Below are 56,481 nucleotides of genomic sequence, written 5' to 3' on the forward strand. Positions count from 1 at the left end.
ACGGCGACCCGCGCCAACTTACGAGCGGGGCGCCGGGCCTCCATACGGTCTAGACGCTCGGCCGGCGTCTCAGCGCCTGGCGGATGACACGATGCGGTACGCTCAACAGCACAATCGTGTTCTGCGCTCTGTCGCAGTGTGAGCCCCGGCCCCGGCTCTCCAGGCGCGATCCGCCGCCCGACCGAGGGGGCTTCGTGCACGAGAGCACGCACAGTCTTGCCGCAGAGAGAGTGCTGGTCAGGGGGTTACGTGCCGTGCTGACGGTGTCGTACGCACCCCTGGTCGGCAACGTCGCCCTGCTGGACACCACGGCCACCGCCTGGACCCTCGAGCTCGACACGGGAAGCTCCGCGGAGGACCACTGCTGGGCGATGCTCGACCTGCTCAAGGTCCTGAGCTTCGGTGTGCAGGCCGCCGACTTCGCGACGCCCTCGCCGGTGTTGCGGCTGGTGCGGGGCTGAGGCCCGGCCTCACCCCGACGACCACGACACTATGACGACTCCGAGGACGCCCCGGAGGTCTCGGACGGGGACGTGCTCTTCGGCCACTCCAACCGCAGCCCGCCGAGGGAGTCCGACCGGGCGCCGGCGAGACCCTCGTCCGCCGTCGCCTCGGCGACGGCGGCACGGATGAGGGTCAGGATGGCGTCGCGCATCCCCTCGGAGAGGCGCTCCGTCCGTTCCGGCATCAGCTCGGAGAACACGCTGTCGCGACGGACGACGTCGAGGCCGAGGGTCTGCGCCGCCGCGAGCACGACCGTCGTGATGTCGACGTCCAGGACCCGGGCGATGACCGTCAGCGACTCCGGGTCCGGGAACCTCCGTTGCGGGACCCCGGAGCCGAGCTGCTGCCAACGGCCGCGCGTGAGGGCCTTGTCGGAGATGCGCTCGAGGTCGCTGTAGGACCATCCGCGATCCCGCATGCGGGCGCGGATGAGTTCGTGAAGGGGAGTCGCGGGGCTGCCGTACCCACTCGGATCATCCTCGGACACTGCTCTCGCTCACCTCGGACCACGACGAGCGGCCGCGGGCGCCGCACCCGGAGCGGGCGAGGACTCGCGAAGCGCCACTGCTCCGTCTACTGTGGCTCTCTCTTCGGCATCACTGTACTTGACAGACCGCGCCGGAGCGCCGGGTGCCTGCCGCCATCACGTTCCTTTCCGTTCCGGGGCGTAACGCGGAGGGCGTGGGCTGCGAACCTCCTGTGTGCGGGGGTACGCGTAGTCACACTCTGGTCACGGACAGGGGCCGGCGTGAGCGCGGGATCGTCGTCGAGAGGAGCGCTGATGGGTGACCGTCCCGGGCCGGACGACGCCGGGCCGACGTTCGCCCAGGTCCTCGGCGAAGATCTGGACGACACCGGCCATCCCGCGTGGTGCCAGTTCGACCGGCCGGGCGCGGTCGGAGGCGTCGAGCACGTGTCCAGGCTCTTCGAGTGGCGCCCCTCGTACATGCCGGATGTCGCGATGACCGGATGGCTGCGGCGCGTCTCCTATCGGGACGGCAGCGAGGAGACCCCGGTCGTCGTCCTCCAGGTCGACAACCCCGAACAGCCGGGCGAGATGGGGATGACCGCCGAGGACCTCGCGTCGCTGGCGGAGCATCTTCTGGTGCTCCGGCGGACGCTGCTCGGCTGAGTCCACCCGCGGAGTCAGCTCTCCAGGGTGCTCTCGGGGCTGGGTCCGTCGGCGCTGCCGGCGGAGCGCTGGCGCCCTTCGTTGGCGATGCGGAACTGCTTGGCGAGCTCCACCAGCGATCGCCACTGGTCATCGGTGAGATGGTGGAAGTCCTCGGGCAGGGTGCGGACCTGGTGGACCGGGCGGCGGAGCTCGGCGAGCACGGCGTTGTAGTCGAGACCCAGGGCCGAGCAGAGCGGCCTGATCGTGTCGTAGCGCGAGTGCGAGACGCGGCTCTTCAGGACGTTGTGCACGGTGCCCTCGGAGACCGGGTCGCCGAGTTCGGCGGTGAGTCGCGCGAGCTGCTTGATGTTCACCCCGCGCCGCTGCATCGCCTCTCGGACGATCTCGCCCAGGCTCCGCTCCACGAGGCCGCACCTTACGGTCTCGCCTCCCGGCGCTGTCCACCTTCCGTCACCGACCAGTCTCTCTGCGGCGCCCGAACGTGGATCTGTGGCCGCGGTTCCCGGCGAACTGGTGACGCACTGTGAGAACTAGCCGACGGTGGCGACGCACCGTCACATCGTCAACCCCGTTGGCGGCTTGAGCCCTCGGAGTGCGGGTCGTAGTCTCAGATCGCGATTGTTCTTTGCGCTTGAAGATGGTGGCCCCAGACCTCGGCCCCGGTCACCGAGGGGGTTCGTTCCCCGCTGATGTCAGACGCGAGTACCGGGGGGATTTCTGTGGGTGTCGCCGCGTGGATCTATCTCTGTGCTGTGTCCTGGACGTTGATGAGCTGCGGCCTCGGTCTCGTGGTCGGCCGACTCCTGGCGACGCGGGATCAGGGTCAGCCGGCCGAGGCGGATCGCGAGACGCCTCAGGTGGTCTGGTCGGCCCTCGCGCCGGCCACGGCCGTCCAGACAGGCACGCCGTCGATCCGCCGGGGCAGCAGCCCGGACTCGGCGGCGGTGGTGACCAGGACGACGAGGTCGACCGCAGGGTGCTGCGCTGCGTGGTGCAACTGCCGCTCCACGGGTTCGGTGAGCCCGCCGAGTGCCGGCACCACGCCGATCGACGCCTCGACGCGGGGGAACGGCTCCGCGGCCAGCAGCGGCAGGCGGAGGTCACCACCGAGCGCGTAGTCCCGGACGGTGACGAAGCCGGCTCCCGCGAGGAGCAGGGCGATCACGCCGATGACGGACGTGGGGTCGAGGTGGGGGAACGACGCACCCTCGATCAGCTCGACGACGCGGTGAGCCAGCAGTTCAGCATTCATGCTCGACCCTCCCGCCTCCCACGACAGGACCATGATTACCTGTCGGAGCCCGTGAGGCGAGCCCCTGACGGCACCGGTGTGTCGCGGACCTGCTCAGGCGGACGCCGACGCCCCGTGGGGCAGGCGTGCCACGAAACGGCGCGTCTCGCCGTCGGTGCCGTCGCCGCCGTCGATGTGGTTCCAGCCGCTGACGAACACGCCCTGCTCGGAGAGCACGCGCACGGCGACGGCCTGGGCGACCGCGGGACGCACCCGGGGTGCCGCGCCCCGGGGCGCCAGGGGGATCGACCACGCCACACGACCGCCGCGACGGCACAGCAGCGACCAACCCTCGGCGTAGGTGAGCGGCTCGCTGACCAGCTCGTACTCGGAGACTGCCACGGGCGGGACGACGACCCGCGGGTCGGGGGCGGGCGCCGCGACGGCGAGGTCGCGGAGCCCGATGACGTCCAGGTCGCGGTTCGTGATCATGTCCGGTCCTCCCGCAGTGCGACCGCCCGCCGAGCAGCGCAGGGCGATACACAGCAGCTATGTATCGAATCGAGCCAGACGTTAGCTGCGCCACAACGGACCGAGCAACACGCTACGTGTCACCGATACCGGATCGAGCACGTCGGACGGGTGCGATCTTCACTCGCACGGCGCAGTGCACGGCGTGTCGTGGTGAAACGAGCGTGAGAATCGGTCCGTCGTGACGCGGAGCATCGATACGACACGTTTGTGTATCCGTGCCCGAGGGTCACCTAAGGGCCGTGTCTCCCGCCGAGCGCGACCCCGCACGTCCGCCTGTGGCGCCCCGGGTCAAGGCCGTGGGCTCGGGCGACGACGCCGCACCCGCCGGGGGGAACGTGGGCGGGCGACCGCGCAACGCCGAGATCGACCGGCACGTCCTCGAGGTGGCCCTGCGTCACCTGTGCACCGTCGGGCTGCGCGGGCTCTCGGTCGCCGCGGTGGCCGAGGAGGCGGGGACGACGCGCGCCGCGGTGTACCGGCGGTGGGCGGGGCGCACCGAGCTCGCCGTCGCGGCGCTCGGGACGATCACGCACGGCCCTCCCCCTGCGCCCTCGGGCGATCCGTTCGCCGACCTCGTCGGCGAGCTCGCGCGGTTCCGGCGCTTCGTCGTCGACACCGACGCGACCGCCCTCGTCGCTGTCGCGCTGGTCGAGGCCACCGACGTCCGGGTGTGCGACGAGATCCGGCGTCGGCTCGTCGAACCGCGCCGCCGCCGGCTCCGCGAGTGCCTGCGCGCCGGGGTCGAGTCGGGCGCGCTGCGTGCGCAGGCCGACCTGGCGACGGCCGAGGACCTGCTGACCGGCTCCTGGCTGGCCCACGCCGCGCGCGGCGCGCCCCTCGCGGACGACTGGGCAGTGCGCACCGCGGCGATGGTGTGGGCCGCGTGCGGCGGGGTCCCCGGCGAGCACGAGACCCAGCGCTAGACGTCCACCCCGAGACGTCGACCCCTAGACGTCCACCGAAGCCGCCTCCGGGTCGGCCGATGCGCCGCGTACGGGCAGGTCGGCGAAGAACGCCGGCGGCTCCGTCCAGGGATCGGCGAGGGTCCCGTTCTCGGCGTCGTGGATGGCCCGCCAGACCCGCTCGGGGGTGAGCGGCATGTCGACGTGGCGCACCCCCAACGAGGAGAGGGCGTCGACGACCGCGTTCTGCACCGCGGGCGTCGAGCCGATGGTGGCGGCCTCGCCGATCCCCTTCGCGCCGAGCGGGTTGTAGGGCGTCGGTGTCTCGGTACTCGCGACCTCGTAGGTCGGGAGCTCGGCCGCGGTGGGCAGCACGTAGGCGGCGAAGGTGCCCGACGTCGGGTTGCCGTCGTCGTCGTAGGAGAAGCCCTCCCACAGTGCCTGCGAGATGCCCTGCGCAAGCCCGCCGTGCTGCTGACCCGCGACGAGCGTCGGGTTGAGCACGGTGCCGCAGTCGTCGACGGCGACGTGGCGCACGGGCGTCACGCGGCCCGTGTCGAGGTCGACCTCGACGACCGACACGTGCGCACCGAAGGGGTACGTCGCACCGGACTGGCTCTCGTCGCGCGCCTCGCTCAGCGACACGCCCTGCTCGGTCGCGGCGGCCGCGACCTCGCGCCACGTGAGCACGCGGTCGGGCACCCCGGCGACGCCCAGACCGACGATGCCGGCGTCGTCCACCGCGGTGATGTCGCCCGGGTCGGCCTCAAGCGCGGCGGCGACGACCTCGCGCGCCCGGGACAGCACGGTGTCGGCCGCGACGAGCACGCTCGAGCCCGCGAGCTGCAGCGAGCGCGAGCCGCCGGTCCCACCACCGCGCGGCACCGAGGCGGTGTCGGACTGCACGAAGCGCACCTGCTCCATCGGGACGCCGAGACGGTCGGCGACGATCATCGCGAACGACGTCGCGTGTCCCTGGCCGTGCCCGGAGGTGCCGACGGACACCGTCGCCCCGCCGTCGTCGTCGACGCTCACGGCGCCGTACTCCGCGCCGCCACCCCCCGCGGTGACCTCGACGTACACGGCGAGCCCGATGCCGAGCACGACGCGGTCGCCGCGTGCGCGCCGGGCCGCCTGGTCGCGGCGCAGCTCGTCGTAGCCGGCGATGCGCAGCGCCTCGTCGAGCGCCTTCTCGTACTCGCCGGAGTCGTAGAGCGAGCCCGTGCGCGTGGTCACCGGGAACTCGTCGGGCTGCAGGAAGTTGGCGCGGCGCAGCGCGGCGGGATCCATGTCGAGCTCGTGCGCAGCCATGTCCACGAGCCGCTCGAGCATCGCCGCCGCCTCGGGCCGCCCGGCGCCTCGGAACGCGCCCATCGGCGTCGTCGTGGTCAGCACAGCGGCGCCGTCGTAGGCGATGGTGGGGATGCGGTAGACGCCCTGCGCCATGTTGCGCGTGGGCCCGAGGGTGAGCGCGCCACCGAACCCGGCGTACGCGCCCGCGTCGCCGACGACCCGCGCGCGCAGGCCGACGATCGTGCCGTCGCGGCGCAGCCCGAGCTCGCCGTACTGCACCTGTCCGCGGCCGTGCGGCATCGCCGTGAGGTTCTCCGAGCGCGTCTCGGTCCACGTCACCGCACGCCCGAGCTGCCGCGCCGCCTCGATCACCACCGCGTGCTCGGGTGCGAGCCCGGCCTTGCCGCCGAAGCCGCCGCCGACGTGCGGGGCGACGACGCGCACGCGCTCGGGGTCCCATCCCCACTGGCGCGCGACCTGCCCGCGCAGGCCGTGCGGCATCTGGGTGGAGACGTGGACCGTCATGTCGTACCCGTCGCCGGGCGCGGCCGTGACCGCGTTCCCCTCCATCGGCGCGACGGCGAGGCGCTGGTTGACGATCCGCGCGCGCACCACGACGTCGGCGCCCTCGAGCGGTGCGACGTCGTCGGGGTCGCGGACGCCCGCGGCGAGGTTGCTGCCGAGCTCCTCGAACTGCAGCGGCGCTCCGTCCCCGAGCGCGGCCTCGGGGTCGACGACGGGCTCGAGCGGGTCGTAGTCGACCTCGACGAGCTCGGCGGCGTCCACGGCGGCGGCGCGCGTGGTGGCCACGACCGCCGCGACCATGTCGCCGACGAAGCGCACCTTGCCGCGGGCGAGCAGGGGCCGCGCGCAGTCGTCGTTGAGCACCATGAACGGCCGGTGGTCGGGCAGGTCCGTGAGGTCCTCGCCCGTCAGGACCGTCACCACGCCCGGCGCCTCGCGGGCCTTCGCGGTGTCCACGGCGCCCAGCCGGGCGTGTGCGAGCGGGGACCGGACGAAGACGCAGTGCAGCGCCCCGCCCGGCACGATGTTGTCGACGTACGTCGCGTGGCCGCGGAGGAGCTCGGGGTCCTCGACACGGCGCACGGCCGTTCCCATGATCGATCCTGGCACTCCTCGACGCTAAGCCTTCGAGTGCGGTCGAACGCAACCCGAGCGGGTACTGGGCCGTCATGTCGCTGCCGCCGCCGGGACCCGACGCCGCCGTCCTCGTCACCGGAGCCTCCTCGGGTATCGGTGCCGCCGTCGCCCGGGTGCTCGCCGGGCGCGGGCACCCCACCGTGCTCGTCGCTCGTCGCGGCGACGCGCTGACCGAGCTCGCCGCGGAGCTGCGGGCGGTCTCGGGCCAGGTCTCCGAGGTCCACGCCGCGGACCTCGGCACCGACGCGGGCCTCACGCTCACCCGGGACCTGCTCGACGACGACAGCGTGGTCGGTCTGGTGAACGCCGCCGGCTTCGGCGTCACCGGGCGGGTGGCCGACCTCGCCGGGGACGCGGACCGCCGCGCCGCCCTCGACGGGCTGGTCCGGCTCAACGTGCTCGCCCTGCACGACCTCACGGTGGCCGCGGTCGGTGCGCTCACCCGCCGCGTGCGCGAGGACCGCCCCGGGGCGATCCTCAACGTCTCCTCGATCACCGCGTTCCAGCCCCTGCCGGGGGCGGCGAGCTACGCCGCGAGCAAGGCGTTCGTGCAGTCGTTCTCCGAGGCCGTGCACGCCGAGCTCGCCGGTACCGGCCTCACCCTGACCACGCTCAGCCCCGGCCTCACGCGGACCGGGTTCGCCGAGGCGGCCGGCACCGACGCGTTCGACCAGGTGCCCGACCTCGTCGTCGGGGAGGCTGGGGACGTCGCCGAGGCGGGCGTCGCGGCGATGGCGCGCGGCGACCGCAGCGTCACCCCGGGCCTGGTCAACCAGCTCTCCGCCGTCGGCGGGCGCCTCGCCCCGCGGACGCTGCTGCTGCCCGCCCTCAGGGCCGGGATGGAGGCCTTCGGGGCCTGAGGGGAGAAGGTTCTCGTGACACTTCTCGGGGGCTGCTGTCGAAACGGGGCGGGGTCGTTCGACGCCCGGGCGAGACCCCCTCCGCCCCACCCCGAGGAGCCCCGGAATGAGCACCGCCACCAGCACCCCGACCAGCACCGGCTACGCCCCCGTCGGCGACCTGCGGATGTACTACGAGCTCCACGGCCCCGCGGACGCCGACGGCACGCCCCTGCTGCTCCTGCACGGCGGCCTGTTCGACATCGACCTGCAGTTCGGTGCGGTGCTGCCCGGCCTGTCGGCGGACCGTCGGGTCATCGCGACCGACTTCCAGGGACACGGGCGCACCAACGACCTCGATCGCCCTCTGACCAGCGCCGACCTCGCAGGTGACGTCGTCGCGCTGCTGGCGTACCTGGGCGTCGGGCAGGTCGACGTGTTCGGTTTCAGCGTCGGCGGGGCGGTGGCGCTGGAGCTGCTGGTGAACCACCCGGAGCTGGTGCGCCGCGCTGTCGTCTCCTCGGTGTCGTTCACCCCGGACGGCATGCGACCCGAGAACGCCGAGGCGGTCGGCGCGATGACCGTCGACATGATCGAGGGGACGCCGATGGCGGACTCCTACCGCGCCAAGTCGCCGCACCCCGACGGCCTGCAGGGGTTGCTCGACAAGCTCGGCGCGTTCGACGGCGGGCCGGGCTGGAGCGACGCGCAGATCGAGGGCATCGCCGCGCCCACGTTGATGACGGTGGGCGACTGCGACGCGGTCCACCTCGAGCACGCGGTGCGCTTCCTGCGCCTGCGCGGCGGCGACGTCAACGGCGACTTCGTCGGCGTGCCGACCTCCCAGCTCGCGGTGTTCCCCGGCACCACGCACTTCAACGGCATGGCCCGGACGGCGCTCGTGCTCGACACCGTCACGACGTTCCTCGCCTGACAGGCGCGCACGCTCAGGCCCTTGACGAGCCTTCGCGAGTGTCAGATAGTCAACGACACCGTCAAACGCGTGGCTCGGGTCACGCTCCGGCTCAACGAGGAGAGTGGCCATGGCCTACGTGATCGGCGTCGACGTGGGCGGCACGTTCACCGATGCGGTACTCGACGACGAGTCGGGGTCGGTGGTCGCGGCCAAGGCCCCGTCGACGCCGGCGGACTACTCGCGCGGGGTGCTCGACGTGCTCGAGCTGCTCGCCGAGCAGCTGGGTCGTCCCGTCGGGGAGATGCTGGCCGAGACGCACCACATCGCCCACGGGACGACGTCCTCGCTGAACGCCCTGGTGACCCGACAGGTGCCCGAGGTCGGCTTCCTGACCACGCAGGGACACCGCGACTCGATCTTCATCATGAACGTCGAGGGACGCTACCTCGGGCGCTCTCCGCACGAGCTCCAGCACGTGCTCGAGCAGGACAAGCAGCACTACCTGCTCCCCAAGCGCCACGCCCTCGAGGTCGTCGAGCGGATCGACCGCGACGGCGAGGTCGTCGTCGCGCTCGACGAGGACGCGGCGCGCGAGCGGATCCGCACGCTGCTCGCCGACGGCGTGCGGGCGATCGCGGTGTCGCTGCTGTGGTCGTTCCGCAACCCGGTGCACGAGCGTCGTATCCGCGAGCTCGTGCATGAGATCGACCCGGACGTGTACGTCGCGCTCTCCAGCGAGGTCAGCCCGCGCATCCGCGAGTTCGCGCGCAATTCGACCACCATCATGAGCACACAGGTCGGGCCAGGATTGCGCGACTACCTCACCTCTCTGGAGTCCGGGTTGCGTGAGCGTGGTCTCGCCGGCCCGCTGCTCGTCATGCAGAGCAACGGGGGCGCCGTCGCGGCGGCGGAGGCCCCGGCGCAGGCCATCAGCACGGTCGGCTCGGTGCTCACCGGCGGCGTGGTCGGCTCGATGGCGCTGGGCCGGCGGCTCGGTCACCGCAACATCATCTCCACCGACGTCGGCGGCACGACGTTCCTCGTCGGGCTCGTCGTCGACGGCCGTCCCGAGCGCGAGACGACCACCGTCATCAACCACCACCCGATCAACGTGCCGACACTGCGCGTGCACGCGATCGGGTCCGGCGGCGGCGCCGTCGCGTGGGTCGACGCGGGGGGCAACCTGCGCATCGGGCCGGAGAGCGCGGGCGCCGTGCCCGGCCCCGCCTCGTACGACCAGGGCGGCACCGCGCCGACCAACACCGACGCCAACCTCGTGCTCGGGATCCTCCCGGAGCGTGGGCTGCTGGGCGGGCGCAAGGCGCTCTCGCTCGAGAAGGCGCGCGAAGCCATCCGCCTCCGGGTCGCCGAGCCGCTGGGCCTGTCGGTGGAGGATGCCGCGGCCGCGATCCACGCCGCGCAGAACGCCCAGACCGGCGACCTGCTGCGCAAGACCGTGGTCGAGGCCGGCTACGACCCGCGCACCTTCGTGCTCTACGCCTTCGGCGGCTCCGGGCCTGCGTTCTGCGCCGCATACGCGGCCCACCTGGGCGTCGAGGAGGTCGTCGTCCCGCTCGGCGCCGTCGCCTCGGCGTTCTCCGCGTACGGGCTCGCGGCATCGGACATCGAGCTCGCGAGCGAGCTGTCGGACCCCGCCCAGCTGCCGGTCGACGCGGTGCGCGCGGAGAAGAACTTCGCGCAGCTCGAGGACCAGGTGCGCCAGGGCCTCGACCGCCAGGGCCTCACCTTCGAGTCGGTCGAGATCCACCGCGAGATCGACATGCGCTACGCGATGCAGCTCGCCGAGGTCACCGTCCCGGTCACCGGTGGACCCCTCGACCAGGCCGCGCTCGACGAGGCGGCCACCCGGTTCGAGACCCGCTACGCCGAGCTGTTCGGCCCCGGCTCCGGCTTCCGCGAGGCCGGTGTCCAGGCCATCACCTACCGCGTGCGCGGCCGCGGCGTCCTGCCGTTCTCGCCGGAGCTGCCCGCGCTGCCCGCCGCCGACGGCCCCGACCCGGCTGCCGCCGAGACGAGCCGGCGCCCCGTCCACCTCGACATCACCCGCGGCTTCGAGGACACCCCCGTCTACGACTACGCCGCCCTCCGCGCGGGCCACGTCCTCACCGGTCCCGCGATCGTCGAGGTGCCGACGACCACCGTCGTCGTCCCCGCCGGACGCACCGGCACCGTCGACGAGCTCGGCAACCTCACCCTCCGCCCCGCCGCGTCCCCCGAAGGAGCCTGACCCATGGCCATGGCCGTCCCCGGCTCCGACAGGTTCTCGAGCCGCCCCGTCGACCCCGCCACGCTCGCCGCGTCGCTGCCCGGGAGCCTCCCGGTGCACACGGTGACCCAGGAGCAGATCGACGCGCTCGACCCGCTGACCTACGAGGTCGTGCGCCACCGCCTCTGGTCGGTCACCGACGAGATGGGCGAGGCGCTCAAGCGCATGTCCGGCTCGCCGATCGTCACCGACGCCAACGACTTCGACTTCGCGGTCTCGGACGAGCTCGGCCAGGAGGTGCAGGTCGGGCTCTACAACACGATGCTCGTCGGCGCCGTCGACCTCGCCATCTACTGGACGCTGCAGCACCGCGCGAGCAACCCCGGCATCGCCGAGGGCGACATGTTCCTGTGCAACGACCCGTGGGTCGGCGGCGGGCTGCACCAGAACGACGCGATGGTGTACCAGCCCGTCTTCGCCGACGGGAAGCTCTTCGGCTGGACCTCGGCGATCGCGCACCAGCCCGACCTGGGCGGCGTCGGGCTCGGCTCGTTCTCCCCGGCCGCGCAGGACGTCTTCTCCGAGTCGCTGCCGACCCCGCCGACGAAGGTCGTCCGCGACGGCCTCCTGCAGGACGACGTCGCCGACATGTGGGTGCGCCGGTCCCGGGTGCCGCTCATGATCGGGCTCGACCTGCGCGCGAAGGTCGGCGCCAACACCGTCGGCCGTGACCGCCTGCTCGCCGTCATCGCGCAGTACGGCGCGGACACGGTCAAGGCCGTCATGAAGCGGATGATGACCGACGCCGAGTCGCGTCTGCGCGGCAAGCTGCGCGGCCTGCCGAACGGCACGTGGCGTGCCACCGGCTACCAGGACCAGTCCCACACCGGCGACCGCAACCTGCACAAGATCACGGTGGCGATGTCCAAGGACGACGACCACCTGACAATCGACTTCACGGGCACCGACCCGCAGACCGGCGTCATCAACTGCACCTACGCCGGCATGCGCGGCGGGGTCATGCTGGCCCTCCTGCCGCTGCTCGCGAGCGACATCCCGTGGTCGGCGGGCGGGCTGATGCGCTGCTTCGACCTCGTCGCCGAGGAAGGCACGATCAACAACGCGAGCTTCCCGGCGGCGGTCAGCCGCGGCCCGATCGGCCCCGCGTGGCTCACCGGCAACCTCGTCGCCGAATGTCTCTCGCAGATGCTCGACCGGGCGCCGGAGCCGGGCATGCACGTCCAGGCGACGTGCTGCGGCACCTGGGACACGGCTGTCATCGCGGGCCTCGACGAGCGCGGACCGGTCCCGAACCCGTTCCTGTCGATCATGATGGATCCGATGGCCGGCGGCTACGGCGCGCAGCCCGAGGCCGACGGCATGGACACCGGAGGGCTGTTCTGCATCCCGATGGGCCGGGTGCCGGACGTCGAGATGACGGAGTTCCTCTACCCGGTGCTTGCCCTGTGGCGCCGCGAGGAGCCCGACTCCGGCGGTCCGGGCCGGCGGCGCGGAGGGGTGTCCGCGTCGATGGCCATCACCCCGCACGGGACGAGCTTCCCGATCGGCCTCGTGCTGGCGTCGGCGGGCAAGGCCGTCAGCCAGAACAACGGCCTGGCCGGCGGCTACCCCGGCAACACCGGTGTCGAGCGGATCGCGCGCGGCAGCGACCTGTCCGCCGTGCTCGCCGACGGGCGGCTGCCCGCGGACCTCGACGAGATCGGTGGCGAGCAGGAGACGTGTCCGTGCTACGGGGAGACCTACGTGGCCCCCGGCGAGGTGTTCACCATGTTCTGGCAGGGCGGCGGCGGGTACGGCGACCCCCTGACCCGTGACCCCGAGGACGTCGCCCGCGACGTGCGCGAGCTCAAGGTGGGCGCGGAGAACGCGCCGGCCGCCTACGGCGTCGTGCTCGACGGCGGCGGCGCCCCGGACCTCGCGGCCACGGAGCGGCTCCGGGGGGAGATGCGGGACGCGCGGCGGTCGCGGGGTGCGTCCGGTGACGGTCAGCGGGCCACCGTGGACGTCTCCCGCGGGCGTCGCCTCGACGACAACCTCGTCGCCGTGGGGGCGGGAGCGGACCAGCAGGTCGCGTGCCGGCACTGCGCCACGCTGCTCGGGACGGGCACGGAGGGCGCGCTGGACCTCGTGCGCCACGAGGGCCCCGCCACCGACGCCGGGCCGCAGATCGCCCCCGACGCCGACTTCTACGTCGACCAGGCCGTGCAGTTCCGCCAGTACTGCTGCCCGGGCTGCTTCACCGCGATCTCCACCGCGGTCGTCCCGGCCGACCACGTCGACGACATCACCCGCGCGAGCCGCGTCCTCGCCGACGCGGGCCGGTAGGAGCGCCGGGAGATGCTGCACCGCGTCGCCGTGCTCGGCGGGGGCCCCGGAGGGCTCTACGCCGCACGGCTGCTGAAGCTCGCCCGACCCGGGACCGAGGTCGTCGTGCACGAGCAGGGTGTGCCCGACGAGACCTTCGGCTTCGGGGTCGGGCTGGCCGCCCGGACCCAACGTCGTCTCGAGGAGGCCGATCCCGCCACCCTGCGCGACATCCTCGCCTGCTCGTACTCCCACGACATGCGTATGCGGGTCGGCGGCCGGGAGGCCGGGATGAGCGTGTCGAGCCTGGTCGCCGTCGGGCGCGCCGAGCTCCTGGGTGTGCTCCAGCGCCACGCCGAGGACGCCGGGGTGAAGCTCGAGTTCGGGGTCCGGCGTGCCGCCGACGAGCTCGACGCCGACCTGGTGATCGCCGCGGACGGGGTGGGGAGCGCGACGCGCTCGGCGGACCCGGAGGCGTTCGGCGCCGAGGTCGAGCCCGGGACGGGGTGGTACCTCTGGGCCGGGACGGACGTCGCGCTGGACCACGCGCTGTTCGCGCCGGAACGCACCGAGCACGGCGTGTTCGTCACGCACGCGTACCCGTACGCGCCGGACCGCAGCACGTTCCTCGTCGAGACCGACGAGGCGACGTGGCGCTCCGCCGGGTTCGAGGCGACCACGGCGGCCACCCCGTTCGACGCGTCCGACGACGCCGCGCTCGAGCACCTCTCCGACGTGTTCGCGCCGCACCTCGGCGGGCACCGGCTGATCGGGAACCGGACACGGTGGCTGCAGTTCCGGACGGTGCGCTGCGCGCGCTGGCACGACGGGCGCGCGGTGCTGCTCGGGGACGCGGCGCACACGGCGCACTACTCCGTCGGCTCGGGCACCAGGCTCGCGATGGAGGACGCGATCGCGCTGGTCTCGGCCCTGGATACCGGGGACGACCTCGACACGGCTCTGAGTGCGTACACCGGGGCACGCCGCCCCGCGGTAGCGCGCATCCAGGACATCGCGGAGCGCTCGCGGCGCTGGTGGGACACGTTCCCGGAGCGCCTCGAGCTGCCGGTCGAGCAACTTCTGGTCGCCTACATGAGCCGGGCCGGCAATGTGCCGCTCGACCGGTTCGCGGCGGGGTCGCCCGAGGTGGTGCACGCGGCACTGGAGCAGTGGGCGGGGGAGGAGCCGCTCGGTGACTCCCTGGCGGAGTGGGTGCTCGCCCGGCCGTTGCGGCCCTCGACACCGGGGCAGGAGCCCGTCGCGGGGGACGACATCGCCGGGCCCCGCGGCTTCGACTCCCGGGTGGTCCCCGACGACCCCGGAGCGCTCGACGCGACGGTCCTCGACGTGGGGACCGACGCCCGGCCCGCCGGCTCGGAGGCGGTCGTCGAGGAGGCGGTGCGACGCGGCGAGACGGTGACCGGCTGCGTCTGGCTCACGGGCGGGGACGACCGCTCGAGCCTGCTCACCCGGCTCGAGGTCGCCGAGCGTCTCCGCCGCCGGACCGACGCGCTGGTCGTCGTCGCGGGGCCCGACGAGCTGCGCGCCGACCTCGCCGACGGTCTCGCCGCGGATCGGGCGCACCTGGTGGCGGTCCGGGGCGAGCGCAGCGACGGGAAGAAGGACCGGGGCGAGCGCAGCGACGGGAAGAAGGACCGGGGCGAGCGCAGCGACGGGGGACGGGCCCGATGACGACCACGCAGCGGTACTTCCCCTCCGAGGTCGCGGGAACCTACCGCGACGCCGGGCTCTGGGGGACCCGGACGGTCGCTGAGGAGTTCCACGCCGTCGCGGTCGCCCACCCCGGGGACGACGCCGTGGTGACGGGCGAGGGACGGCTGACCTACGCCGAGCTCGACGCCCGCACCGACCGCATCGCCGTCGGTCTCGCCGACCTCGGTCTGCACCCGGGCGACCCCGTGATCGTCCAGATCACGAACCGCCTCGAGGCCGTCCTGGCCTGGTACGCGCTGCTCAAGGCCGGGCTCGTGCCGGTCGCGACCCTCGCCGCGCACCGCGGCCACGAGATCGCCCACATCAGCCGAGCGGTCGGCGCACGGGCGCACCTCGTGGAGGCCGGCACGCGCGGCACCGACCTCGTCGCGTTCGCCCACGAGCAGGCCCGCGAGCATCCGACGATGCGCCAGGTCCTGGTCCTCGGCGACCTTCCCGTCGCCGACGTCGACCCCGTCGAGGCCCGCCGGCGCGTCGAGGCGATCCAGCGCGGGATCGACCCCGACGACGTCGCGGTCTTCCAGCTCTCCGGCGGCACCACGGGGGTGCCGAAGCTGATCCCGCGCCTGCACGCCGAGTACTGGTACAACGCCCGGGCCTACGCCGCGTTCCTGGGCTGGGGTGCCGACGACCGCGTCGGGCACCTCATCCCGATCATCCACAACGCCGGCATCGTGTGCGGCGTCCACGCCCCGCACAGCGTCGGCGCGTGCCTCGTGCTCACCGACCACGACCTCGACACGGCCATGCCGGTGCTCGTCGCCGAACGCACCACGGTGGTGCTGTTCGGGCACGTCCACTACCGCGCGCCCGAGCACCCGCTCTACCCCGCGCTCGCGGGGTCCCTGCGCACGGTCGTCCTGTCCGGCGCGAAGGTCTCCGAGGAGCTCTTCGCCGCGACCGCTCGGGACGGCATCGCGGTCGGCCAGCTCTTCGGGATGGCCGAGGGCATGTTCCTGGTGACGCCGCTCGACGCGTCGCCGGAGCTGCGCCGCACCACGGTCGGGACACCGATCTCGCCGCTCGACGAGGTCCGGGTCCTCGAGCCGGGCAGCGAGCACGAGGTCGGAGACGGCGAGGTGGGCGAGCTCTGCTGCCGGGGCCCGTACACCCTGCGGGGCTACTACACCGGGGCGAGCGCAGCGACGGGAGAAGCACCGACGGCCCGTCCGGAGGCCTTCACCGCCGACGGCTTCTACCGCACGGGCGACCTCGCGAAGGCCACCACGATCGACGGGCTCCGCGCGTTCTCGATCGAGGGCCGCATCAAGGACCTCATCAACCGGGGCGGCGAGAAGATCAACGCCGAGGAGGTCGAGCTCCTGCTGCTCGCCCACCCGCACGTCGTCGAGGCCGCACTCGTCGCGATGCCCGACCCGCGGCTCGGCGAGCGCGGCTGCGCCTACCTCGCCACCGACGGCACGTCCGTCACCCTCGCCGACCTGCAGGACCACCTCCGCGCCCTCGACGTCGCCAAGTTCAAGTGGCCCGAGCGCGTGGAGCTCCTCGAGGCCCTGCCGCGGACGAAGGTCGGGAAGCTCGACAAGAGGGCCATGACCGCCGACATCGCCGCGCGTCTGGAGAACCCGTGAGCCACCACCGCATCGGGATGATCGTCCCCAGCTCGAACGTCACCGTCGAGACCGAGGTCCCGGCGCTCCTGGCCCGCCACGCGAGCGCCACCTTCTCCTTCCACGGCAGCCGGATGCGGATGCACACGGTGTCGCCGGAGGAGCTCGTCGCGATGAACGCCCAGCGCGGGCGCTGCGTCGACGAGCTCGCCGACGCCGGTGTCGACGCCCTGCTCTACGCCTGCCTCGTGGCTGTGATGGCGCAGGGCACGGGTGAGCACCGGCGGGTCGAGGCGGAGGTCGCCGCACAGCTCGCGGAGCGCGGTCTGCCGGCCGGGCTGGTCTCGAGCGCGGGCGCGCTGGTCGACGCCCTCGCCGCGACGGCGGCCCGGCGGGTCGCGCTCGTCATGCCCTATCTGCGTCCGCTGGCCGAGCAGGTGGTCGCCCACCTGGAGGCGGAGGGCGTCGACGTCGTCGACTGGGTCGCGCTCGAGGTCGGCGACAACGCCGAGGTGGGCTGCATCCCGAACGAGCGGGTGCTCGGCGCCGCCCGCGGGCTCGACCTCTCCCGTGCCGACGCCCTGGTGATCTCCTGCTGCGTCCAGATGCCGTCGCTGCCCCTCGTGGCCGTCGCCGAGGCCGAGCTCGGGCTGCCGGTGCTCTCCGCCGCCACGGCAGGCGCGTTCTGCCTGCTCCGCGCGCTGGGGCTGCCGCCGGAGATCCCGGATGCCGGCTCGCTGCTCGCCGGCGGTGTCGGGTCGGTGCGCCATGCCGAGGTGCTCCCGCCCCGGCTCCGCGCGCCGTGAACGCCCACCCCGGTCCGGGGGCGCGGTCTCGGTATCGTCGCCGCTCATGAGCCCGCTCGACCCGACCCCCGCCGAGGCCTCCGTGCGGAGGCCCCGTCGGGAGTTGGTCGAGGCCCAGATCTACGAGAAGGCCACCCGGCTCTTCGCCGAGCGCGGTTTCGCGGGCACGAGCCTGCAGGACATCGCCGACGCCATGGGCATGACCCGCCCGTCGCTCTACTACTACGTCAAGAACAAGGACGAGCTGCTCGCGCGGCTCGTCACCGAGATCACCGAGGCTCCGGCGGCGTCCACGGAGGAGATCGCCGACCGCGACGCCGACGCGCCCACCAAGCTCCGCGATCTCGTCCGGCTCATCGCCGGACAGCAGGCCCGTCACGCGGCACGGTTCCAGCTGGTGATCCGCTCGGAGTCGGAGCTCCCCGACGACCTCGCCGTCGCCCACGAGGCCGCGAAGCGCCGCGTGCTCGACGGGTTCAGCCGCATCGTCGACCAGGGCGTCCGCAGCGGCGAGTTCCGTCCGCGCCCGGTGCGGACGACCGCGCTGGCCCTGATCGGCATGTGCAACTGGGTCGCGTGGTGGTTCAACCCTGCGGGCCCGCAGACGCCCGAGGAGGTCGCGGAGCAGATGGCGGAGATGGCGTTCGCGCTGGTCGCGCAGGCTCCCGACCGCACCCCCGACGCCCCGCGCCCCGACGATCCCGCGGCTGCGCTGCGGCTGCTGCGTCAGGACCTGGACTACCTGGAGAGCGTGATCACGAAGGGCTCGGACGGGCACTGAGGCGCCCGCTCCGACCGACGGAACGCCGTACGGTCGGCCACGTGGACCTGCGGCAGCTCCGCTACTTCCTCGCCGTCGTCGATGAAGGTGGCGTGCACCGGGCGGCTGCTGCCCTGCACGTCGCCCAGCCGTCGCTGAGCCAGGCCCTCCGCAAGCTCGAGCACGATCTCGGGGCGAACCTCTTCCACCGCATCGGTCGCCGGCTCGTGCTCTCGCCCGCGGGGGAGGCACTGCTCGGTCCCGCCCGCCAGATGCTGCGGACCGTCGACGCCGCCTACGACGCCGTCCGCGAGGTCGCCGACGTGGAGGCCGGCCGGCTCGACGTGGCCTCGCTCGCCGACCTCTCCGCCGACCCGACCGCGATCTGGGTCGCGCGGTTCCGGGTGGCCAACCGGGGGGTCACGGCTCGGGTCGAGGAACGCGGGTACGCGGCGCAGGTGGCCGACCTGGTGCGCACGGGCGAGTGCGAGATCGGGGTGACGGTCCTGCCGCTGCCGGAGGAGTACCTGGCCCAGGAGCGGCTCCTCACCCAGCACTTCGTGCTGATCACCCCGCCCGGTTCCGAAGAGGCGCTCCCGGCGACGGTGTCGTTGGCCTCCCTGAGCGGCGTCCCCCTCGTGATGGGGGAGCGGCACGCGACCACGCGGGAGTGGGTGGAGTCGACGTTGCGCGCCCACGGGGTGGAGCCGTCGGTCGCGGTCGAGGTGCCACAGCGCGGCGCCGTCATCCCGATGGTCCTCAACGGCGCGGGCGCGGCCGTGGTGCCGCTGCGTCTCGCTCTCGACGCCCGGCTGCACGACGCCGTGGTCCGCGAGCTGGATCCGCCCCTGACCCGGGAGGTGGGCCTGCTCCACCGCCCGGGCGCCCTCACCGCAGCGGCTGCGGCGTTCCTCGCCCACACCCGCGACGGAGTGGCGTCGTGGAGCCGGGCGGTCGAGCGGCGACGCCGGGCCGGGGCAGGACTGATCGAGGCGGCGGCCTCCACCGAGCGGTCGGTGCGACACAGACTGCGGTCCGGGTTCGCCTCGGACCCGCCTGCGCCTACCCACGACGATCGATAGGCAGTGCCGATCAGTGGGTCGCTCAGCACGTCTTTGACCCTGTCGAGGCGGTGTCCTTGACTTTGCGCCACACATCGCGCACACCGCGCGGTCTCTCGATCCGCGGGAGCCCCCCATGCCGCCCACGCCCGATGTCGACGTCGCCACCCCGGGCCGGACCTCCGCCGGCGTCCGGCGCGGAGCGTGGACGGCGACCGCGCTCGCCTTCGCGTTCATGGTCCTGAACTTCGCCGACAAGTCCGTCCTCGGCTTCGCCGGGAGCCGGGTCATGCGCGACCTCGGCATCGGTCCGGCCGAGTTCGGCCTGGTGCAGAGCGCTTTCTTCTGGCTCTTCGCGGCCGGGGCGCTGATCGTCGGCGCGCTGAGCATCCGGGTCTCCACGCGCTGGCTCATGCCGGCGCTCATGATCGTCTGGGTGCTCACGATGGTGCCGCTGTTGACGCCGGTGAGCTTCGGTGTCCTGCTCGCCTGCCGCGTCGTGCTCGGGTTCGCCGAGGGTCCGGCCTACGCGCTCGCCACCCACGTCGTGCACTCCTGGTTCCCGGCCGAGAAGCGGGCGCTGCCGGCCGGGGTGATCAGTGCCGGCAGCTCCGTCGGCCCGCTGGTCGCCGCACCCGTGCTCACGTGGGTCATCGTGGCGTGGAGCTGGCACGCCGCGTTCGGCGTCCTGATCGTCCTCGGCCTGCTGTGGGTGGTCGCGTGGGCCGTCCTCGGCCGGCCCTCTCCGGAGGAGACGGCTGTGGCGGACGCTCCACGGACACGCACCGACTGGCGGCTCGTGGGCCGGCAGCTCGCCACCCCGACGATCCTCGGCGTCGGCCTGCTCACCTTCGTCGGCTACTGGACCACGACGCTGCGGGTTTCCTGGCTTCCCCTGTACCTCGAGCAGGGCCTCGGTTACGACACCACGAGCGCCGGCCGGCTGGTCACCCTCCCGTACGCCGTCGCCGCGGTCGCGGCGATCGGCGCCGGACTGCTGTCGAACCGGATGGTCGCCCGGGGCGTCGCCCGTCGCGTCGCGCGCGGATGGCTCTCGGCCGCCTTCGTGGTCACGGGCGGGGCGTGCATGTTCCTGCTCACCGTCGTCGGGCCGGGCCTCGCCCAGATGGTGTTCACCGTGCTGGCGTTCTCGCTGAACTCGGCGTCCTACGGCGTCGCGCTCACCGTCGTCGCCGACCTGGTCGCCCCGGCCCATCGGGGCGCGGTGCTCGGCGTCCTGGTGGCGATCTACAGCATGGCCGGGGTGATCGCACCGCTCGTCCTGGGCTTCGCCGTCGAGGGCGCCGGCGCGGGCGCGGCGGGGTACGGGGTCGGGTTCGCCATCAGCGGCGTGGTCATCGTCGTCGGGGGCCTGCTCTCGGTCCCGCTGATCGACCCGGAGCGCGACGCCACCCGGCTCGAGCGGGCGACCGCGTGACCGCCCCGCTCTCCGGGGTGCGGGTCGTCGACCTCGGCCAGTTCATCGCTGCTCCCGTCGCGGGCCGGGCGCTCGTGGAGATGGGTGCCGACGTCGTCAAGCTCGAACCGGTCGCGGGGGAGGGTGCACGGCACATCGGGGTCTACGGCGACGCGATGGTGCGGACCTACAACAGCGGGAAGCGCGCGATCGCCATGGACCTGCGCTCGGCCGACGGGCGCCGTCTCGCCCGCGCGCTCGTCGAGCGCGCCGACATCGTGCTGCAGAACGCGCGCCACGGTGCCCTGGACGCGGCCGGCCTCGGACCGGATGACGTCCGGCGGGCCAACCCGACGGTTGTGTACGGCACGGTCACCGGTTTCGGCCGGTCCGGGCCGTCGGCGCGCCGCCCCGGCTTCGACATCGCGGCGCAGGCCGAGAGCGGGATCATGTGGGTCACCGGCGAGTCGGACGGTCCGCCCCAGCGCGTCGGGTTCCCGGTGGTCGATGCCGCGGCCGGACACGTGCTCGCCGAGGCGGTGCTCGCCGCCTACATCGGCCGGCTGCGCTTCGGCGAGGGGCGGCACGTGGAGGTGTCGCTGCTCGAGGTGGCGATCGCTCTGCAGGGGACGGTGTGGGGTGAGTACTTCGCCACCGGTCAGGCACCGACACGCAAGGGGAACGGGCAGCCGACCGTGGCGCCCGCCGCCGACCTCGTCGACACCGCCGACGGACCGATCGTGGTGTCGGCCTACACCCCGGCCCACTTCGCCCGGCTGTGCGCCGTGCTGGAGCGACCCGATCTCGCCGAGGACCCGCGCTTCGCCACGAACGGCGACCGCGTCGTCCACCGGGACGCTCTGCTGGCCGAGCTCTCCGTCGCGTTCGGGGCGATGCCCCGTCGTGAGGCACTCGACCTGCTCGTCGGTCACGGACTCGTCGCTGCGTCGATCGACTCCTACGACGAGGTCGAGCACAACCCCGACGTCCTGGCCACCGGCATCTTCACGGAGGTCTCCACCGCCTCGGGTCTCCACCGCGTCGTCGGCGCGCCCTGGCGGGACGGCGACGGACGGACCGCCGCGACGCGGCACGCCCCGACGGTGGGGGAGCACACCGCGGACGTCCTCGCCGAGATCGGCTGCACGCCGGACGAGGTGGAAGCGCTCGCCGCCGCGGGCGTCGTTCACGTCCCGGCGGCGACCTCCACGCCGTCGGCGTAGTCCGGCGTCCGGCGCTCGAGGAACGCGCGGGCCGCCTCGGGCGCCTCGTCGCCGTGGAAGCCGGCGACCATGCGCTCGCTCTCCAGACGGAGGTACTCCGCGAGCGTCGTCGTCGCGGCGGCCTGCAGGTTCTGCTTCATCGCCCGTGCCGCGGCCGGGGCGTTCGCCGCGAGTCGGCGGGCGAGGTCGTCGACCGCCGCCCCGAACTCGTCGTCGGGCACGACCCGGGAGAGCAGCCCGGCATCCGACGCGGCGGCGGCCGAGAGCTTGCCGGGCAGGAAGAAGAGCTCCCGGGCGCGCGCGGCGCCGAGCGCGCGGGTCGCGAACCAGATCCCGCCGAAGTCGCCGGGCAGCCCGGCGCTGAGGAACGCGGTGTTGACGACCGCCCCCTCGGCGGCGACACGGAGGTCGCAGGCCAGGGCGAGTGCGAGGCCGGCGCCAGCGCAGGCTCCGTTGACCGCCGCCACCGTCACCGGCGGCAGGTGGTGCAGGCGCTCGACGATGCGGGTCGCGCGGCGGAGCCGCGAGAGGTCGGCGGCGACGGTGTCCCGTCGCAGCCACCGTTGCTCGGGGGGAGCCGCGAGGTCGGCACCCACCGAGAACGCGGGGCCCCGACCGGTCAGGACGACCACGCGGACCGAGCGGTCGGCCTCGATCTCCTCGAGCCGTCGGTCGAGGTCTTCGAGGAGGTCGACCGACACGGCGTTGCCGCGGCTCTCGTGGCACAGGGTCAGGCGGACGACACTGCCGGCTCTCGTGCGGTCGACGAACGCGGGCACGCCGGACCTCCTCATCGGGGTCGGGCCGCCCGATGCGGCCCCGGTCCAGTCAACGAGGTGCCGTAGAGCGGGTCAAAGACGAAAGATCGCGCGCGGTGATAGTTCTGCCCTATCACCGGCCCGCGGCCAGGCGTCGCAGGACGACGACAACGTCGAAAGATTGACGCTCCCGTCGACTTCTCCTAACCTGAGGGCCAGGAGGTTCGACGATGACACTCGAGCACAAGGTCCGCGGCGTGGACCACACGGCGTTCCCGACGTTCGATCCCGCCGGAACGGTGCGCTTCTACCGCGACGTCCTCGGCTTCCCGGTCGTGCACTCGATCTGTGCCGCGGGCTGGGGTCCGGAGAACCACCCGGACTTCATCCACTTCTTCTTCGACATCGGCAACGACGACCGCATCGCGTTCTTCTACTACTTCGGCCTCGAACCGGTGCACGATCATGAGCGCGGCGACGTCTACGCCGGGTTCGGCCCCGATGTACCGGAGTTCTTCGTGCGGTCGCGCCACCTCGCGATCCACGTCGACGACCAGGACGACCTCCTGGAGTACCGGCGCCGGCTCGACGACTCCTCCTGGCCGGTCGAGATGCAGATCCAGCACGAGACGATCGAGTCGATCTACACGCACGACCCCAACGGCTACATGGTCGAGTTCACCCGCGCGATGCGTCCCGTGACGCCGCAGGAGGACCTCGACGCCAACCTGACCATCGACGCGCTGCTCGACGTGGTCGCCGAGCCCGAGCCGTCGTTCGGCAAGCTGCTGGCGCGCAAGGCCGAGCTGATCGTGGCGCGGGCGGCCGACTGGGAAGCCGGGGCGAGCGCAGCGACGGGGGATGCGGTGGCGCAGGTATGACCGCGCTCTACGTCCTCGACGTCCCGGAGAACACGACGGTGGCGAAGGTCGCGGCGGAGGCGGGTGCGGCCGTCGGCAAGGTCGGCCCGTACTTCGAGATCACCGCCGACGAGTCGATCGTCGTCGACCGTCGCGCCACCGGCTGCCGGCACGCGGTCTGGTACAGCTGCGTGGCCGGCGTCGCCGGCGGGCGGATCGTGCAGCACGACAAGGACGCCCTGCGGGTCGATCCGGCGTGAGCGCACGCGGGGCGAGCGGAGCGACGGGGCTGGCCGGTCCTGCCGGCCTCGGCGCGGGGCGCTACATCGCGGTGGACGAGCGTCCGGCCGCGACGGTCACGAGCGTCCACGAGCTGACGACCGCCGACGGCGCCACGGTGCGTGGCGTGCTCGCGACGGTGCCGGGCGCGCGGACGGTGGTCTGCCTCATGCACCCGCGTCAGGACGTCACCCACCACGCGCTGGTCCCGCAGCTCCTCGCGGCCGGCGCGGCGGTGTGGACCCAGCACACGCGGTCGGTGAACAACGACCTGACCCTGGTGCACGAGCAGGCGCTGCTCGACGCCGCGGCCGGCATGGTCTTCCTGCGGGAACAGGGCTACTCCTCGATCGTCCCGCTCGGGCATTCCGGCGGCGGCACCTTCTTCGCCTTCTACCTCGAGCAGGCCGGGCTCGCCGGCACCGACCGGATCGCGACGACGCCCGGCGGACGCCCGACGGCGCTCGCCGACGCGACGATGCCGACGGTCGACGGCGTCGTGTTCCTCGCTCCGCACCCGGGGCAGGGGCGGCTGCTGCTCGGCTGCATCGACCCGTCGGTCGCCGACGAGACCGACCCGCTCGCCGCGGTGCCCGACCTCGACGCGTTCGACCCCCGCAACGGCTTCGCCGAGCCGCCCACCTCGTCGTCATACTCGGTGGAGTTCCTCGAGCGCTACCGGGCGGCGCAGATCGCACGGGTCGCCCGCCTCGACGCGCAGGCCCGCGAGCATGTCGCCCGCACGGCCGAGGCCCGCGCCGCGCACAAGCGCACCGGTGCGGCAGCGGATCGTCGTCGTGCACTGGCGCCCAGGATCCTCACGGTGTTCCGCACCGACGCCGATCCCCGCACGGTCGACCTGTCGCTCGACCCGAGCGACCGGCCCTACGGCTCGCTCTTCGGCGCGCGGCCCGACCTCATCAACTACGGGCAGGTCGGGTTCGGCCGCCTGACGACGCCCGAGGCGTGGCTCTCGACGTGGTCGGGGCTCAGCTCGAACGCCGACTTCGTGCGGTGCGCGCCCGGCGTCACGGTGCCGGCCCTGTTCGTCGAGCTCACCGGCGACCAAGCGGCGTTCCCGTCCGACTCCCACCGCATGGTGTCCGCCCTCGGCAGCACCGACCTCACGCACGAGAGCGTGCGCGGGACCCACTTCGGCGGCGCGATCGCGCCCGGAGAACCGACGGGCAACGCGCTCGCGGCGGAGCGCATCGCGGCGTGGCTCGGCGAGCGGCACGAGCTCGCGCCGCCGGTCTGAGTGCGCCACCGATCCGCGAGACACGTCGGAAACCGAAGCATCGCAGCATCCCCGGCGGAGACGTCGCGGCCCCTGGGGACACGACCGCCCCGGCACCCAGGGCGCCGGGGCGGACGGACGGCTCTCGGAGCGTCAGCGCCGAGGAGTGCCTCCCGGCGAGGTGCCGGGCGACACGGGCTCGGTCACGCCGGCGCCGTAGGGGTCGCCGGGACGGGTCGCCGGACCCGTCGGACCGGGCTGGGCGTACGGGTCGCCACCGGGGACGGCCGTCCCCTGCGGCGGCGTCGGGGCGGCCGGGGGAGCGCCGGCGTCGTGTGCACCGTCGTGCCCGTTGCCGCGCAGCCCGCTCGGGGCGTGGGCGCGGGCGTCCGCCTCGGCCCGCTCGCGACCGATCTGCATGTCGCGCCGGACCTGGTCGGACTGCTGCTGGGCCTTGCGGTACCCGGAGTTGATGAGGTCGGCGGCGGCGTCACGCCCGCCGAGACCGAAGGCGAGTGCCGAGCCCAGCGCGACCGCGCCGATCAGGGCGATGTAGGTGGCTGTGACGATCGTCTGCGCGATACCCAGCTGGTTGAGGATCATGAAGACGGCGATGGCCATGACCAGCGTCGGGGCGGCGCTGCGCGCCACCCGGCCGGTGGGGGTGTCGCCCATGGTGCGGTGCACGAGTCCGCCGACGGCGGCGGCGATCGCCGCGGCCACCAGGAAGATCAGCACGGCGGCGAGGACGTTCGGCAGGTACGAGAGCACCAGGTTCACGAACCCGGTGACCGCGGGGATGTTCAACGTGCCGACCGCGGAGACGATGACGAAGACGAGCAGCACCCACTGCACGACCAGGCCGACGAGCTTGGACGGGCTGCCGTCGGGGGAGAAGCGTCCGACGTACTCGCCGCCGCGACCGTGGGTCAGTCGCTCGTCGAGACGGACGCGCTGCAGCAGCTTCGTGATCCCGGCCCGGAGGAGCCGCGCGATGATGTAACCGATGAGCAGGACGAGCAGCGCACCGATGATGTTCGGTACGTAGTTCAGCAGGGTGGTGAAGGCATTCTGCAGGCTCTGCAGAATGTTGAATCCACCGCCTCCGGACGATTCGGGTGGCATACGGTTTCCCCGTTCTCCTCAATCGATCGTGGAATCTCCGTGGTCCCCGATCGGCGTCGGCGGTAACCGCTCCGTCCCCCGTTCGTCGTGTCCGGCCCGGCAGTACGAATGCGTCACACCACTCGATGGTGGGAGCGGGCACGCATCGGGTATCAGCGGCGGCATCCGATCCCGAGGAGGGCCATCGTGGGTGCTGTCGTCCGACTGCTCTCCGCCGTGCTCGTCGTCCGCCAGGTCGTGCGGAGCCCCGACGAGGACGCCCCGTCGCGCCGCCGACCGGACCCCGCGACCGAGGCTCCCGCCGTACCCGGGGCCCACGCCCGGTCGCCACAGGAGGTGCCGCCGCACGGGTGGTGGCAGATCGTGCGCCGCGCCTTCGCCGAGAGCAGCGCCGACAACGTGAGCATGCTCGCGGGCGGCGTCGCCTTCTTCGGCTTCCTCGCGATCATCCCGGCGCTCATCGCCCTCGTCTCGCTCTACGGGCTCGTCGCCGACCCTGCGCAGGTCGCGTCGACCATCGAGGGCCTCACCGCGGCGCTGCCGGCGAGCGCCCGGGACCTGGTCGTCGGCCAGATCGCGTCGGTCGTGAATGCCAGCACCGGGAGCCTGACCACCGGACTCGTCATCGCGGTGCTCGCCGCCCTGTTCAGCGCGTCGAGCGGCACGCAGAACCTCATGGCGGCGATCAACATCGCCTACGACGAGAGCGAAGGGCGCGGCGCCGTGAAGCTGCGGGCCCTCGCGCTGGCGCTGACGGTCGGGGCGGTCCTGTTCGTCGTCGTGGCCATCGCGCTCGTGGCCGTCGCCCCGGTCCTGCTCGACGGGCTCGGGACGGCCGGCCGGATCCTCGCGCAGGTCGTGCGCTGGGTCCTGCTCGTCGGGCTCGTCGTGCTCGGGCTGGCCGTGGTGTACCGCGTGGCCCCCGACCGCGACGCTCCCCGCTTCCGCTGGGTGACCCCGGGTTCCGTCGTCGCGACCCTGCTGTGGATCGTCGGCAGCGTGGCCTTCAGCCTCTACGTCGACAACTTCGGCAGCTACAACAAGACCTACGGCGCCCTCGCCGGCGTCGTCGTGTTCCTGCTGTGGCTCTACCTGACCAGCTACATCGTGTTGCTCGGCGCCGAGGTGAACTCGGAGGCCGAGTACCAGACGGAGCAGGACACCACCCGTGGGCGCCCGCAGCCGATGGGCTCCCGAGGTGCGGCCAAGGCGGACGACGCCGTCGACGCCTGAGGGGGGTCACCGCGGGACGCTTCGGTATCCGAAGCGTCCGCCCGGTCACCCTCGGCCCCACCCCGCCCGGAGTTGGGCGTCGATGCCCTCCGCGCCGTCGGTGCGGTTGTCGACCGCGAGGTGGGGCACGGGCGGCGGGACGTCCGGCTGCATCCTCGCGGCGAAGGCGTCGAAGGACGCGAGCTTGCCCGCGTCGTGGGCCCGGCCCCGCGACGCGATCCGCCGGCGCAGGGTGGCGGCGTCCGACGCGACCCAGACCAGGTGCACGGGCTCGCCGCCGAGCTCGTCCACCCACGCCCGCCAGCGCCCGACGTCCCGGATCTGGCCCGTGAACGGTGCGCTGAGCACGACCGGGCAGCCGCGGGTGCGGACCTCCCGGGCGACGGCGGTCATCCCGCCGTACTCGTGCACCTTGACGTGCTCGTCGTACCAGGATCCCTCGCGCTCGCCGGATGGACGACCGGCCGCTGCCAGGGTCGCCGACACGAAGCCGCCGTACATCGTGTCCTTGTCCAGCAGCGCCGGCACGGGCCGCAGCATGGCCAGCAGCCGGTCGGCCACCGTCGACTTCCCCGACCCGGGCGGTCCCGCGACCACCCAGACGTCCGCCGGCTCAGGCACGCCGGAAGGAGGGGTAGCCGGCGTCCGCCTCGCGCAGGCAACGCTCCCGGTAGAGGCCGACGCCGCCTGCGTAGTCGGACGACGCCGCGACGGGCATCCTGCCCGCCACCTCGTGGTGGTGGGCGATCCAGGCGTCCTCGCCCGCCGCCGTGGCCTCCAGGGTGTCGAGGCCCGCAGCGCGCAGGTCGGCGATCGCCTGCGCGATCCACTCGACCTGCACCTGCCGGCAGGTCGTCATGAGGCACCGGTCCGACGGCGGCGTGAGCGGGGCCGCGGTGGTGAACAGGTTCGGGTAGCCGCGCTTCGCGAGCCCCAGCGTGCTGCGCGGCTGTGCTCCCCGGTCCTGGCTGCCCCACTCCTCGGCCAGCACCCGCCCGCCGCGCCCGCGCACGTCGACCCGCGTCAGGGCGTCCGGTCCACCGTCGAACGTCGAGGTCACGACGATCACGTCCAGCGCGTGCACCGTGCCGTCGGACAGCTCGATCCCCTCGGGCACGAGGCGGTCGATCGGCGTGTGCCCGAGGTCGACGAGGTCGACGTCGTCGCGGCCGAACACCTCGAGGTAGCCGGCGTCCAGGCGCACGGGCCGCACGCCGAACCCGCCCCGCGGCACGAGCACGTCGGCGAGGCCGGGATCGGGCAGCCGGGCCCGCATCGCCGCGCGCACGGCCTCTCCCGCGTCCCCGGGCGCGCCGAGGGCACCCGTCCACGCCGATCTCGTCCCGTCACCCGGCGCCGGCGGGCGCTCCTCGTCGCCGGTCAGGGTGTGGACGACCGTGTCGCGGAGCTCGGCGAACCGGCTCCGGTAGGCGTCCCGCTCCCGCCAGCCGAACACCGGGTTCGCGCGGGGCAGGAGGTCGACGGGACCGGTCGCGAAGACCGTCAGCCGGGACACCCGGTCGACGATCGTCGGCACGAGCTGGACCGCCGCCGCGCCGCTCCCGAGGACGCCGACCCGTCGCCCGGCGAGGTCGTACCGGCCCTCCGGCCACCGCGCGGTGTCGAGGACCTGCCCCGCGAAGTCGCCACCGATCAGGTCGATCGTCCGCTCCGGCAGCACCCCCGTGCAGGCGACGACGAACCGGGCGTCGAGGATCTCGCCACTGTCGGTGCGCACGGTCCAGCGGCCGCGCTCCTTGTCGAGGTGCAGGTCGACGACCCGGGTGCGCAGGCGGATGTCGCGGCGCAGGTCGAGCCGGTCGGCGACGAAGCGCAGCCACCGCTGCACCTCGTAGCCGGCGGGGTAGCGCTCGCTCCAGCCCCAGTCGCGGTAGAGCTGCTCGGAGAACAGGTACTGGTACCCGGGGCCCTCGGAGTCGAGGTGGGAGCCAGGGTAGCCGTGCCACCACCACGAGCCCCCGATGTCGTCGGCGGCGTCGTAGGCGCGCACGCGCAGACCCTGCGCGCGCAGCAGGTGCAGCTGGTACAGCCCCGCGACGCCCGCGCCGATGACGACGGCGTCGAGCTCCTCGACCGTCACCGCAGCACCAGCGGGCCCGGCGGCGTCGGCGTGGCGCCGTCCTCGGGCCGGACGAGGTGGACGGAGACGTCGACCGTCACCGCTCCGCCCCCGTCCCGCGCGAACTCGAGGATCATGAAGTGGTCACGGCACGGGTCGCCGGAGCCGCGGAGCGGGTCGGAGTACGTGGCGGTGCCCAGCGGCTCACCGTCCAGCGGGAACGGGCTGGTGTGCGCGGGCCCGTCGCCCTCGGGTCCGGCCCCGAAGTGGTTGCCGGCGGCGGGCAGCAGCGTCAGGGGCGAGGAGACGAGCTCGTGGAGCACGTGCGAGCGGTCCGTCAGCGTCACCCGGGCGTAGCGGGCGTAGTGGATGTCCCCGGAGAGGATCAGGACGTCGTGGGCCGCCGAGGCGAGCGCGTCGCACAGCCGCCGGTACTGGTCGCCGTGATCGGGCAGGCCGCGGTCGAGGATCCGCGGGAAGAAGCCCCGGGCCGGGGCGAGCAGCGGCTGGCCCGTCACGAGCACGCCCGGCACGTCCAGTCCGCGGATCCACGCGAGCAGCTCCCGGAAGTCCTCCTCGGCCATGAACCTCTCGACCCGGCTCCACGGCCACGTCGGGCGCTGCCGGCGAACGCGGGTGTCGGCCATGAAGAAGGCGAGCTCGCGGCGGTCCGCCCCGATGTCGAACCCGAGGGTGTGCTGGGTGTCCTGCACCTTGTGCAGGAAGTCGCGGGCGTGGAGCTCCCACCGCTCCCGGGTGCGGCGCCGGAGCAGGGTGATCCAGACGAGCGGGTTGGCCGGGTAGTTGTTCCAGAACTCGTGGTCGTCGGTGACGAAGAAGTTCCCGCCGTGCGCGAGCAGGTGATTGAGCTTGTCCCACGTCCGCGAGTAGGTCCGCGAGATGTGCCGCTTCATCCGCGACTGACCCATCGGCAGCAGGAAGTCGCGGTACGGCGCGTCGAGGTAGACCTGGTCGCCGACGAGGAACTTCACGTCCGGCCGCAGACCCGACCGGCGCACGTCCCGGTAGCGCGCCGCGACGCGCCCGGTCGGCTCGCTCGACGGCGGCCCCGTACGGAGCAGGCTCGACAGCGCCACCCACGCCCGCCGCAGCCGGCGGCCGACGTCCAGGGTGGGTCGCGCCCACCGCGGCGGCTGGGCGCGGGTGAGCAGGGAATCGGGCTCGTCGCGGTCCTCGCAGTAGCAGGATGCGAGGAGCACGCGGAACGGCTGGTCGCGCAACGATGTCGGCAACGTCCGAAAGCTCGCCACGATGCGGTCGCCGTCCTCGCGCGACCACCCGCTGCGCCGGGGCAGGTACCAGACGGTGTACTCCGTGCCCGGCGCCAGCTCGGCGAGGTCGACGAACCAGATGCGGGTGTCGGTGCTGCGCGGGGCGACGTTCGTCATGAGGTGGTCGGGATCGTGCTGGTCCGGCGACCAGGCGTGGACGACCTGCTCGCCGTCACGCACCTCGAGCGACCAGCGCCGTTCCTTGAGCTCGGCCTGGATCCAGAGCCGCGCGCCGGAGACGGTCGGGCGGTGGATCACGACCTGCATGCCGGCATCCTGCCGCGCCCCGGCGGGCGCGGCATCCTGCCGCGCCCGCCGGGGCGCGCGGCGAGGCGCTACGGCACCGGGGCCTCGCTCGCCGTCCCGGAGGTCGCCGGGGAGACCGCGGCCACCGGCATCCCCGGCCTCTGCGACCGTCGGACGGGTCGGGGGGTGGGCGCGGGGGTCGGCGGCGCGGCGAGCTCGTCCCGCAACGCCTCGCGCCAGGCACGGCGCGGGTCGGCCGAGCGGATCTCGGCGAGAGGCTCGCGCAGCTCGTCGAGCTGGCGGCGGACCTCGGCGAGATCGGCGGCCTCGCCGACCTGGTCCTTGACCGCCGTCGCGTACTGCTTGGCCTGGGTGACCATCCCGGCCACCGCGCGGATCGCGGCCGGGAGCCGCTCCGGGCCGATCACGAAGAAGCCGACCAGGGCGAGCAGCAGCAGCTCACCCATGCTCATCCCGAACACGGCTACGTCACCTCCTTCTCGAGGGGCGAGGGCTGGTCGTCGTCGAGGTCCTCCCAGCCCGGGTCGCGCCGGGCGCGACGACGGTCGTGCAGCCGGCAGACCTGGGTGGCGGCCTCGAGCAGCACGCAGAGCGCGGCGCCCAGCACCGCCATGGAGATCGGGTCGCCCCCGGGCGTGGCGACGCCGGCGAACAGGAACGCGCCGAAGATCATGCCCCGGCGCCAGCTCGCCAGCTTCCGGTAGGACACGACCCCGACGCGGTTGAGCATGATCACCACGAGCGGGGTGAGGAACGCGACGCCGAAGACCACCATCAGCGAGAGGACGAGGGAGTAGTACTCGTCGCCGCGGAGCGCCGTGGTCTGCACGCTGTTGCCGACCATGAGCAGGAACCCGAGGGCCTCGGCGACGACGAGGTACGCGATCACCGCGCCCCCCGCGAAGAGCACCGAGGCGCTGCTGACGAACAGCACCGCGCCCCGTCGCTCGTTCCGCCGCAGCCCGGGGGTGACGAACGCCCACAGCTGCCCGAGCCACCCCGGCGAGGACAGGACCACGCCGGCGGTGATCGCGACCTTCAGCCGCAGGACGAACTGGTCGAACGGCCCGGTGGCGAGCAGCCGGCACTCGCCGGCCCCCAACCCGGCGCGCGCCGACGACGGCAGGGAGCAGTAGGGCTCGAGCAGCAGGGAACCCAGGGTGGGCGCCCCGAACACCGCGTTCTCGTACCAGACGAACCCGGCCACCGTGCCGACCGCGACCGCGAGCAGCGCCCAGGCCAGACGGCGACGCAGCTCGAGCAGGTGGTCGAGCACCGACATCGTGGCGTCGGGATTCCGGCGCCGCCGGCCGGGCCACCACCGGCTCGACCGCATCCGCCGCAGGTCCGGCACGGCCTAGACCGTCGAGGCGTCGGTGGACCTCGCCGGGGCGGCGTCGGCCGACGGCGTCGTGCCGGCACGCCGCGCGGACCCGGTCTCGACCGCGGCGGGCGCCCCCGCGGAGGCCTCCGCCGGCGACGAGGACTCGCCGTCGTCGGTCAGAGCCTTGGTCTCGGCCTTGAAGATGCGCAGCGACCGGCCGATGCCGCGGGCGGCGTCGGGCATGCGCTTGGCGCCGAAGAGCAGCAGGACGACGACGAGGATGACCAGCCAGTGGGTGGGGCTGAGGGCTCCGGTCATGACGGTTCCTTCCGGGGGACGAACGGGGGAGCGGGCAGAGACGGGACGGACGGGGAGCAGTGGTCACATGTTCTCGGCGCCCTGCTTGATGGCCTCCCGGATGCGGGAGTACGTGCCGCAGGCGCACATGTTGCGGATCTCGTCGATGTCGTCGTCGGTGATCGATCCGCCGTCGGCCTTGACCTTCTTGACCAGGTCGACGGCCGCCATGATCTGGCCGGGTTGGCAGTAGCCGCACTGCGGGACGTCGCGGTCGATCCACGCCTCCTGCATCGGGTGCAGGTCGGCGCCGACGGTGTCCGGGAGGCCCTCGATCGTGGTGACCTCGTCGGTGGGCTGGATCGCGCTGACCGGCACCGAGCAGGGGTTGAACGCCCGGCCGTTGATGTGGCTGGTGCAGGCCTTGCAGACGTTGATGCCGCAGCCGTACTTGGGCCCGGTGATGCCGAGGACGTCGCGCAGCACCCAGAGCAGGCGCACGTCGTCCTCAATGTCGACGGTCACGGGGCGGCCGTTGACCTTGAAGGTGCGGGGAGGCATGCGGGGCTCCTCAGCTCGCGGGGTTGAACGCCGGACCGGCCGCGGACGGCGTCGGGTACGCCGTGAGGCCGTCCGTGGGGGACGGGGGCAGCGGCGGGACGAACTTCTTCACCTCGAAGGGCACGTCCTTGGTGTGGCCGATCGGGAAGCTCGTCGGCATCTCCCCGACGGCGCGGGCGTAGGCGCAGGCCACGGCGGCCGTGGCCGCACCCACGGCGAGCTCGCCGGCGCCGCCGGGACGGTCACCGCTCGGGGGCATGACGATCACGTCGATCTCCGGCGGGGCGTTCCAGTGGCGGGTGTAGCGGTAGTCGTCCCAGCTGCCCTCGAGGAAGTTGCCGTCGCGCAGGTGCAGGCTGCCGGTGAACACGTGGGAGATCCCGGTCATGACCCCGCCCTCCATCTGGGCCTTGAGGCCGAGCGGGTTGATCGCCAGTCCGACGTCGACCGCCACGGTGACCTTGCGGACCCGCGGGCCGGTGGTGGCGCCGCGGATCTCGCGCTCGGCGGTCTCGGGCCGGGTGTCGACCTCGGCGAGGATGGCCACCGAGCCCTTGTACTCGTTGTGCACGACGACGCCCTGGGCGACGCCCTCGGGCAGGTCCCGGCCCCAGTCGCCCTCGTCCCGGACCGCCTCCAGGACGGCCTTGGCCCGCTCGTCCTCGACGCGGTTCAGGCGGAACTCCATCGGGTCCTCGCCGAGCTTCGCGGCGAGCTGGTCGACCATGAGCTCCTGGGCGGGCCGGAAGTCCTGGTTGTTGAGGTTGCGGACGCTGCCGGTGGCGAAGCGGTCGAAGTCGAAGATCTCGTTGTAGCCGAACACGATCGCGCCGAGGTCGTACGGCACGCTCGCGGTCAGGAGGAAGACGGTCTGCGAGAGCGTGAGCTCGTTGGCGAACGGCAGCTTCGCCGCCTGCGACGTGATCATGTCGCCGAGGGACTCGGTGTAGTCGGTGGCGACGCTCGTCTGCCGCTGCTCGAAGCTCACGACCTCGCCGAGGCTCGGGCTGTAGGTGGCCTTCACCCGCGAGATGCACATCGGGTGGACGCGGCCGGCCCGGCACTCGTCGGCGCGGTGCCACATGAGTCGCACGGGCTTGCCGATCTCCTGCGACACGCGCGCGGCGTCGAGCGCGGCGTCGCTGAAGAGTCGGCGGCCGAAGGCGCCGCCGCCGCGGGGGACGTGGACGGTGACCTGGGCCGGGGTCATGCCGAGGACCTGGGCGAGCTGGCTCTGGGTGACGATCGGGATCTGGCTGGGGGTCCAGACCTCCGCCTCGCCGTCGCGGACGTCGGCGATGGCGACGTTGGGCTCCATCGCGGCGTTGCTGCGCCAGTAGAAGACGAACTCCTGCTCGAGCGCCTCGACCGGGCCGACCTCCCCGAGGGCGTCGGTCGCGAGGGGGACCACCCCGCCCACCTCGTCCAGCGGGGTCGGCGAGGGCAGGTTGGCCGGCGCGTCGGCCGCGCGCAGCTGCTCGAGGATCGTCTCGTCCGACTCGTCGTCGACGTTGCCCCCGCCCCAGGTGATGTCCAGAGCGTTGACCGCGTCGATGCACTGCCCGAAGGTCCGGGCGCGCACCGCGACCGCGGACGAGGTGGTGCCCCGGCCGGGCTCGGCGTCGGTGGAGATCTCGACGACGTCGGTGACGCCGGGCATGGTGCGGACCTGGTCGAGGTTGTTGACCGACTCCACGGTCCCCTTGATCGTCGGCGGCCGGGCGATCATGGTCGGCAGCGCCTCGGGGACGTCGAGGTCCATCGTGTAGTTCTTGCGGCCGGTCACGGCGGCGACGACGTCGTCGCGGCGCGTGTCGGTCCCGATGATCTCGAACTCGTCGACGGGCTTGAGCTCGGTGATCGCCTCCCGCGTCACGGAGTTCGCCGCCGCGGCGGCCAGCTCGGCGAACGGCACGCTCGATCCGGCGGTGGAGAGCACCCGACCGCCGGTGGTGCGGAGGTTCTCGGCCTCGTCGCCGAGGATCGTCGCCGCCGCCTCGACCAACCGGCCCCGGGCCAGCGCCGCCGCCACCCGGACCGGCGTGTAGATGGAGATCACCGACGCCGACCCCTGGGTCTGCTGGTTGAACAGCAGCTCGGGCCGCGCGTCGGCGAGGGTGACGTTGACGTCGGAGACGTCGATGCCCATCTCCTCGGCGATGAGCACCGCCGCCGTCGTCGTGATGCCCTGGCCGCTCTCGGCCCGCGGGATGCTGAACGAGACGGTGCCGTCCTCGTTGACGACGATGGTGATGAGGTTCGCCGTCGCGCGGGTGGAGTCCAGCAGCAGGTCGGACAGGTCGTAGACCTCCGACACCTCCGGGGTGGGGGAGGGCAGGGCGTTGGCCTCGAGGACCGAGTCGGCGGTCAGCTTCACGCCGACGGCGAGGGTCGGGGCCGCGATCAGGTACCCGAGGAAGCGGCGACGCTCCATGCCGGCGACGGTGGGCCGCGTCCGGTCCGCCGGTCGGCGGGACGGTCGCGGGGCGGAGCGGTGCTTGGCCGGCATCGCAATCCTTTCGGCGTTCGTAGAGCCGTTCGTTGTAGTCCGTAGCGCTTTAAGGACTAACGACTTGGGTTACGAAACCGTAACGGACCCCTGTCAAGATCATTAAACTGTGTCGGCCAACAACGTTGACCACGGCTCTGAACAGGACTTTTGTCGCGAAACCGGATCTCGGCGCGGGTGCCCGGCGGCGAGGGGAGCGCAGGCCGGCCGGTGTGGGCCAGGATCGGGACTCCACACGTCCCTCCACCCCCGACGGGCCTGCCGATGCGCTACGACGACGACGCCCAGCTCGACGCCTCCGAGGTCACGGACACCCGTGGGCAGGGCGCCGGTTCCGGCTCGGGCTTCGGGGGACTCGGCGGGGGCGGGGGCGGGGGCGGGGGCCTCCTGCCGCTGCTGATCGGTCTGCTCTTCCGCGGGCGCAGCGGCAAGGTCAGCTGGGTCCTCATCGTCGTCGTGGTCGTCGGCTTCCTCGCCGTGACGTTCCTCGGCGGCGGGGGAGGGACGGGCTCGTCGATCGCGGGCGGGTTCGGCGAGCCCGGCGGGCCGGCGGTGGCGGGCACGTCGGAGCTGGCGAGCGAGTGCCGTACCGGCGCGGACGCCAACACCAACCCCGACTGCGCGATCGTCGCCGACATCAACTCGATCCAGGCGTACTGGACGGGCGGCGGCTACGCGCAGATCGCGTCGAGGGTGCGGGGCGCGCAGCCGCGCTACCAGAACGTCGACACCGTGTTCTTCAGCGGCCGGGTGAACACCCGCTGCGGCAGCGCCGACTCCAGCTCCGGGCCGTTCTACTGCCCGACCGACGACCTCGTGTACATCGACCTGACCTTCTACGACCAGCTGCGCCAGCAGTTCGGTGCCCAGGGCGGACCGCTGGCCAACGCGTACGTGCTCGCCCACGAGTACGGCCACCACGTCCAGGACCAGCTCGGCACCCTGAGCAGCACCGAGGCCGCGTCCGCGCGGCAGGGCGCGTCGTCCGCGGCGGTGCGCGTCGAGCTGCAGGCCGACTGCTACGCCGGCGTCTGGATGAACAACGCGACCCGGCCGCAGGGCGGGCGACCCGCGTTCATCACCGAGATCACCCGGGCCGACCTGGACACCGCGGTCGACGCCGCGACGCGCATCGGCGACGACTACATCCAGGGCCAACTCGGCGGCGGCACCGTCGACCCCGATTCGTTCACCCACGGCACGTCGGCCCAGCGCAAGAAGTGGCTCACCACGGGGTTCACCACCGGCGACCCCACCCGCTGCGACACGTTCCGGACGAACGACCTGGGCTGAGCCACGGGACGGGTCAGAAGACCAGCGTCGTCCGGCCCGTGATGACGACACGGTCGGCGCAGTGCGCGGCGACGGCGCGGGCCAGCACGCTGCGCTCGACGTCGGCGCCGCGGCGGGTGATGTCGGCGACGGTGTCGCGGTGCGAGACGCGGGCGACGTCCTGCTCGATGATCGGGCCCTGGTCGAGGTCCTCGGTGACGTAGTGGGCCGTGGCGCCGACCAGCTTCACCCCGCGCTCCTTCGCCTGCGCATAGGGCCCGGCGCCGACGAAGGCCGGCAGGAACGAGTGGTGGATGTTGATCGCGGGCACGCCGAGGGCGTCGAGGAAGCCGCCGGTCAGGATCTGCATGTACCGCGCGAGGACGACGAGGTCGACGCGGCCGGCGAGCAGCTCGATCTGCTGCTTCTCGGCGATGTCCTTCGTGTCCCGGGTGATCGGAATGTGCGCGTAGGGCACGCCGAACCGGGCGACCTCGTCGGCGAGGTCGGGGTGGTTCGATACGACCTGGACGATGTCGACCCCCAGCTCGCCGCGGCGCTGCCGCCACAGCAGGTCGAGCAGGCAGTGGTCGAGCTTCGAGACGAACACCGCGACCCGCGTGCGCTCGGCGGCGATCCGCAGCCGGAAGGTGATGTCGTACCGGTCGGCCACCTCCTCGCCGAACTCGGCGGTGAGCTCCTCGAGGGCCTCCTCGAGGCCCGGCAGCCGGAAGACCAGCCGCATGACGAAGTGCCCACCCTCGGGGTCGGTGGTGTCCTGGTCGGACTGCACGATCGTCGCGTTGTGGGCGTGCAGGAACGAGCTGATCGCCGCCACCAGCCCGGGCTGGTCGCGGCAGGAGACGAGCAGCCGCCCGACATCGGTGTCACTCACCGGGCCGACCCGGCGGACCCGAGCCCCCGGAAGCCCGTGACCTCGACGGCGGAGCGGGAGCCGGCGTCGAGCAGCGCGTCCCACAGGTACTGCCCCGACGAGCGCTCGCAGTGCAGCAGGTAGGACCGGACGCCCGAGACGTCGTCGCGCACGACGTCGGTGACCACCGCTGCGACCGACGTCCGCAGCGCGGTGCCGTCGGGAGTGACGGTGTCGGCGAGGTCGATCGCGCAGACGCCGGCCAGGACGGTGGTGGCCGCGGGGCCCTGCAGCCGCATCAGCGCCCGGCCGTGGGTGAGGTCGAGGACCGAGGTGAACTCGCCGGTGCCGGCCAGGCGCTCCTCGAGGGCGGTGCGCAGCGCCGGGGCCGTGCCCGGCGCGCCGAGCGTGAGCCACTCCCCGGGAGCGGACCCGACGAGCAGCACCTCCCCGGACCCGACGTCGGTGTGCTCCGTGCGCCCGAACCGCACGCCCAGGGCCTTGCGGCTCGCGCCGTCGAAGGGGGCGCGGACGAGCACCTTCGCGAGCGGGGTCTCGTCCGAGAGCGTGGACGCGCCGGTCGCGGCCCGCGCGCTGACCTCCCACCCGTCGAGGACGGTGGCGGGGGAGGCGGCGATCGGGCTGCGGGCCACGGCGGCTGCGGTGGTCTCAGACACGCTGACGCTCTCCTTCGGGATCGACGTGGACGCGCCCGGTCACCTCGGCGACGACGTCGCGCCCGTCGGGCAGGCGAACGGTGACGCGGGTGCCGACGGCCGCGAGCTCGCGGTCGAGCTGGGCCAGCCCGATCGAGCGCCCGAGCGTCGGCGACATCCGGCTGGACGTCACGCGCCCGGCGATGCCGCCGGCGCGGTCGAGGATCTGGCTGGCCTCCGGGGGCACGATCGTCCCGTCGAGCGTGCGCAGCCCGACCAGGCGCGGGTGGGTGTCGCGGCCGTGCTGCCACACCAGTTCGGGCTTGCCGACGAAGTCCGGCTTGTCGAGCTTGATCAGCTCGTCGACACCGGCGCTGAAGCCCTGGGTCAGGCCGTCGGTGTCCTGCCCGACGATCGCGTGCCCCTTCTCGAGGCGCAGGATGCGCTGCGCCTCCACGCCGAAGGGGCGCACGCCGAGGTCCTCGCCGGCGGCCATGAGCTGCTCCCACACGTGCAGGCCGTACGCGGCCGGCACGTGGACCTCGAAGGACAGCTCGCCGGTGAACCCGATCCGCCAGAGCACGCAGTCGGCGACGCCGGCCACCGTGCCGGTGCGGACGCTCATGTAGCCGAAGGACTCGGCCCCCAGATCCAGATCGGTGAGCCGGCGGAGCAGCTCGCGCGAGCGGGGCCCGGCGACGTTGACGCTGGCGTAGGCCGTGGTCACCGGGGTGACGTGCACCTGCCACTGCGGACGCGCCGTCTGCAGCCAGCGCTCCGCCCACTCCCACACCGCGGCGGCGCCCGACGACGTCGTCGACATGAGGTAGTGCTGCTCGCCGAGGCGTCCTGTGACGCCGTCGTCGAGCACCACGCCGTCCTCGGCGCACATCACGCCGTAGCGCACGCGGCCGACGCCGAGCTTCTGCCACTTGTTGACGTAGAGCAGCTCGAGCAGCTTCGGCACGTCCGGCCCGCGGAGGTCGAGCTTGCCGATCGGGGTGACGTCGATGAGCCCGACCGTGGTGCGCACGGCCGTCACCTCGGCGGCGGGGTCGCCGTAGTGGTCGGGACGGATCCACTGGCCGGCGACGAGCGGGACCGCGCCGTGGCGCTCGTGCCACGGGTGCATCGGGGAGTACCGCACGGGTTCGCGCGGCCGGCCGGCGAGTGCGCCGAGGGTCACCGGCGCGTACATCGGGCGCCAGGTGGTCGTGCCCGTCGCGGCGATCGTGCTGCCGGTGGCCTCGGCGAGGATCGCCACGGTGTTGACCGTCTCGAGCTTGCCCTGGCCCGGTCCCATGGTGGCGGTGGTGTAGCGCTTGACGAGCTCGACCGAGTCGTAGCCCTCCGCCGCCGCGGTGACGATGTCCTTGGCCGAGACGTCCTCGGAGAGGTCGACGAAGCCGCCGGTGCCGTTCGAGAAGATCTCGGGGTGGTCGGCCACGGCCAGATCGGGGACGGTCACCGCGGTGCCCGCCGTCCGCAGCGCCCGCCGCGCCGCCTCCCGGCCCACCGCGTCGGCGTGCTCCACCACCTGCACGACGTCGCCCTCGCCGACGATCCCGCCGGCGGCCAGCACGTTCTCGGGCATGCGCGCCGGATCGGGCCGGAACCGCGCGGTGCGCGGATCGTAGACGGGGTTGTCGCCCGACTGGTTGAGCAGCGACGTCGGCGCGGTCCACCCGACGGCGGTGACGAGCAGGTCGGCCTCGATCCGGCTGCCGTCGCCCAGCTCGACCGCGCGCACCCCCTGGCGCCCGTGGGCGGCGGTGATCGTCTCGCCCCGCCGGGCGTCGACGACGGCGGCGACCTCCACGCGCGCGTCCTCGAGGTCGGCGATCGCGGCGTCGCCCTCGGGGTTCGCGGTGAGCACCACGGCGCGCTGACCGGGCTGCACCGCCCAGAGGTTGACCAGGCGCCGCACGGCGGTCGAGAGCACCACGCCGGGCAGGTCGTTGCCGGCGAAGACGTAGGGCCGCTCGATCAGCCCCGGGGCCACGACCAGCGCCCCCGCCCGGGCCTTGATCAGCCGCTCGTCGACGCCGGACAGGCTGCGCTGCACGATCGGGATCCAGTTGTCGTCGTAGCGGGCGGCGACGACGGAGTCGGTGAGGACCTCGATGCCCGGCTGCGCGGCGACCTGCGCGCGGAGATCGTGGAGCGCCGCCCGGTCGCCCGGCCCGCCCCAGCGCAGGTGCCCGCCGAGCTGGTGCTCCTCCTCGACGAGCATCACCGACGCGCCGGCGCGGGCGGCCGCGACCGCGGCGGCCATCCCCGCGGGGCCGCCGCCGGCGACCACCACGTCGGGGTGGGCGTGGCGCTTGTCGTAGTAGCCGCGGTCGGTGTCGGGCGGCACCTCACCGGCGTGCACGAAGGTGCGCAGGACCTTCTCGTACGCGGGCCACAGCCGTTCGGGCCTGATGAACGTCTTGTAGTAGAAGCCGGTGGCCAGGAACCGCCCGGCGAGCCCGTTGACGGCCTTGACGTCGAAGCGCAGCGACGGCCAGGTGTTCTGCGAGCTGACCTCGAGGCCCGGGGTGAGCAGGCGGTGCGCGCCGCGCACGTTCGGCTCGTCGCCGACCTGCACCATGGTGCCCGGGTCGAGGTAGCTCGCGGTGAGCAGCCCGCGGGGCCGGTGGTACTTGTAGCTGCGCGAGAACACGCGCTCGCCCGCGGCGGCGAGGGCCGAGACGATCGTGTCGCCGGGGTGGCCCGTGTAGCGGGTGCCGTTCCAGGTGAACCCGACGGTGCGCCGGCGGTCGATGACCTCGCCCTCGCGCGGCGGGAGACGCCGGTCGGTGGCGTCGTCGGCGCCGCGGCGTCGTGTCGTCGGCAGGATGCTCATCGGGTTCCCTCCCGGGCGACCTGTACGGCGTCCCGGACCCCGCGGACCTCGTGCGTGAGCGTGTGCCGCTCGACGACGAGCCAGCGGCGGCAGCCGGCGCCGTGGTACCAGCTCTCGGTGACCCAGCCCCGGGTGTTGGCGTGGAAGTACAGGTAGCGCCGCCACTCCTCCGGCGTCGTCGTCGCCGGGTCGGGGCGCGCGCCGCCTTCACCGGCGTACTTGAACTCGCCGGCGTTGCGGGGGCCGCACCAGGGGCACGGGAGCAGCATCACGACAGATCACCTCATGACGGGCGGAGGACGAGGGGCGCCTGCGACTAGTGGCCCACCGCGGCCGCCCCCTTCTCCCCGACGAGCCGCCCGGAGAGGAAGCGGTCCAGCCCGAAGGCCGAGATGATCTCCGGCGGCTTCTCCTCGGCGAGGCACGCCGCCATGGCCTCCCCGGAGACCGGGCCGGCCTTGAAGCCGTAGGTGCCCCACCCCACGTCGACGTAGAAGCCCTCCACCGGCGTCGGGCCCATGATCGGCGAGTAGTCCGGCGTCATGTCGCAGAGCCCGGCCCACTGCCGCAGCAGGCGCATCTTCGCCAGCGCCGGCATGAGCTCCAGGACGTGCCCGGCGATGCCCTCGGTGAACTCCAGCGAGCCGCGCATCGAGTACGACGCGAAGGGGTCGACGCTGGCGCCGAACACCAGCTCGCCGCGGTCGGACTGGCTGACGTAGACGTGCAGCGTCCCCGAGACGACGACGGTGTCGAGGAACGGGCGGACGGGTTCGGTGACCGCGGCCTGCAGCGGGAACGTCTGCACCGGCATGGCCACCCCGGCCATGTCCGAGATGAGGCTGGACCAGCCCGCGGTGGCGTTGAGGACCACCGGCGTCGCGATCCGCCCGCGGGTGGTCTGCACGCCGGTGACGCGCCCGCGCTCGACGTCGATCCCGGTGACCTCGGTCTTCTGGTGGATGTGCACGCCGTGCGCGTCGGCGGCGCGGGCGTAGCCCCACACCACCGCGTCGTGGCGGACCACGCCGCCCGGCGGGTGGTACAGCGCCCCGAGGATCGGATAGCGGGTCTCGGCCGAGGTGTCGAGGTACGGCACCAGCTCCTTGACCTCGTCCGGGCCGATCACCTCGGACTCGACGCCCTGGAGCTTGTTGACCTCGGTGCGCCAGGCCATCGTGCGCATCGACGCGTCGTTGTGCGCCAGCGTGAGGTGCCCGCGCTGGGAGAACATGACGTTGAAGTTCAGGTCCGCGGCCAGGTGCTCGTAGAGCTTCACCGAGCGGTCGTAGAAGCGCACGCCCTCGGGCGTGAGGTAGTTCGAGCGCAGGATCGAGGTGTTGCGGCCCGACCCGCCGCCGCCGATGTAGGACCTGTCCAGCACCGCGACGTTCGTCATGCCGTGGTTCTTCGCGAGGTAGTACGCCGTGGCCAGGCCGTGCACCCCGCCGCCGATGATCACGGCGTCGTAGCTGGGGCGCAGCTCCCGGTCGTGCCAGGCCCGCGGCCACTCGGAGCGCGAGAGCCCGTGGCGCAGGAGGCTCCACGCCGAGTAGCCCCGCACGCGGCCGTTGCGGTGGCCGTTGCCGTTGCCGTTCGTGCTGGTCACCCGGGGTCCTTCCAGAAGTCTCGGGCCGGGAAGTCGCGGGCCGGGAGGTCGCGGACCGGTCTCACGCCTGGGTGAGGTAGCGCCGGACCTCCCAGTCCGACACGGAGGCGTGGTACTCGTCGAACTCCTGCTGCTTGACCGCGGCGAAGTAGTCGATGAAGTCGCCGCCCGGGGTCTTGCCCAGCGCGGCCCGCAGGACGTCGTCGGCGACGAGCTCCTCGACCGCGCGGTCCAGGGTCTTCGGGAGGTGCTTGATGCCGCGGGCGCGCACCTCGTCGGAGTGCAGGGCGAAGAGGTTGTCGTCGGTGCAGGCGCCCGGGTCGAGCTCGCGGTCGATGCCGTCGAGGCCGGCCGCCAGCAGGGCGGTGGCGGCGAGGTACGGGTTGGCGGAGCCGTCGACGCCCCGGTGCTCGATGCGCCCGCCCTCGGGGACGCGCAGCATGACCGAGCGGTTGTTGCCGCCGTAGGCCACGTACGCCGGGGCCCAGGTGGAGCCGGAGGTCGGGGCGCCGACGCCGATGCGCTTGTAGGAGTTGACCGTCGGGCAGATGATCCCGGCGACGGCCCGGCCGTGCTCGATCAGCCCGCCCAGATAGTGGCGGGCCAGCGGCGAGAGGCCCAGCGCGTCGGCGTCGTCGTCGAACAGCGGCGTGCCGTCCTGGCCCCACAGGCTCTGGTGGATGTGCAGCCCGTTGCCGGTGACGGAGGTGAACGGCTTCGGCATGAACGTCGCGACCATGCCGGCGTCGTGCGCCAGCATGTGGATCATGTACCGGAAGAAGATGGTGCGGTCGGCCGTGGTCAGCGCATCCGAGTACTGCCAGTTGTTCTCGAACTGACCGGTGCCGTCCTCGTGGTCGTTCGCGTAGTTGCCCCAGCCGAGGGTGTTGAGGTTCCGCGACACGGTGGACAGGTGGTCCCACATCCGCGTGAGGCCCTTGACCTCGTAACAGGGCTTCGCAGCGGTGTCGAGCGGGTCGGCGACCTCGAGCGTCCCGTCCTCACGGCGACGCAGCAGGCTGTACTCCAGCTCGGTGCCGGTCTTGAGCACCCAACCGCGCTTGTCCGCGAGCTCCGCGAGCTGGCGGCGCAGGATCACGCGCGGGGCGTAGGGCCACGGCTTGCCCTCGACGTGCGGATCGCAGTGCAGCACCGCGACGCCCGGCTTCCAGGGCAGGGGCGTGTAGGACGCAGGGTCCGGGACGACGAGCACGTCCGGGTCGGCCGGCGACTGCCCGAGGTCGCCCGCGGCGTAGCCGGCGAACCCGGCCCCACCGTCCATGAGCAGGTCGAACGACGAGGACGGGATGGCCTTCGCGCACGGCTTCCCGTGCAGGTCCACGAACATCGCCAGGAAGAACTCGATGCCGTCCGCCTCGGCGCGTTCCCGCAGGTCGCTGCGTGCCCTGTCGTCAGCAGAGTCCATGCCGCCTCCCCGGGAAGGTGTGGACTTAGAACCATTCACGTCCGCGACGAAAGGTGTCAACCCCGTCACAGCCGCTCGCGCACAACCTGTCTGCTCGGACACGCACCGTGACAGGGCGGAGTAGCCTCCCGGCCATGGCCCGGCAGGTCACCTCCACGACGCTGGCGCAGGCCGTGGCCGACCACCTCCGGATGCGCATCCACCGCGGTGACGTGAGTCCGGGGGAGCGCCTGCCCGCGGAGCGGGACCTCGCCGAGCAGCTGGGCGTCGCTCGGATCAGCCTGCGGGAAGCGATCCGGCAGTTGCGCGAGGACGGCTACGTCGAGGTCCGGCGGGGCTCCACCGGCGGCACGTACGTCACCGAGCTGCGGCGACCGGCCGAGGCCTGGCGGTCCCGGATGCGCGAGCAGGTCGGCGAGATGGACGACATCCTCGACTTCCGCATCGCGCTCGAGACCGAGACCGCCACGCTCGCCGCCCGCCGTCACACCGAGGCCGGCCTCGTGCCGATCCGCGAGGCGATCGCGGCGCTGAGCGGGGTCATCGGGCGCACCGCCTTTCGGCAGGCCGACTCCCGCTTCCACGTCGCGCTGGCCCGCGCCGCGGGCAACGAGCGGCTCGAGGAAGCCGTCGAGGCCGCCCGCGGCGAGCTCTTCAGTCCCCGCGACCTCCTGCCGTTCCGCGAGCCGGTCGAGGAGACGCTCCGCGACCACCAGGCGATCTACGAGGCCGTCGCGGCGGGTCACGAGGGCGAGGCCGCCGAGGCCATGCGGGCGCACCTCGAGCGCGCCCGCCGCCAGCTGCGGTTCATCGTGTTCGGCGCCGCCGACGACGCGGAGTGGCCCACCGACTGACGGCAGTGACCTCACACGGGGTTGACACGGTGTGGCGTGGCTCTCTTATTGTCAGCGCGTTCTTGGTCTGCAGATGAGACCAATGCGGGGCCGCTCGCGCCGGCCCCGCAACGACCCCGTCATCGACCCGTGCCCACGGCGGCCACGGAGTGCGATCGGAGGCACGGTCATGAGTTCTCTCGACGACCGCATCGCGGGGCTGGTGCGCCGCGACCGGCTCCTCGCCATCGGCAGCACCGTCGCCATGTGGGTGGTGCTGGTGTTCGTCTTCCTCGCCGCGGCGCCCACGGTGCCGGGGACCACGCTGCTGGTGGTCCTCGGCGTCGCGATGGTGGCGCTCGGCGGCCTGAACACCGCCTCGGCCGCGGCCCTGATCCGGCGCTACCGGGCGGCGAAGGACCAGGTCTACCGGCCCGACATCGAGAACCTCGACGCCCAGCGGGCGGCGAGGCACGGGAGCGCGTCGTGACCGCGGACGCCGGACGGCGGGCGGCCTACGAGCCTCCGAAGCAGTCGGTCCGGGGTCAGCTCCTGGACGCGTTCGTCGTCCTCGCGTTGATCTTCGTGACCCTGTTCGGGACGACCTACCTGGTGGAGTCGCAGGACTCCGGCGGCGGCGCGGCGCGTCCGCTGGCCGAGCTCCCCCTCACGCCGGGCGAGCGCGAGCAGTACCAGAAGATGATCGACACCGGTGTGGCCGACCTGGAGACGATCTCGGCGGGCGTCGAGGCGAACCAGGCCGGCGCCGACAAGTACGACATCGACGTGCTCGCCCTGCTCGGGACGGCGGTGCTCCTCGCCCTCTACCTCGGCTTCGTCTACCGCGTGTCGTTCCGCGAGTACCGCGAGGTCGTGGAGGAGAAGTTCGGGGCCGGCGACGTCGGCGACGACTCCGGGAGGCAGTCATGAGCACCGTGGCCGTGGTGGAGACGATCGCGTGGGTGCTCAGCGCGCTCATCGCGGGCTGGCTGGTCCTCGACGTCCTCAAGGTCGCCCGTCACCACGACGAGGCGACCCTGGTGAACGCGCCGGACCCGCTCGAGGAGCCTCCGGGCACCGTGGAGGGGTCGGGAGTGAGGTCGGCATGAGCGCCACCGAGGACGCCTCCGTCGCCGCGCCGTCGGCCGCCGCCGCCGAGGAGCGGCCCGCCCTGCGCAAGGTGCTCGCCCCGATGCACATCTGGGCCCTCGGGGTCGGGATCGTGCTGGTCGGCGAGTTCATGGGCTGGAACTTCGCCGTGGAGAAGGGCGGCATGTACGGCGCCCTGGTCGCCTGTTGGGTCGTCGGGCTGCTCTACACGTGCATCGTGATGATCAACTCCGAGGTCACCTCGGCGATCCCCGCCGCGGGCGGGCAGTACGCGCAGGCCAAGCACACCGTCGGGCCGTTGATGGCGTTCAACGTCGGCCTCTATCTGACGCTCGCGTACACCATGCTCGAGGCGGCCAACGCCAACGTCCTGTCCGACCTGCTGAGCACCCTGTCCGGGCTCATGGGCAGCGAGCAGGAGCTCTCGCCCTACCCCTTCGCGGTACTCGCGATCCTCGCCCTCGCGTTCCTGAACTACCGCGGGGTGTTCGCCTCGCTGACGCTCAACCTCGTCATCACCGGGTTCGCGTTCGCGACGATCCTCGTGCTGTTCATCGGGCTGCGGGCCTGGTCGCCGTCGGGCGAGCTCGACCTCGCCGGCCTCGCGGGGGACGCCACGAACGCCCTGCCCTACGGGTGGATCGGCGTGATCGCGGCCTTCCAGTTCGGCATGTGGTTCTACCTCGGCATCGAGGGCACCGCGCAGGCCGCGGAGGAGTGCCGGTCGGCGCCGCGCTCGGTGCCGCTCGGCAGCCTCGCGGGGATCATGACGCTGATCATCGCGGCGTCCCTGACGTGGTTCGTCTGCGCCGGGACGCTGCCGTGGCACTACCTGGGCACGGCGATCACGCCGCTGTTCGACGCCGCGCTCGTCTCGGGTCAGGACGTCCTGGTCGTGCTGCTCCTGCTGGGGACGCTGTGCGCCACGCTCGCCTCGGCCAACGGGTGCATCAACGACGCCTCGCGGGCGTGGTTCTCGATGGGCCGCGACCGCTACCTGCCGGAGTGGTTCGGCGCGGTGCACCCGAAGTACCACACGCCGTTCAGGGCGATCGTGTTCCTCGTCCCGGTGGCGATCGCCTTCGCGCTGCTGCCGGTGCTGCTCTCCGAGCCGACGCTGTTGTCGACGGTGATCACCTTCTCGATCCTCTCGGGGCTGCTCATGTACAGCTTCATGGGGCCGAGCTTCATCCGGTTCCGGCGGCTGTGGCCGCTCGGCAAGATCACCCGGGCGTACACGCTGCCCCTGCACCCGGCGCCGGCGATCGCCCTGCTCGCGCTCTCGGCCGTCGTCTTCTTCGCGACGTTCCTGGGCTACGGCGCCGCGCTGCTCTCGATCCTGGCCTTCTACCTGCTGGCGTCGATCTGGTTCGTGCTCCGGCGGTACAAGTTCGTGCGACGGGGGGCGCAGTTCACCGCCGACCTGCCGCGTCCCGAGGGGTACTGATGGGGATGACGGCGTGGTGACCGGGGCCCTGGTGGTGATCGTCGTGGCGGTCGTGGTCCTCTCGATCCTGCACCGACGATCGCAGCGCGCCGACGCCGCGGACCGCGCGCGGCTCTTCGAGCGCGTGGTGCCGCTGGTGCAGGACGCGCGTCTGACCTGCGACGGCGGCGGCTACCCGGTGCTCACCGGCCGCCTCGCCGGACACCCCGTGACCCTGCGGGCGATCGTCGACGCCGTGACCCTGCGCAAGCTGCCCGTCCTCTGGGTGGAGCTCGTCGTGCACCGCGCCCTGGAGGTCGAGGGCACGGTGAACGTCCTGCTGCGCCCGCTGGGCACCGAGTTCTTCTCGCCGGACGCGGGGTTCGCCCACGAGCTGGCGCCGCCGCCCGGGCTGCCCCGGCCGGTGCGTGTCGCGTGCGCGTCGGCGTACCGGGCGCCGTCGGCCGAGGTCCTGGCGGGCCTGCTCGCGCCCGCGACGGAGCTCTGCGGGGACCCCGCGACGAAGGAGCTGAGCGTGGGCCGGGGTGGGCTCCGAGTGGTCCTGCGGGTCGCCGAGGGCGACCAGGCGAGCTACCGGAGCGTCCGGCGCGCGGTGTTCGACCACCCGCGCGTCGATCCCGACGCGGTGCTGCGGGCGGTGGCGGTGCTGGACGCGACCGGTGACCGTGTGTCGGCCGGGGAGGTCCGCTCGTGACCCGCTCCTGGCTGGTGCTGGCCGTCGCCGTCGTGCTGCCCGGGATGGGCCACGTGCTCCTCCGGATGCCCGTGCGGGGACTCATGTTCGCCTTCTACACGGTCCTCCTGGGCGTGATCACCTGGCAGCTCACGACACCGGAGATCTCGCTGGTCGGGCGCCTGGCCGGCGGGCTGTTCGTGTACGCGATCAGCCTGCTGGACGCCTACACCTGGGCGACTCGACGTTTCGTGCGAAGCAACGTAATTTCTCAGCAGTAGTCCCCGATCGCAGGAAGGCTCGAGTCCCATGTGCGGAATCATCGGTCTCCACCTCCGCGACCCCGAGTTGCAGCCGATGCTCGGTCGCCTCCTCGACGACATGCTCTGCGGGGTCTCCGAGCGCGGGCCCGACTCGGTGGGCATCGCCGTCTACGGCGACGGGGAGCGCAACCCCGAGGGCCACTCCGCGGTGTCCGTGCTCCGGGCGCCCGGCGACCTGGCGGCGTCGGCGGGTGCCCTCCTGCCGGGCACGCCGACCGTGACGGCCCGGGTGGCGGGGGACACCACGGTGCTCAGCGCGCCGGTCGGGGTCGAGGCGCTCACGGCCGCCGTCGCCGCCGCCGCGCCCGAGGCGCTCGTGGTGGGCAGCGGCAACGACCTCGTCGTCTACAAGGGTGCCGGGCACCCGCAGGACCTCGCCCGGACCTACGGGCTCCGCGACGTCAGCGGCTGGCAGGGCGTCGCCCACACCCGCATGGCCACCGAGTCGGCCATCAACCCCGAGGGCTGCCACCCCTACTCGGTCGGCGCCGACCAGTGTCTCGTGCACAACGGCTCGTTCTCCAACCACGCCACGATCCGCCGCGACCTCGAGCGCCAGGGCGTCACGTTCGACTCGGAGAACGACTCCGAGGTCGGCGCCCGCTTCGTGGCGGCCTGCCTCGCCGAGGGCGACGACCTCGAGAAGGCGCTGCTGCGCCTCGGCGAGACCTTCGACGGCTTCTACACGCTGCTGGTCACCACCGCCGACGGCTTCGCCGTGGTGCGCGACGAGATCGCGTGCAAGCCGGCCGTGATCGCCGAGCATCCCCGCTGGGTGGCCATGGCGTCGGAGTTCCGCGCCCTCGCGGACCTCCCCGGGATCGACGAGGCCCGCGTCTTCGAGCCCGATCCCGGCAAGGTCTACGCATGGCAGCGCTGAGCCGGGCCGAGGCGGACGCCCGGTCGCCCGTCGTGTTCGACCTGCACGAGACGACGGTCCGCGCCCTCAACGCCGAGCTCCACGCCCCGTCCGCGACCTCCTACGAGGTGCTCCACCCGCAGGGCGCGCACTCCCTCGGGGCCGGCATCCACGACGAGATCGACGTCGCGATACGCGGGCACGCGGGCTACTTCTGCGCGGGGATGAACCAGCTCGGCCGGGTGGTCGTCGACGGCTCGGCGGGCAACGGAGTCGCGGAGAACATGATGTCGGGCTCGGTGCGGGTGCGCGGCGACGCGTCGCAGTCCGCCGGGGCCACCGGACGCGGCGGCCTGCTCGTGATCGAGGGCTCGGCGTCCATGCGGTGCGGGATCTCGATGAAGGGCATCGACATCGTCGTCGGCGGTTCCGTCGGCCCGATGAGCGCGTTCATGGCCCAGGCGGGGCGGCTCGTCGTCTGCGGCGACGCCGGCGACGGCCTCGGGGACTCGATCTACGAGGCGCGGCTCTACGTCCGCGGCACCGTCGGAACCCTCGGCGCCGACTGCGTCGAGAAGCCGCTGCGCGACGAGCACGTCGCCGAGCTCACCGAGCTCCTCGACGCCGCCGGGCTGGACCATCGGCCCGAGGGGTTCCGGCGCTTCGGCTCGGCCCGCGGGCTCTACCACTTCACCGGCGACCACGGGAGCTACTGATGGCGGGGCTACTGACGGCGGCTGACGCGACGCGGGGCTCGACCCGATGAAGGATCCCGCGGAGCGGGGGCTGCGCGAGTCGGCCACGTTCGACCGCGCCACGATCGCCGCGATCCAGCACGCCGCCCGCACGGGCGTCTACGACATCCGCGGCTGGGGCGCCAAGCGCGCCGTGCCGCACTTCGACGACCTGCTGGTGCTCGGGGCGTCGATGTCGCGCTACCCGCTCGAGGGCTACCGCGAGCGCTGCGACACCGACGTCGTGCTCGGCGACCGCCACGCCACGCGGCCCCTGCACCTCGACATCCCCGTGACGATCGCCGGCATGAGCTTCGGCGCGCTCTCCGCCCAGGCCAAGGAGGCCCTCGGGCGCGGTGCCAGCGAGGTCGGCACGTCGACGACGACCGGCGACGGCGGCATGACCGACGAGGAGCGTGGCGAGTCGAAGACGCTCGTCTACCAGCTGCTCCCGAGCCGGTACGGCATGAACCCGGACCACCTGCGGGCCGCGGACGCGATCGAGGTCGTGCTCGGTCAGGGTGCCAAGCCCGGCGGCGGCGGGATGCTGCTCGGCCAGAAGATCTCCGACCGCGTCGCCGAGATGCGGACGCTGCCGCCCGGTATCGACCAGCGCTCGGCGTGTCGGCACCCCGACTGGACGGGTCCCGACGACCTCGCCATCAAGATCGGTGAGCTGCGGGAGATCACCGACTGGGAGAAGCCGATCTACGTCAAGGTCGGGGCGACACGCACGTACTACGACGTGAAGCTCGCCGTGGCCGCGGGCGCCGACGTCGTCGTGGTGGACGGGATGCAGGGCGGCACCGCCGCCACGCAGGAGGTGTTCATCGAGCACGTCGGCATCCCGATCCTCGCTGCGATCCCGCAGGCCGCGCAGGCGCTGCAGGAGCTCGGCGTGCACCGGAAGGTGCAGCTCATCGTCTCGGGGGGCATCCGCACCGGCGCCGACGTGGCGAAGGCGATGGCCCTGGGCGCCGACGCCGTCGCGATCGGCACCGCCGCCCTCATCGCGCTCGGCGACAACGACCCGCAGTACGCGGCGGAGTACGAGGCACTCGGGTCGGGAGCCGGGTACTACGACGACTTCCAGGACGGGCGTGACCCGGCCGGGATCACCACCCAGGACCCCGAGCTCTCGGCGCGCCTCGACCCCGTCGAGGGCGGGCGCCGCGTGGCGAACTACCTGCGGGTGCTGACCATGGAGGCCCAGACGCTCGCCCGCGCCTGCGGGAAGGGGCACGTGCGTCACCTGGAGCCCGAGGACCTGGTCGCGCTGACCATCGAGGCGGCCGCGATGGCCCGGGTGCCGCTGGCGGGCACGTCGTGGATCCCGGGACGCGGCCTGTAGAGCCCTCGTCCGATCCGTCGCCTTTCGGCGGGTCGCTCGTTCTCGGTGGTGACGGCACGGCGTCACGGCACGGCTCAGCCCGAGGAGCGTCGGCGATGGGGCACCACCGGAAGGGCCGGGCGACCCGGCGCCACGACGTACCGTCCGTGGTCCGGGAGCCCCACGGCTCCCCCCGCACCGAGACCTCGACGTCGCCGGTGGTGCCCGAGTCGAGGCCCGAGCGGGGTGTCCCGGGGCCCGGGCCGGGACCGGCGGTCGAGGGCGTGAGCGGCCGGCCGCTCGAGGACCTCGCCGAGGCCGCGCGCAACGCCCGCCGGACCGGGTGGGCGTTCGGGGCCGAGGTCCTCGCCTCCGCCGACACGCGGGGTGTGCCGACCTCGACGCCACCCCCGCGCGACGGTCGGCCCCGGCGCTACGCCACCCACCAGCCCACCGCGCCGATCGCGGTGCTCGACGGTCGGTGACCACTCGAACCGGTGTGCTCCGGGTCACGATCGGCTAGCGTCGCCGTCGTGGCCCACTGGGCCCGTCCCGCCCCGAACGTGACCAGGAGCCCGAAGCCATGGTGGACACCACCGCTGCGTCCGAGACCGTCTTCCGGCTGGTCTACCGCAGCCACATGCGGATCGCGCCCGACGTCCGCAAGTCCGAGCTGGGGGAGATCTTCAGCGTCGCCCGGTCGAACAACAAGCGCCTCGGCGTGACCGGCGCGCTGCTCGTGTGGGACGAGTTCTTCGTCCAGACCCTCGAGGGCGACGAGGCCGTGGTCCGCGATCTCTACGACCGCATCCACCGCGACGCCCGCCACGAGCGCGTCGCGATCATCAGCGAGGACCCCGCCGCCCCGCGGGTGTTCGGCCGGTGGTCGATGGCCCGGGTGGGCGACGAGGACGAGCCCGACATCCCCCTGCTGATGAACCGGGACAAGGGCGGCATCTCCCCGGCCGCCCCCCGCCCGACGACGCCGGACCAGGAGGCGGTCCTGGACGGCATGCGGGAGGCCGCCCGCAGCGGCGCCCAGCCGGCCTGACGCCCGGTCGGCCCCGTCGGGTCGCTGGCGTCCGTGCCCGGGTCACGACGAGAGTGGTGGCATGGACCGCACGGTGGACTGGGACGGCTCGGGCGAGGGTGCCGTCACCGCCGTCGACCAGCGCGCGCTGCCGGCCGAGTACCGCCTCCGTCGGCTCGCGACCGTGGACGAGCTGGTCGCGGCGATCGCCGACCTGACGATCCGCGGCGCGCCCGCGCTGGGCGCGGCCGGAGCGCTGGGGGTCGCGCTCGCCGCCCGCCGGCACGCGGGCGACCCCGCCCGGGTGCGCGACGAGGCGGAGCGGGTGGCGGCGGTCCGTCCGACCGCGGTGAACCTGCGCCGCGGTGTGGAGCGGGCCCTGGCACGACTGGGTGATGGCCCCGACGCCGTGCTCGCCGAGGCGTGCGCGCTGCTCGACGAGGACGAGGCGATCAACCGGCGGATGGGCCGGCGCGCCGCGGACCTGATCACCGCCGTGTGCCCCGACCGCCCGCTGCGGGTGCTCACCCACTGCAACTCCGGGGCGCTCGCCGCCGTCGCCTGGGGCACCGGGCTCGGTGCGGTCCGCGAGCTCGCCGGGCGGGGTCGGATCGCCGAGGTGCTGGCCTGCGAGACCCGCCCGCTGCTCCAGGGGGCGCGGCTCACGGTGTGGGAGCTGCGGGAGATGGGGGTCGCGCACCGGCTGTGCGTCGACTCGGCGGGCCCCTCGGCGATCGCGCGGGGGCTCGTCGACGCCGTGATCGTCGGCGCCGACCGCATCGCGGCCAACGGCGACGCCGCCAACAAGATCGGCACCTACGCGCTCGCCTGTGCCGCGGCGCGTCACGGCGTTCCCGTGGTCGTGGTGGCGCCCGAGTCGACCGTCGACCACGCGACGCGCTCGGGCGCCGACATCGTCATCGAGGAACGCGCGGCCGACGAGGTCCGCACCGTCGCGGGCGTGCCGACGGCGCCGCCGGACACCCCGGTCTACAACCCCGCCTTCGACGTCACGCCCGGCGCGCTGCTCGCTGCGGTGGTCACGGAGGCCGCGACGTTCCGGGACGGCGCCTGGACGGTCGAGGCACCCGCGCCGGTGACCGCGGAGGCCGCTCGGTGAAGCTCCGCGACGAGCGCGAGGCCGTCGTCGCCCACGCCCGGCGGATGGACGCCGACGGCCTCACCGTCGGCACCTCGGGCAACCTCTCGGTGCGCGCCGGCGACCTCCTCGCGATCACCCCGAGCGGCCTGCCCTACGACCAGCTGACCCCCGACACGGTCAGTGTCGTGGACCTCGAGGGCCGGCCCGTCGACGCGCCGCTGCGGCCGTCGTCGGAGCTGCCGATGCACACCGCGGTGTACCGGGAGACCGCCGCCACGGCGGTGGTGCACACCCACCCGGTGTTCGCGACGGTCCTCTCGACGCTGGTCGACGAGCTCCCCGCGATCCACTACATCATCGCGCACCTGGGCGGCCCGGTCCGCGTCGTGCCCTACGCGCCGTACGGCACCGAGGAGCTCGCCCGGCTCGGGGTCGAGGGCCTGGCCGGGAGGTCCGCGGTGATCCTCGCGAACCACGGCGCAACCACCTACGGCGCCGACCTCGCCCAGGCCTACACGCGGACCGAGTACCTCGAGTGGCTCTGCCGGCTCTACGTCGAGGCCCGGAAGCTCGGCGAGCCGCGCCTGCTCGACGCGGCGCAGATCGCGGCCGCCACGGCCGCGTTCGCGGACTACGGCCCGCAACCACGCGCCTGAGGCCCGTCGGCGCCGGAACGCGGGGGCAGCGACCGCTCCAGTGCGCTCAGCTCGGGGCCGAGGAAGCCCCCGTCCTCCGGGACCGCGGCCCGCCGGCCGGACGTCGCCACGGCGAGGTCCGCCAGCTCGTCCCCGATCTCCTCGGCGCGGGCGGCCGGGACCTCCGGGCCCGGCGCCCGCCCGTCGCCGCGGGCCGCGTCCATCGCCCAGCACGCCGCCAGCGTCCGGTGCGCGAGCCGCTGGGCGGCGTCGAGGGCAGGCCACCAGGCGGTGGCGTCCGGGGTGCGGACGATCGGGAGCGCGTCGCCGCGGTGGGCGTCCGCGAGGGCGAGCACCCGCTGGTTGAGGTCCCGCCGGGCCGCGCGTGCCGCGGGGCTGCCGGTGCTCCCGTCGACGAGGTGGGGGAGCACCCGCCCCACGTCGCGCAGCGCCTCGCGCACCCGCGCCGCCGGGTCCGGCACGGCGGCCTGGGGCGCGATCAGCAGGAACACCAGGACACCGACCGCGCAGCCGACGGCGGTGTCGACGCCGCGGGCGAGCAGGAGCCCGCCGAGGTCGGCGGGGTGGCCGCCGCTGCCGATGGTCAGGGCGATCGGGGTCACGAGGACGACGCCGAGGCCGTAGTTGAGCGGCATCAGGAGCTGGATCCCGAACTGCAGCACCGCGATCGTCAGCGCCAGCCCCACGCCGGCCGGCTGCGCCGCGAGGATCGCGGCCGCGAGCAGGAGCCCGATCCAGGTCCCGAGCAGGCGGAGCGCGGCGCGCTCCAGCGTGCCGGCCGGCCCGAGGCCCTGGCACAGGACGAGGACGGCGCAGGCGACGGCCCAGTAGGCGCGGTCGAGCCCGACGAGCGCGGCGCCGGTGCCGACGACCAGGGCGGCCACACCGACCCGCAGCAGCACCACGCGCCACGGCGACCCGGCGGCGAGCAGGGCACGTGCCGCGGCCGCGACGCCCGGTCCGCCCAGCGGCACGTCGGCGGGGTCGAGGTGACGCGGCACGGCCGGCGGGTGGTCGACCTCGGTGGCCAGCGCGCGGACCCGGCCCGCCGCGGCGGGGTCGACGGCCCGGCCCGCGTCGCGGGCGCGGACCGCGTCGGCCAGCGCACCGTGCGCCTCGAGCGCGATCGCGCGCAGCCGCACCAGCGTGCCGTCGGGGCGGGCGACCGGGGCCTGCTGTCCGACCAGGACGACCCAGCAGGAATGCATCGCCCGCGCCGCCCGATCGCGCGCCGCCGGGTAGTCCTGGCCGTCGGCGGCGAGCAGGCGCGCCACCGCAGCGACCCCGGCCGCCACCGCCGCCTTCTCCGGGCGGCGGGGCCCGGCGACGATCCCGATCATGTGGGCACACCACGAGAGGGCGCCGCCGGCCAGGACGAGCATGCCCAGGCGCCACGGCTCCGTGGTCGCCCCCGGGATGCCCGACGCGGTGGCGCAGGCGAGGACGAACAGGTAGGCACCGGGCGGGCCGGTGTCGACGACCTGGCACAGCGCCGTCGCTGCCACGGCGATCACCGCGACCACCGGCACCGAGGCCCATACCGAGAACTCCGACCACGCGCCGAGCGTCACCACCGCGGCGAAGGCGAGCGCGACGGCGGCCAGCTGCCGGGCCCGGAAGCGGTAGGGCCGGCGGCCGCCGTAGAGCGCGGTGAAGGCGCCGATGCTCGCGATGAGGCCGGCGGAGACGTCGCCGGCCCACCAGCCGATCAGGACGGTGCCGCCGGCGCAGGAGGCGGCGCGGACCGCGTCGACGAGGTCGAACCGCGTGCGCCGCAGTCCGACCAGGTCCCGCGCCCACCCCCGCCAGGAGGGACGGGTCACCGCATCCGCCTGCGGAGCACGAGCCGCGTCGATCACGGGCCCGAGGGGCCGTCGGGCGGGTCGTCGAGGAAGTCGGCCGTCGGCACGTAGTAGAGGGCGCCGGTGACCGCGGTGGAGAAGTCGAGGATGCGGTCGTGGTGGCCCTCGGCGGTGCCGACGAACATGTTCTCCAGCATCTGCTCGGTGACCCCGGGGTCGCGGGCGTAGCCGATGAAGTAGGTGCCGTACTCCCCGACGCCGACGTGGCCGAAGGGCATGTTGACGCGCAGGATCTGCCGCTCCTGCCCGTTCTCGTCCTCGATGACGTTCAGAGCGACGTGCGAGTCCGGTGCCTTCTGGTCGTCGGGGATCTCGATGTCCTGGAGCTTGGTGCGCCCGATCGCGCGCTCCTGCTCCTCGACGCCGAGCGCGTTCC

The 56,481-nt window shown here is 73.3% G+C and carries 56 protein-coding genes (1 of these 56 only partly in view); 33 read left to right on the forward strand and 23 right to left on the reverse strand.

Annotation, left to right across the window (positions count from 1 at the left end; all coding sequences use genetic code 11):
• Positions 1–263: 263 nt before the first annotated feature.
• A complete protein-coding gene (locus PH189_RS23890) occupies positions 264–461 on the forward strand; it encodes a hypothetical protein (protein WP_274191342.1) in 198 nt (65 codons plus the stop codon).
• A gap of 29 nt (positions 462–490) precedes the next feature.
• On the opposite strand, the gene PH189_RS23895 is transcribed toward PH189_RS23890, so the two are convergent.
• Positions 491–922, reverse strand: coding sequence for a hypothetical protein (locus PH189_RS23895; protein WP_274191343.1), 432 nt, complete (start codon positions 920–922; stop codon positions 491–493).
• A gap of 363 nt (positions 923–1,285) precedes the next feature.
• On the opposite strand from PH189_RS23895, the gene PH189_RS23900 reads away from it, so the two are divergent.
• The gene (locus tag PH189_RS23900) at positions 1,286–1,636 is read left to right on the forward strand and encodes a hypothetical protein (RefSeq protein WP_274191344.1); all 351 of its coding nucleotides are present in this window, start codon (positions 1,286–1,288) and stop codon (positions 1,634–1,636) included.
• Between the two features lie 14 nt (positions 1,637–1,650).
• Here the strand turns inward: PH189_RS23900 and PH189_RS23905 are convergent, their stop codons facing one another.
• The 3 genes from PH189_RS23905 to PH189_RS23915 all read right to left on the reverse strand — a co-directional run bounded on the left by PH189_RS23905 (position 1,651) and on the right by PH189_RS23915 (position 3,362).
• Positions 1,651–2,043, reverse strand: coding sequence for a helix-turn-helix domain-containing protein (locus PH189_RS23905; protein WP_274191345.1), 393 nt, complete (start codon positions 2,041–2,043; stop codon positions 1,651–1,653).
• A gap of 449 nt (positions 2,044–2,492) precedes the next feature.
• Positions 2,493–2,891, reverse strand: a complete 399-nt coding sequence (locus tag PH189_RS23910) for a hypothetical protein (protein WP_274191346.1) — start codon at positions 2,889–2,891, stop codon at positions 2,493–2,495.
• Between the two features lie 93 nt (positions 2,892–2,984).
• Positions 2,985–3,362 (reverse strand): hypothetical protein, encoded by a 378-nt coding sequence (locus tag PH189_RS23915; RefSeq protein WP_274191347.1) that lies wholly within the window; start codon positions 3,360–3,362, stop codon positions 2,985–2,987.
• A gap of 281 nt (positions 3,363–3,643) precedes the next feature.
• Between PH189_RS23915 and PH189_RS23920 the strand changes: the two genes are divergently transcribed.
• Complete coding sequence (locus PH189_RS23920) at positions 3,644–4,327, forward strand: TetR/AcrR family transcriptional regulator (RefSeq protein ID WP_274191348.1); 684 nt, start codon at positions 3,644–3,646, stop codon at positions 4,325–4,327.
• Positions 4,328–4,351: 24 nt separating this feature from the next.
• Here the strand turns inward: PH189_RS23920 and PH189_RS23925 are convergent, their stop codons facing one another.
• Positions 4,352–6,718 carry a xanthine dehydrogenase family protein molybdopterin-binding subunit gene (locus tag PH189_RS23925; RefSeq protein ID WP_274191349.1) on the reverse strand — a complete coding sequence of 789 codons (2,367 nt, stop codon included), beginning with the start codon at positions 6,716–6,718 and terminating at the stop codon, positions 4,352–4,354.
• Positions 6,719–6,792: 74 nt separating this feature from the next.
• Between PH189_RS23925 and PH189_RS23930 the strand changes: the two genes are divergently transcribed.
• The 11 genes from PH189_RS23930 (at position 6,793) to PH189_RS23980 (ending at position 21,639) form a co-directional block, all read left to right on the forward strand.
• A complete protein-coding gene (locus PH189_RS23930; RefSeq protein ID WP_274191350.1) occupies positions 6,793–7,620 on the forward strand; it encodes an SDR family NAD(P)-dependent oxidoreductase in 828 nt (275 codons plus the stop codon).
• A gap of 106 nt (positions 7,621–7,726) precedes the next feature.
• On the forward strand, positions 7,727–8,533 hold the full coding sequence (locus PH189_RS23935; RefSeq protein ID WP_274191351.1) for an alpha/beta fold hydrolase: 807 nt from the start codon (positions 7,727–7,729) through the stop codon (positions 8,531–8,533).
• 109 nt (positions 8,534–8,642) lie between these two features.
• A complete protein-coding gene (locus tag PH189_RS23940; protein ID WP_274191352.1) occupies positions 8,643–10,763 on the forward strand; it encodes a hydantoinase/oxoprolinase family protein in 2,121 nt (706 codons plus the stop codon).
• Between the two features lie 3 nt (positions 10,764–10,766).
• Positions 10,767–13,088, forward strand: coding sequence for a hydantoinase B/oxoprolinase family protein (locus PH189_RS23945; RefSeq protein ID WP_274191353.1), 2,322 nt, complete (start codon positions 10,767–10,769; stop codon positions 13,086–13,088).
• A gap of 12 nt (positions 13,089–13,100) precedes the next feature.
• Positions 13,101–14,759, forward strand: a complete 1,659-nt coding sequence (locus tag PH189_RS23950; RefSeq protein WP_274191354.1) for an FAD-dependent monooxygenase — start codon at positions 13,101–13,103, stop codon at positions 14,757–14,759.
• A complete protein-coding gene (locus PH189_RS23955) occupies positions 14,756–16,393 on the forward strand; it encodes a (2,3-dihydroxybenzoyl)adenylate synthase (RefSeq protein ID WP_274191355.1) in 1,638 nt (545 codons plus the stop codon). The genes PH189_RS23950 and PH189_RS23955 overlap by 4 nt, the downstream gene beginning before the upstream one ends.
• The gene (locus PH189_RS23960) at positions 16,390–17,178 is read left to right on the forward strand and encodes a maleate cis-trans isomerase family protein (protein ID WP_274191356.1); all 789 of its coding nucleotides are present in this window, start codon (positions 16,390–16,392) and stop codon (positions 17,176–17,178) included. Before PH189_RS23955 ends, PH189_RS23960 begins: the two co-directional genes overlap by 4 nt.
• A gap of 46 nt (positions 17,179–17,224) precedes the next feature.
• Positions 17,225–17,959: a TetR/AcrR family transcriptional regulator gene (locus tag PH189_RS23965; protein ID WP_274191357.1), complete on the forward strand. Its 735-nt coding sequence runs from the start codon at positions 17,225–17,227 to the stop codon at positions 17,957–17,959.
• 41 nt (positions 17,960–18,000) lie between these two features.
• Positions 18,001–19,020: a LysR family transcriptional regulator gene (locus PH189_RS23970; protein ID WP_274191358.1), complete on the forward strand. Its 1,020-nt coding sequence runs from the start codon at positions 18,001–18,003 to the stop codon at positions 19,018–19,020.
• A 115-nt stretch (positions 19,021–19,135) separates the two neighbouring features.
• Positions 19,136–20,437 carry an MFS transporter gene (locus PH189_RS23975; RefSeq protein ID WP_274191359.1) on the forward strand — a complete coding sequence of 434 codons (1,302 nt, stop codon included), beginning with the start codon at positions 19,136–19,138 and terminating at the stop codon, positions 20,435–20,437.
• On the forward strand, positions 20,434–21,639 hold the full coding sequence (locus PH189_RS23980; RefSeq protein WP_274191360.1) for a CaiB/BaiF CoA transferase family protein: 1,206 nt from the start codon (positions 20,434–20,436) through the stop codon (positions 21,637–21,639). Before PH189_RS23975 ends, PH189_RS23980 begins: the two co-directional genes overlap by 4 nt.
• Here PH189_RS23980 and PH189_RS23985 read toward each other — a convergent pair.
• Positions 21,603–22,418, reverse strand: a complete 816-nt coding sequence (locus tag PH189_RS23985; protein WP_274191361.1) for an enoyl-CoA hydratase-related protein — start codon at positions 22,416–22,418, stop codon at positions 21,603–21,605. The two genes, PH189_RS23980 and PH189_RS23985, sit on opposite strands and share 37 nt — an antisense overlap.
• A 209-nt stretch (positions 22,419–22,627) precedes the next feature.
• Here PH189_RS23985 and PH189_RS23990 point away from each other — a divergent pair, with 209 nt between their 5' ends.
• From PH189_RS23990 to PH189_RS24000, 3 genes are read left to right on the forward strand one after another with little or no spacing between them, the layout of a single operon-like run.
• Entirely contained in the window at positions 22,628–23,278 is a 651-nt protein-coding gene (locus tag PH189_RS23990) for a VOC family protein (RefSeq protein WP_274191362.1), read from the forward strand.
• On the forward strand, positions 23,275–23,517 hold the full coding sequence (locus tag PH189_RS23995; protein WP_274191363.1) for a hypothetical protein: 243 nt from the start codon (positions 23,275–23,277) through the stop codon (positions 23,515–23,517). The genes PH189_RS23990 and PH189_RS23995 overlap by 4 nt, the downstream gene beginning before the upstream one ends.
• On the forward strand, positions 23,514–24,794 hold the full coding sequence (locus tag PH189_RS24000) for an alpha/beta hydrolase (RefSeq protein WP_274191364.1): 1,281 nt from the start codon (positions 23,514–23,516) through the stop codon (positions 24,792–24,794). The genes PH189_RS23995 and PH189_RS24000 overlap by 4 nt, the downstream gene beginning before the upstream one ends.
• A 132-nt stretch (positions 24,795–24,926) precedes the next feature.
• On the opposite strand, the gene PH189_RS24005 is transcribed toward PH189_RS24000, so the two are convergent.
• Positions 24,927–25,898, reverse strand: a complete 972-nt coding sequence (locus PH189_RS24005; protein ID WP_274191365.1) for a mechanosensitive ion channel family protein — start codon at positions 25,896–25,898, stop codon at positions 24,927–24,929.
• Positions 25,899–26,084: 186 nt separating this feature from the next.
• Between PH189_RS24005 and PH189_RS24010 the strand changes: the two genes are divergently transcribed.
• Positions 26,085–27,131, forward strand: coding sequence for a YihY/virulence factor BrkB family protein (locus PH189_RS24010; protein WP_274191366.1), 1,047 nt, complete (start codon positions 26,085–26,087; stop codon positions 27,129–27,131).
• Between the two features lie 45 nt (positions 27,132–27,176).
• Here the strand turns inward: PH189_RS24010 and PH189_RS24015 are convergent, their stop codons facing one another.
• The 8 genes from PH189_RS24015 to PH189_RS24050 all read right to left on the reverse strand — a co-directional run bounded on the left by PH189_RS24015 (position 27,177) and on the right by PH189_RS24050 (position 35,386).
• Positions 27,177–27,752 (reverse strand): P-loop nucleotide/nucleoside kinase family protein, encoded by a 576-nt coding sequence (locus PH189_RS24015; protein ID WP_274191367.1) that lies wholly within the window; start codon positions 27,750–27,752, stop codon positions 27,177–27,179.
• Positions 27,745–29,232 carry a flavin-containing monooxygenase gene (locus tag PH189_RS24020; protein WP_274191368.1) on the reverse strand — a complete coding sequence of 496 codons (1,488 nt, stop codon included), beginning with the start codon at positions 29,230–29,232 and terminating at the stop codon, positions 27,745–27,747. The genes PH189_RS24015 and PH189_RS24020 overlap by 8 nt, the downstream gene beginning before the upstream one ends.
• Positions 29,229–30,770, reverse strand: coding sequence for a metallophosphoesterase family protein (locus tag PH189_RS24025; RefSeq protein ID WP_274191369.1), 1,542 nt, complete (start codon positions 30,768–30,770; stop codon positions 29,229–29,231). Before PH189_RS24025 ends, PH189_RS24020 begins: the two co-directional genes overlap by 4 nt.
• 68 nt (positions 30,771–30,838) lie before the next feature.
• The gene (gene tatB, locus PH189_RS24030) at positions 30,839–31,222 is read right to left on the reverse strand and encodes a Sec-independent protein translocase protein TatB (RefSeq protein ID WP_274191440.1); all 384 of its coding nucleotides are present in this window, start codon (positions 31,220–31,222) and stop codon (positions 30,839–30,841) included.
• An 11-nt stretch (positions 31,223–31,233) separates the two neighbouring features.
• A complete protein-coding gene (gene tatC / locus PH189_RS24035) occupies positions 31,234–32,124 on the reverse strand; it encodes a twin-arginine translocase subunit TatC (protein WP_274191370.1) in 891 nt (296 codons plus the stop codon).
• Between the two features lie 3 nt (positions 32,125–32,127).
• Positions 32,128–32,412, reverse strand: a complete 285-nt coding sequence (tatA, locus tag PH189_RS24040; protein WP_274191371.1) for a Sec-independent protein translocase subunit TatA — start codon at positions 32,410–32,412, stop codon at positions 32,128–32,130.
• Between the two features lie 63 nt (positions 32,413–32,475).
• Positions 32,476–32,952 carry a (2Fe-2S)-binding protein gene (locus PH189_RS24045; protein ID WP_274191372.1) on the reverse strand — a complete coding sequence of 159 codons (477 nt, stop codon included), beginning with the start codon at positions 32,950–32,952 and terminating at the stop codon, positions 32,476–32,478.
• Positions 32,953–32,962: 10 nt separating this feature from the next.
• Positions 32,963–35,386: a molybdopterin cofactor-binding domain-containing protein gene (locus tag PH189_RS24050; protein WP_274191373.1), complete on the reverse strand. Its 2,424-nt coding sequence runs from the start codon at positions 35,384–35,386 to the stop codon at positions 32,963–32,965.
• Between the two features lie 339 nt (positions 35,387–35,725).
• On the opposite strand from PH189_RS24050, the gene ypfJ reads away from it, so the two are divergent.
• On the forward strand, positions 35,726–36,754 hold the full coding sequence (ypfJ, locus tag PH189_RS24055) for a KPN_02809 family neutral zinc metallopeptidase (protein ID WP_274191374.1): 1,029 nt from the start codon (positions 35,726–35,728) through the stop codon (positions 36,752–36,754).
• A gap of 13 nt (positions 36,755–36,767) precedes the next feature.
• On the opposite strand, the gene purU is transcribed toward ypfJ, so the two are convergent.
• The 6 genes from purU to glnT form a co-directional block, all read right to left on the reverse strand.
• A complete protein-coding gene (purU, locus tag PH189_RS24060) occupies positions 36,768–37,628 on the reverse strand; it encodes a formyltetrahydrofolate deformylase (protein ID WP_274191375.1) in 861 nt (286 codons plus the stop codon).
• Entirely contained in the window at positions 37,625–38,284 is a 660-nt protein-coding gene (locus PH189_RS24065; RefSeq protein ID WP_274191376.1) for a sarcosine oxidase subunit gamma family protein, read from the reverse strand. Before PH189_RS24065 ends, purU begins: the two co-directional genes overlap by 4 nt.
• A complete protein-coding gene (locus tag PH189_RS24070) occupies positions 38,277–41,111 on the reverse strand; it encodes a 2Fe-2S iron-sulfur cluster-binding protein (RefSeq protein WP_274191377.1) in 2,835 nt (944 codons plus the stop codon). The genes PH189_RS24065 and PH189_RS24070 overlap by 8 nt, the downstream gene beginning before the upstream one ends.
• Positions 41,108–41,380: a sarcosine oxidase subunit delta gene (locus PH189_RS24075; protein ID WP_274191441.1), complete on the reverse strand. Its 273-nt coding sequence runs from the start codon at positions 41,378–41,380 to the stop codon at positions 41,108–41,110. The genes PH189_RS24070 and PH189_RS24075 overlap by 4 nt, the downstream gene beginning before the upstream one ends.
• A 47-nt stretch (positions 41,381–41,427) precedes the next feature.
• On the reverse strand, positions 41,428–42,720 hold the full coding sequence (locus PH189_RS24080; protein ID WP_274191378.1) for a sarcosine oxidase subunit beta family protein: 1,293 nt from the start codon (positions 42,718–42,720) through the stop codon (positions 41,428–41,430).
• A 61-nt stretch (positions 42,721–42,781) separates the two neighbouring features.
• Positions 42,782–44,146 carry a type III glutamate--ammonia ligase gene (gene glnT, locus PH189_RS24085; protein WP_274191379.1) on the reverse strand — a complete coding sequence of 455 codons (1,365 nt, stop codon included), beginning with the start codon at positions 44,144–44,146 and terminating at the stop codon, positions 42,782–42,784.
• A gap of 134 nt (positions 44,147–44,280) precedes the next feature.
• Between glnT and PH189_RS24090 the strand changes: the two genes are divergently transcribed.
• From PH189_RS24090 to PH189_RS24155, 14 genes are all read left to right on the forward strand, one after another.
• The gene (locus tag PH189_RS24090) at positions 44,281–45,000 is read left to right on the forward strand and encodes a FadR/GntR family transcriptional regulator (protein WP_274191380.1); all 720 of its coding nucleotides are present in this window, start codon (positions 44,281–44,283) and stop codon (positions 44,998–45,000) included.
• A gap of 169 nt (positions 45,001–45,169) precedes the next feature.
• The gene (locus PH189_RS24095) at positions 45,170–45,469 is read left to right on the forward strand and encodes a hypothetical protein (RefSeq protein WP_274191381.1); all 300 of its coding nucleotides are present in this window, start codon (positions 45,170–45,172) and stop codon (positions 45,467–45,469) included.
• Positions 45,466–45,909, forward strand: a complete 444-nt coding sequence (locus PH189_RS24100) for a hypothetical protein (RefSeq protein WP_274191382.1) — start codon at positions 45,466–45,468, stop codon at positions 45,907–45,909. Before PH189_RS24095 ends, PH189_RS24100 begins: the two co-directional genes overlap by 4 nt.
• Positions 45,906–46,088 (forward strand): hypothetical protein, encoded by a 183-nt coding sequence (locus PH189_RS24105; protein WP_274191383.1) that lies wholly within the window; start codon positions 45,906–45,908, stop codon positions 46,086–46,088. The genes PH189_RS24100 and PH189_RS24105 overlap by 4 nt, the downstream gene beginning before the upstream one ends.
• Positions 46,085–47,536, forward strand: coding sequence for an APC family permease (locus PH189_RS24110; protein WP_274191384.1), 1,452 nt, complete (start codon positions 46,085–46,087; stop codon positions 47,534–47,536). Before PH189_RS24105 ends, PH189_RS24110 begins: the two co-directional genes overlap by 4 nt.
• Before the next feature lie 13 nt (positions 47,537–47,549).
• Positions 47,550–48,230, forward strand: coding sequence for a hypothetical protein (locus tag PH189_RS24115; RefSeq protein WP_274191385.1), 681 nt, complete (start codon positions 47,550–47,552; stop codon positions 48,228–48,230).
• On the forward strand, positions 48,227–48,490 hold the full coding sequence (locus PH189_RS24120) for a hypothetical protein (protein WP_274191386.1): 264 nt from the start codon (positions 48,227–48,229) through the stop codon (positions 48,488–48,490). The genes PH189_RS24115 and PH189_RS24120 overlap by 4 nt, the downstream gene beginning before the upstream one ends.
• 76 nt (positions 48,491–48,566) lie before the next feature.
• Positions 48,567–49,412, forward strand: coding sequence for a class II glutamine amidotransferase domain-containing protein (locus PH189_RS24125; protein ID WP_274191387.1), 846 nt, complete (start codon positions 48,567–48,569; stop codon positions 49,410–49,412).
• A complete protein-coding gene (locus PH189_RS24130) occupies positions 49,400–50,107 on the forward strand; it encodes a glutamate synthase (protein ID WP_274191388.1) in 708 nt (235 codons plus the stop codon). The genes PH189_RS24125 and PH189_RS24130 overlap by 13 nt, the downstream gene beginning before the upstream one ends.
• A 46-nt stretch (positions 50,108–50,153) precedes the next feature.
• Positions 50,154–51,476, forward strand: coding sequence for an FMN-binding glutamate synthase family protein (locus tag PH189_RS24135; protein WP_274191389.1), 1,323 nt, complete (start codon positions 50,154–50,156; stop codon positions 51,474–51,476).
• Between the two features lie 95 nt (positions 51,477–51,571).
• The gene (locus PH189_RS24140; protein ID WP_274191390.1) at positions 51,572–51,940 is read left to right on the forward strand and encodes a hypothetical protein; all 369 of its coding nucleotides are present in this window, start codon (positions 51,572–51,574) and stop codon (positions 51,938–51,940) included.
• A 98-nt stretch (positions 51,941–52,038) separates the two neighbouring features.
• Positions 52,039–52,506: a BLUF domain-containing protein gene (locus tag PH189_RS24145; RefSeq protein WP_274191391.1), complete on the forward strand. Its 468-nt coding sequence runs from the start codon at positions 52,039–52,041 to the stop codon at positions 52,504–52,506.
• A 61-nt stretch (positions 52,507–52,567) separates the two neighbouring features.
• Entirely contained in the window at positions 52,568–53,605 is a 1,038-nt protein-coding gene (gene mtnA / locus PH189_RS24150) for an S-methyl-5-thioribose-1-phosphate isomerase (RefSeq protein WP_274191392.1), read from the forward strand.
• Positions 53,602–54,243, forward strand: coding sequence for a class II aldolase/adducin family protein (locus tag PH189_RS24155; RefSeq protein ID WP_274191393.1), 642 nt, complete (start codon positions 53,602–53,604; stop codon positions 54,241–54,243). The genes mtnA and PH189_RS24155 overlap by 4 nt, the downstream gene beginning before the upstream one ends.
• On the opposite strand, the gene PH189_RS24160 is transcribed toward PH189_RS24155, so the two are convergent.
• Both PH189_RS24160 and PH189_RS24165 read right to left on the reverse strand, forming a co-directional pair.
• Positions 54,219–56,066, reverse strand: coding sequence for an FUSC family protein (locus PH189_RS24160; protein ID WP_274191394.1), 1,848 nt, complete (start codon positions 56,064–56,066; stop codon positions 54,219–54,221). The genes PH189_RS24155 and PH189_RS24160 overlap by 25 nt on opposite strands.
• 32 nt (positions 56,067–56,098) lie before the next feature.
• Positions 56,099–56,481, reverse strand: partial view of a Dyp-type peroxidase gene (locus PH189_RS24165; RefSeq protein WP_274191395.1) — the 3' portion only. It continues 562 nt past the right edge of the window; only the last 383 of its 945 coding nucleotides appear in the window; its start codon lies off the right edge, out of view; the stop codon is at positions 56,099–56,101.

The sequence above is a fragment of the Actinomycetospora chibensis genome, from assembly GCF_028737215.1.
GTDB lineage: Bacteria > Actinomycetota > Actinomycetes > Mycobacteriales > Pseudonocardiaceae > Actinomycetospora > Actinomycetospora chibensis.

Coding starts and splice junctions, on each gene's coding strand:
- PH189_RS23895 (WP_274191343.1), bottom strand. CDS start 922: ATGCGGGATCGCGGATGGTCCTACAGCGACCTCGAGCGCATCTCCGAC.
- PH189_RS23900 (WP_274191344.1), top strand. CDS start 1,286: ATGGGTGACCGTCCCGGGCCGGACGACGCCGGGCCGACGTTCGCCCAG.
- PH189_RS23910 (WP_274191346.1), bottom strand. CDS start 2,891: ATGAATGCTGAACTGCTGGCTCACCGCGTCGTCGAGCTGATCGAGGGT.
- PH189_RS23915 (WP_274191347.1), bottom strand. CDS start 3,362: ATGATCACGAACCGCGACCTGGACGTCATCGGGCTCCGCGACCTCGCC.
- PH189_RS23925 (WP_274191349.1), bottom strand. CDS start 6,718: ATGGGAACGGCCGTGCGCCGTGTCGAGGACCCCGAGCTCCTCCGCGGC.
- PH189_RS23930 (WP_274191350.1), top strand. CDS start 6,793: ATGTCGCTGCCGCCGCCGGGACCCGACGCCGCCGTCCTCGTCACCGGA.
- PH189_RS23935 (WP_274191351.1), top strand. CDS start 7,727: ATGAGCACCGCCACCAGCACCCCGACCAGCACCGGCTACGCCCCCGTC.
- PH189_RS23940 (WP_274191352.1), top strand. CDS start 8,643: ATGGCCTACGTGATCGGCGTCGACGTGGGCGGCACGTTCACCGATGCG.
- PH189_RS23945 (WP_274191353.1), top strand. CDS start 10,767: ATGGCCATGGCCGTCCCCGGCTCCGACAGGTTCTCGAGCCGCCCCGTC.
- PH189_RS23950 (WP_274191354.1), top strand. CDS start 13,101: ATGCTGCACCGCGTCGCCGTGCTCGGCGGGGGCCCCGGAGGGCTCTAC.
- PH189_RS23955 (WP_274191355.1), top strand. CDS start 14,756: ATGACGACCACGCAGCGGTACTTCCCCTCCGAGGTCGCGGGAACCTAC.
- PH189_RS23965 (WP_274191357.1), top strand. CDS start 17,225: ATGAGCCCGCTCGACCCGACCCCCGCCGAGGCCTCCGTGCGGAGGCCC.
- PH189_RS23975 (WP_274191359.1), top strand. CDS start 19,136: ATGCCGCCCACGCCCGATGTCGACGTCGCCACCCCGGGCCGGACCTCC.
- PH189_RS23990 (WP_274191362.1), top strand. CDS start 22,628: ATGACACTCGAGCACAAGGTCCGCGGCGTGGACCACACGGCGTTCCCG.
- PH189_RS23995 (WP_274191363.1), top strand. CDS start 23,275: ATGACCGCGCTCTACGTCCTCGACGTCCCGGAGAACACGACGGTGGCG.
- PH189_RS24005 (WP_274191365.1), bottom strand. CDS start 25,898: ATGCCACCCGAATCGTCCGGAGGCGGTGGATTCAACATTCTGCAGAGC.
- PH189_RS24025 (WP_274191369.1), bottom strand. CDS start 30,770: ATGCAGGTCGTGATCCACCGCCCGACCGTCTCCGGCGCGCGGCTCTGG.
- tatB (WP_274191440.1), bottom strand. CDS start 31,222: ATGAGCATGGGTGAGCTGCTGCTGCTCGCCCTGGTCGGCTTCTTCGTG.
- tatA (WP_274191371.1), bottom strand. CDS start 32,412: ATGACCGGAGCCCTCAGCCCCACCCACTGGCTGGTCATCCTCGTCGTC.
- PH189_RS24045 (WP_274191372.1), bottom strand. CDS start 32,952: ATGCCTCCCCGCACCTTCAAGGTCAACGGCCGCCCCGTGACCGTCGAC.
- PH189_RS24050 (WP_274191373.1), bottom strand. CDS start 35,386: ATGGAGCGTCGCCGCTTCCTCGGGTACCTGATCGCGGCCCCGACCCTC.
- ypfJ (WP_274191374.1), top strand. CDS start 35,726: ATGCGCTACGACGACGACGCCCAGCTCGACGCCTCCGAGGTCACGGAC.
- PH189_RS24070 (WP_274191377.1), bottom strand. CDS start 41,111: ATGAGCATCCTGCCGACGACACGACGCCGCGGCGCCGACGACGCCACC.
- PH189_RS24075 (WP_274191441.1), bottom strand. CDS start 41,380: ATGCTGCTCCCGTGCCCCTGGTGCGGCCCCCGCAACGCCGGCGAGTTC.
- glnT (WP_274191379.1), bottom strand. CDS start 44,146: ATGGACTCTGCTGACGACAGGGCACGCAGCGACCTGCGGGAACGCGCC.
- PH189_RS24090 (WP_274191380.1), top strand. CDS start 44,281: ATGGCCCGGCAGGTCACCTCCACGACGCTGGCGCAGGCCGTGGCCGAC.
- PH189_RS24095 (WP_274191381.1), top strand. CDS start 45,170: ATGAGTTCTCTCGACGACCGCATCGCGGGGCTGGTGCGCCGCGACCGG.
- PH189_RS24105 (WP_274191383.1), top strand. CDS start 45,906: ATGAGCACCGTGGCCGTGGTGGAGACGATCGCGTGGGTGCTCAGCGCG.
- PH189_RS24110 (WP_274191384.1), top strand. CDS start 46,085: ATGAGCGCCACCGAGGACGCCTCCGTCGCCGCGCCGTCGGCCGCCGCC.
- PH189_RS24125 (WP_274191387.1), top strand. CDS start 48,567: ATGCTCGGTCGCCTCCTCGACGACATGCTCTGCGGGGTCTCCGAGCGC.
- PH189_RS24130 (WP_274191388.1), top strand. CDS start 49,400: ATGGCAGCGCTGAGCCGGGCCGAGGCGGACGCCCGGTCGCCCGTCGTG.
- PH189_RS24135 (WP_274191389.1), top strand. CDS start 50,154: ATGAAGGATCCCGCGGAGCGGGGGCTGCGCGAGTCGGCCACGTTCGAC.
- PH189_RS24140 (WP_274191390.1), top strand. CDS start 51,572: ATGGGGCACCACCGGAAGGGCCGGGCGACCCGGCGCCACGACGTACCG.
- PH189_RS24145 (WP_274191391.1), top strand. CDS start 52,039: ATGGTGGACACCACCGCTGCGTCCGAGACCGTCTTCCGGCTGGTCTAC.
- mtnA (WP_274191392.1), top strand. CDS start 52,568: ATGGACCGCACGGTGGACTGGGACGGCTCGGGCGAGGGTGCCGTCACC.